At 62.9% G+C, this 57284-nt stretch carries 53 protein-coding genes and 1 pseudogene (1 of these 54 running past the window's edge); 29 read left to right on the top strand and 25 right to left on the bottom strand.

Going from position 1 to position 57284, the window contains the following annotated elements:
* A protein-coding gene (locus tag AB7C87_RS18675) for an oligosaccharyl transferase, archaeosortase A system-associated (RefSeq protein ID WP_369731020.1) crosses the window boundary here: on the top strand, positions 1–1032 show its final stretch. 1938 nt of this gene lie to the left of the window's left edge; only the last 1032 of its 2970 coding nucleotides appear in the window; its start codon lies off the left edge, out of view; its stop codon occupies positions 1030–1032.
* 333 nt (positions 1033–1365) lie between these two features.
* The gene (locus AB7C87_RS18670) at positions 1366–1500 is read left to right on the top strand and encodes a DUF7503 family protein (protein ID WP_369731019.1); all 135 of its coding nucleotides are present in this window, start codon (positions 1366–1368) and stop codon (positions 1498–1500) included.
* A 61-nt stretch (positions 1501–1561) separates the two neighbouring features.
* Here the strand turns inward: AB7C87_RS18670 and AB7C87_RS18665 are convergent, their stop codons facing one another.
* The 5 genes from AB7C87_RS18665 to glpA form a co-directional block, all read right to left on the bottom strand.
* The gene (locus AB7C87_RS18665; RefSeq protein WP_369731018.1) at positions 1562–3631 is read right to left on the bottom strand and encodes a hypothetical protein; all 2070 of its coding nucleotides are present in this window, start codon (positions 3629–3631) and stop codon (positions 1562–1564) included.
* 184 nt (positions 3632–3815) lie between these two features.
* Entirely contained in the window at positions 3816–4994 is a 1179-nt protein-coding gene (locus tag AB7C87_RS18660) for a Cdc6/Cdc18 family protein (RefSeq protein WP_369731017.1), read from the bottom strand.
* Entirely contained in the window at positions 4994–6346 is a 1353-nt protein-coding gene (locus AB7C87_RS18655) for an anaerobic glycerol-3-phosphate dehydrogenase subunit C (protein WP_369731016.1), read from the bottom strand. Before AB7C87_RS18655 ends, AB7C87_RS18660 begins: the two co-directional genes overlap by 1 nt.
* Before the next feature lie 132 nt (positions 6347–6478).
* Positions 6479–7783 carry a glycerol-3-phosphate dehydrogenase subunit GlpB gene (glpB, locus tag AB7C87_RS18650; RefSeq protein ID WP_369731015.1) on the bottom strand — a complete coding sequence of 435 codons (1305 nt, stop codon included), beginning with the start codon at positions 7781–7783 and terminating at the stop codon, positions 6479–6481.
* Positions 7784–7816: 33 nt separating this feature from the next.
* Complete coding sequence (gene glpA, locus AB7C87_RS18645) at positions 7817–9517, bottom strand: anaerobic glycerol-3-phosphate dehydrogenase subunit GlpA (protein ID WP_369731203.1); 1701 nt, start codon at positions 9515–9517, stop codon at positions 7817–7819.
* Positions 9518–10116: 599 nt separating this feature from the next.
* Between glpA and phnD the strand changes: the two genes are divergently transcribed.
* From phnD to AB7C87_RS18600, 9 genes are all read left to right on the top strand, one after another.
* Positions 10117–11208 (top strand): phosphate/phosphite/phosphonate ABC transporter substrate-binding protein, encoded by a 1092-nt coding sequence (phnD, locus tag AB7C87_RS18640; RefSeq protein ID WP_369731014.1) that lies wholly within the window; start codon positions 10117–10119, stop codon positions 11206–11208.
* Positions 11209–11259: 51 nt separating this feature from the next.
* Entirely contained in the window at positions 11260–12093 is an 834-nt protein-coding gene (gene phnC, locus AB7C87_RS18635; protein WP_369731013.1) for a phosphonate ABC transporter ATP-binding protein, read from the top strand.
* A gap of 58 nt (positions 12094–12151) precedes the next feature.
* Positions 12152–12970, top strand: a complete 819-nt coding sequence (gene phnE, locus AB7C87_RS18630) for a phosphonate ABC transporter, permease protein PhnE (RefSeq protein WP_369731012.1) — start codon at positions 12152–12154, stop codon at positions 12968–12970.
* Positions 12970–13767 carry a phosphonate ABC transporter, permease protein PhnE gene (gene phnE / locus AB7C87_RS18625; protein WP_369731011.1) on the top strand — a complete coding sequence of 266 codons (798 nt, stop codon included), beginning with the start codon at positions 12970–12972 and terminating at the stop codon, positions 13765–13767. The genes phnE (AB7C87_RS18630) and phnE (AB7C87_RS18625) overlap by 1 nt, the downstream gene beginning before the upstream one ends.
* A 66-nt stretch (positions 13768–13833) precedes the next feature.
* Positions 13834–14982, top strand: coding sequence for an HAD-IIA family hydrolase (locus tag AB7C87_RS18620; RefSeq protein ID WP_369731010.1), 1149 nt, complete (start codon positions 13834–13836; stop codon positions 14980–14982).
* A 369-nt stretch (positions 14983–15351) separates the two neighbouring features.
* Positions 15352–16137, top strand: a complete 786-nt coding sequence (locus AB7C87_RS18615) for an HAD-IIA family hydrolase (protein WP_369731009.1) — start codon at positions 15352–15354, stop codon at positions 16135–16137.
* A 68-nt stretch (positions 16138–16205) separates the two neighbouring features.
* A complete protein-coding gene (locus AB7C87_RS18610) occupies positions 16206–16334 on the top strand; it encodes a hypothetical protein (protein WP_369731008.1) in 129 nt (42 codons plus the stop codon).
* Positions 16331–17110 (top strand): DUF8054 domain-containing protein, encoded by a 780-nt coding sequence (locus AB7C87_RS18605; protein WP_369731007.1) that lies wholly within the window; start codon positions 16331–16333, stop codon positions 17108–17110. Before AB7C87_RS18610 ends, AB7C87_RS18605 begins: the two co-directional genes overlap by 4 nt.
* Positions 17111–17216: 106 nt before the next feature.
* Complete coding sequence (locus AB7C87_RS18600; protein ID WP_369731006.1) at positions 17217–17915, top strand: hypothetical protein; 699 nt, start codon at positions 17217–17219, stop codon at positions 17913–17915.
* Positions 17916–18030: 115 nt separating this feature from the next.
* Here AB7C87_RS18600 and AB7C87_RS18595 read toward each other — a convergent pair whose 3' ends face one another.
* Positions 18031–19257 (bottom strand): MFS transporter, encoded by a 1227-nt coding sequence (locus AB7C87_RS18595; protein ID WP_369731005.1) that lies wholly within the window; start codon positions 19255–19257, stop codon positions 18031–18033.
* Between the two features lie 669 nt (positions 19258–19926).
* On the opposite strand from AB7C87_RS18595, the gene glpK reads away from it, so the two are divergent.
* Positions 19927–21465 (top strand): glycerol kinase GlpK, encoded by a 1539-nt coding sequence (glpK, locus tag AB7C87_RS18590; RefSeq protein WP_369731004.1) that lies wholly within the window; start codon positions 19927–19929, stop codon positions 21463–21465.
* A 117-nt stretch (positions 21466–21582) separates the two neighbouring features.
* On the opposite strand, the gene AB7C87_RS18585 is transcribed toward glpK, so the two are convergent.
* Both AB7C87_RS18585 and AB7C87_RS18580 read right to left on the bottom strand, forming a co-directional pair.
* A complete protein-coding gene (locus AB7C87_RS18585; RefSeq protein ID WP_369731003.1) occupies positions 21583–21954 on the bottom strand; it encodes a DUF5658 family protein in 372 nt (123 codons plus the stop codon).
* A gap of 27 nt (positions 21955–21981) precedes the next feature.
* On the bottom strand, positions 21982–23049 hold the full coding sequence (locus AB7C87_RS18580; RefSeq protein WP_369731002.1) for an mRNA surveillance protein pelota: 1068 nt from the start codon (positions 23047–23049) through the stop codon (positions 21982–21984).
* Between the two features lie 230 nt (positions 23050–23279).
* Here AB7C87_RS18580 and AB7C87_RS18575 point away from each other — a divergent pair, with 230 nt between their 5' ends.
* The gene (locus tag AB7C87_RS18575; protein WP_369731001.1) at positions 23280–23711 is read left to right on the top strand and encodes a DUF4870 domain-containing protein; all 432 of its coding nucleotides are present in this window, start codon (positions 23280–23282) and stop codon (positions 23709–23711) included.
* Positions 23712–23888: 177 nt separating this feature from the next.
* Here the strand turns inward: AB7C87_RS18575 and rqcH are convergent, their stop codons facing one another.
* From rqcH to AB7C87_RS18560, 3 genes and pseudogenes are all read right to left on the bottom strand, one after another.
* The gene (rqcH, locus tag AB7C87_RS18570) at positions 23889–26045 is read right to left on the bottom strand and encodes a ribosome rescue protein RqcH (RefSeq protein WP_369731000.1); all 2157 of its coding nucleotides are present in this window, start codon (positions 26043–26045) and stop codon (positions 23889–23891) included.
* 73 nt (positions 26046–26118) lie between these two features.
* The gene (locus AB7C87_RS18565) at positions 26119–26541 is read right to left on the bottom strand and encodes a hypothetical protein (protein WP_369730999.1); all 423 of its coding nucleotides are present in this window, start codon (positions 26539–26541) and stop codon (positions 26119–26121) included.
* A 691-nt stretch (positions 26542–27232) separates the two neighbouring features.
* A pseudogene (locus AB7C87_RS18560) lies at positions 27233–29731 on the bottom strand (PAS domain-containing sensor histidine kinase).
* Between the two features lie 519 nt (positions 29732–30250).
* Here AB7C87_RS18560 and AB7C87_RS18555 point away from each other — a divergent pair.
* The 6 genes from AB7C87_RS18555 to AB7C87_RS18530 all read left to right on the top strand — a co-directional run bounded on the left by AB7C87_RS18555 (position 30251) and on the right by AB7C87_RS18530 (position 37538).
* Complete coding sequence (locus AB7C87_RS18555) at positions 30251–30910, top strand: hypothetical protein (RefSeq protein WP_369730998.1); 660 nt, start codon at positions 30251–30253, stop codon at positions 30908–30910.
* Positions 30911–31272: 362 nt separating this feature from the next.
* Complete coding sequence (locus AB7C87_RS18550) at positions 31273–31965, top strand: SRPBCC family protein (RefSeq protein ID WP_369730997.1); 693 nt, start codon at positions 31273–31275, stop codon at positions 31963–31965.
* Positions 31962–32543: a (2Fe-2S)-binding protein gene (locus tag AB7C87_RS18545; RefSeq protein WP_369730996.1), complete on the top strand. Its 582-nt coding sequence runs from the start codon at positions 31962–31964 to the stop codon at positions 32541–32543. Before AB7C87_RS18550 ends, AB7C87_RS18545 begins: the two co-directional genes overlap by 4 nt.
* On the top strand, positions 32540–35008 hold the full coding sequence (locus AB7C87_RS18540; protein WP_369730995.1) for a xanthine dehydrogenase family protein molybdopterin-binding subunit: 2469 nt from the start codon (positions 32540–32542) through the stop codon (positions 35006–35008). Before AB7C87_RS18545 ends, AB7C87_RS18540 begins: the two co-directional genes overlap by 4 nt.
* The gene (locus AB7C87_RS18535; protein WP_369730994.1) at positions 35008–35898 is read left to right on the top strand and encodes an FAD binding domain-containing protein; all 891 of its coding nucleotides are present in this window, start codon (positions 35008–35010) and stop codon (positions 35896–35898) included. Before AB7C87_RS18540 ends, AB7C87_RS18535 begins: the two co-directional genes overlap by 1 nt.
* Positions 35899–36101: 203 nt before the next feature.
* Complete coding sequence (locus AB7C87_RS18530; RefSeq protein WP_369730993.1) at positions 36102–37538, top strand: aldehyde dehydrogenase family protein; 1437 nt, start codon at positions 36102–36104, stop codon at positions 37536–37538.
* A gap of 158 nt (positions 37539–37696) precedes the next feature.
* On the opposite strand, the gene AB7C87_RS18525 is transcribed toward AB7C87_RS18530, so the two are convergent.
* Positions 37697–38503: a TenA family protein gene (locus AB7C87_RS18525; RefSeq protein WP_369731202.1), complete on the bottom strand. Its 807-nt coding sequence runs from the start codon at positions 38501–38503 to the stop codon at positions 37697–37699.
* Positions 38500–39159, bottom strand: coding sequence for a thiaminase II (tenA, locus tag AB7C87_RS18520; protein ID WP_369730992.1), 660 nt, complete (start codon positions 39157–39159; stop codon positions 38500–38502). The genes AB7C87_RS18525 and tenA overlap by 4 nt, the downstream gene beginning before the upstream one ends.
* Positions 39160–39268: 109 nt before the next feature.
* Between tenA and AB7C87_RS18515 the strand changes: the two genes are divergently transcribed.
* Positions 39269–40120 (top strand): ZIP family metal transporter, encoded by an 852-nt coding sequence (locus tag AB7C87_RS18515; protein WP_369730991.1) that lies wholly within the window; start codon positions 39269–39271, stop codon positions 40118–40120.
* A gap of 285 nt (positions 40121–40405) precedes the next feature.
* Positions 40406–41188 carry an HpcH/HpaI aldolase family protein gene (locus tag AB7C87_RS18510; protein WP_369730990.1) on the top strand — a complete coding sequence of 261 codons (783 nt, stop codon included), beginning with the start codon at positions 40406–40408 and terminating at the stop codon, positions 41186–41188.
* A 357-nt stretch (positions 41189–41545) separates the two neighbouring features.
* Here the strand turns inward: AB7C87_RS18510 and AB7C87_RS18505 are convergent, their stop codons facing one another.
* A complete protein-coding gene (locus AB7C87_RS18505; protein ID WP_369730989.1) occupies positions 41546–43207 on the bottom strand; it encodes a tRNA uridine(34) 5-carboxymethylaminomethyl modification radical SAM/GNAT enzyme Elp3 in 1662 nt (553 codons plus the stop codon).
* A 54-nt stretch (positions 43208–43261) separates the two neighbouring features.
* Positions 43262–43555, bottom strand: coding sequence for an SDR family oxidoreductase (locus tag AB7C87_RS18500; protein ID WP_369730987.1), 294 nt, complete (start codon positions 43553–43555; stop codon positions 43262–43264).
* Positions 43556–43905: 350 nt separating this feature from the next.
* On the opposite strand from AB7C87_RS18500, the gene AB7C87_RS18495 reads away from it, so the two are divergent.
* Complete coding sequence (locus AB7C87_RS18495) at positions 43906–44631, top strand: CPBP family intramembrane glutamic endopeptidase (RefSeq protein WP_369730986.1); 726 nt, start codon at positions 43906–43908, stop codon at positions 44629–44631.
* Between the two features lie 31 nt (positions 44632–44662).
* On the opposite strand, the gene AB7C87_RS18490 is transcribed toward AB7C87_RS18495, so the two are convergent.
* On the bottom strand, positions 44663–45325 hold the full coding sequence (locus tag AB7C87_RS18490; RefSeq protein WP_369730985.1) for a helix-turn-helix domain-containing protein: 663 nt from the start codon (positions 45323–45325) through the stop codon (positions 44663–44665).
* Positions 45326–45492: 167 nt separating this feature from the next.
* Between AB7C87_RS18490 and AB7C87_RS18485 the strand changes: the two genes are divergently transcribed.
* The gene (locus tag AB7C87_RS18485; RefSeq protein ID WP_369730984.1) at positions 45493–45828 is read left to right on the top strand and encodes a DMT family transporter; all 336 of its coding nucleotides are present in this window, start codon (positions 45493–45495) and stop codon (positions 45826–45828) included.
* A gap of 9 nt (positions 45829–45837) precedes the next feature.
* The gene (locus AB7C87_RS18480; protein WP_369730983.1) at positions 45838–45963 is read left to right on the top strand and encodes a hypothetical protein; all 126 of its coding nucleotides are present in this window, start codon (positions 45838–45840) and stop codon (positions 45961–45963) included.
* 24 nt (positions 45964–45987) lie between these two features.
* Here AB7C87_RS18480 and AB7C87_RS18475 read toward each other — a convergent pair whose 3' ends face one another.
* The 4 genes from AB7C87_RS18475 to AB7C87_RS18460 form a co-directional block, all read right to left on the bottom strand.
* The gene (locus AB7C87_RS18475) at positions 45988–46491 is read right to left on the bottom strand and encodes a DUF411 domain-containing protein (protein WP_369730982.1); all 504 of its coding nucleotides are present in this window, start codon (positions 46489–46491) and stop codon (positions 45988–45990) included.
* 58 nt (positions 46492–46549) lie between these two features.
* Positions 46550–47065, bottom strand: coding sequence for an SHOCT domain-containing protein (locus AB7C87_RS18470; protein WP_369730981.1), 516 nt, complete (start codon positions 47063–47065; stop codon positions 46550–46552).
* A gap of 104 nt (positions 47066–47169) precedes the next feature.
* Complete coding sequence (locus tag AB7C87_RS18465; RefSeq protein ID WP_369730980.1) at positions 47170–49305, bottom strand: OB-fold nucleic acid binding domain-containing protein; 2136 nt, start codon at positions 49303–49305, stop codon at positions 47170–47172.
* A gap of 91 nt (positions 49306–49396) precedes the next feature.
* A complete protein-coding gene (locus AB7C87_RS18460; RefSeq protein WP_369730979.1) occupies positions 49397–49660 on the bottom strand; it encodes a hypothetical protein in 264 nt (87 codons plus the stop codon).
* Between the two features lie 285 nt (positions 49661–49945).
* Between AB7C87_RS18460 and AB7C87_RS18455 the strand changes: the two genes are divergently transcribed.
* From AB7C87_RS18455 to AB7C87_RS18440, 4 genes are all read left to right on the top strand, one after another.
* Positions 49946–50656: a metal-dependent hydrolase gene (locus AB7C87_RS18455; protein WP_369730978.1), complete on the top strand. Its 711-nt coding sequence runs from the start codon at positions 49946–49948 to the stop codon at positions 50654–50656.
* A gap of 137 nt (positions 50657–50793) precedes the next feature.
* Positions 50794–51309: an SPFH domain-containing protein gene (locus AB7C87_RS18450; RefSeq protein WP_369730977.1), complete on the top strand. Its 516-nt coding sequence runs from the start codon at positions 50794–50796 to the stop codon at positions 51307–51309.
* Positions 51310–51360: 51 nt separating this feature from the next.
* Positions 51361–52020, top strand: a complete 660-nt coding sequence (locus AB7C87_RS18445; protein WP_369730976.1) for a class I SAM-dependent methyltransferase — start codon at positions 51361–51363, stop codon at positions 52018–52020.
* Between the two features lie 117 nt (positions 52021–52137).
* Positions 52138–52533: an OsmC family protein gene (locus AB7C87_RS18440; RefSeq protein WP_369730975.1), complete on the top strand. Its 396-nt coding sequence runs from the start codon at positions 52138–52140 to the stop codon at positions 52531–52533.
* Between the two features lie 101 nt (positions 52534–52634).
* Here AB7C87_RS18440 and AB7C87_RS18435 read toward each other — a convergent pair whose 3' ends face one another.
* From AB7C87_RS18435 to AB7C87_RS18425, 3 genes are all read right to left on the bottom strand, one after another.
* The gene (locus AB7C87_RS18435; RefSeq protein WP_369730974.1) at positions 52635–52853 is read right to left on the bottom strand and encodes a HalOD1 output domain-containing protein; all 219 of its coding nucleotides are present in this window, start codon (positions 52851–52853) and stop codon (positions 52635–52637) included.
* Between the two features lie 416 nt (positions 52854–53269).
* Complete coding sequence (locus AB7C87_RS18430; RefSeq protein ID WP_369730973.1) at positions 53270–53692, bottom strand: HVO_A0114 family putative DNA-binding protein; 423 nt, start codon at positions 53690–53692, stop codon at positions 53270–53272.
* 22 nt (positions 53693–53714) lie between these two features.
* On the bottom strand, positions 53715–54035 hold the full coding sequence (locus AB7C87_RS18425) for a toxin-antitoxin system TumE family protein (RefSeq protein ID WP_369730972.1): 321 nt from the start codon (positions 54033–54035) through the stop codon (positions 53715–53717).
* Positions 54036–54939: 904 nt separating this feature from the next.
* Here AB7C87_RS18425 and AB7C87_RS18420 point away from each other — a divergent pair.
* Positions 54940–55080 carry a hypothetical protein gene (locus AB7C87_RS18420; protein WP_369730971.1) on the top strand — a complete coding sequence of 47 codons (141 nt, stop codon included), beginning with the start codon at positions 54940–54942 and terminating at the stop codon, positions 55078–55080.
* 66 nt (positions 55081–55146) lie between these two features.
* Here the strand turns inward: AB7C87_RS18420 and AB7C87_RS18415 are convergent, their stop codons facing one another.
* Entirely contained in the window at positions 55147–55494 is a 348-nt protein-coding gene (locus tag AB7C87_RS18415; RefSeq protein ID WP_369730970.1) for a COG1361 family protein, read from the bottom strand.
* A 628-nt stretch (positions 55495–56122) separates the two neighbouring features.
* Complete coding sequence (locus AB7C87_RS18410) at positions 56123–56926, bottom strand: alpha/beta fold hydrolase (protein ID WP_369730969.1); 804 nt, start codon at positions 56924–56926, stop codon at positions 56123–56125.
* Positions 56927–57284 lie beyond the last annotated feature (358 nt).

The following is a 57284-nucleotide window of genomic DNA, read 5'->3' as shown; positions in this document are numbered from 1 at the left end:
GAGGAGATGATCGAAAACGGCGAGGACTCCCACGAGGAGATCCGGTACGTAATGATCGACGACCAGATGGCCGGCGGGAAGTTCGGTGCGATCACGACGTGGTCCGGTCCCGATCACAACTATTACACCACGCCGGAGGATCTGAACCCCAACGAGCCGGTAGAAAGCGACGAAATTCCGGAACAGTTCGCCGGTGTGCCGTACTACGATACGACCACCGCACAGCTGTACTTCGGCAACGCCGCCGGAATGGAACACTACCGGCTGGTTCACGAGAACGACGACCGGATGACACCGTTCATCAGCTACGCCCTCGTCGACCCTGAGACGGGCGAACTCGAGTACGGTGCCGACGGATCGCCGATGGTCGCGATCAACCAGATCTACAATCAGCAGACGTACGTCGAACTCATGCAGATCGAACAGCATCCGGAACTCGACTACGTGGTGTTCGACCAGCGCGAGGGCGCCGCCGTCAAGACGTACGAACGCGTCGAGGGTGCGACGCTCGAGGGCTCCATCGACGGTGACGGCTTCGAAGAGGGAACGGTCGTCGCCGCCGTCGAACTGGATACGGGGGCCGAAAGCGCCACGTTCGACTACGTCCAGCAAGGCGAACTCGAAGAGGACGGATCGTTCGAGCTGACGGTTCCGTACGCGACCAACGACGAACTCGGTGTCGGGGACGGCTACACGAACAGCGCCGTCGAAGCCACCGAAGAGTACACGATCACAGTGACCGCGACGGGCGAGGACGGGTTCCAGGCATACGATGCCGAGACGGCTGTTCCCGAAACTGCGGTCGTCGAGGGTGAGACGGTCGAGGTGGCACTCGAGGAAGTCGAGTTCGATGATCCGGAGGAAGTCGACAACGAGACCGATGTCGACGTAGGCGAAGGGCCGGTTCCCGAGGACGATGGTGAAGAAATCGTCGAAGAGGGCGAAGATACGGTCATCGACGATCAGGAGATGGACGAAGAAGGTGGAGCCGCCGGTTCGCTCGGTCCGGTCGCGGTCGAAGCGGCAGGCTAACCCCGCGGTCGAACCGCATCGACGCGAACGACGCTTCTTTTTCCCGCTGTCTCGTCGGCTCGAGTGGGTGATCGACTTTGTCACCGCTGTTTCGACACAGTGTGTCAAGAGGCAGATTTAAATGCCACGCCGAAACGAACGAGGGTTGATTCGGTGGAGACGAGATAATGTTTGACTGAAGTCATTTACTGGTGGTGAACGTCGACTCCGTTGAGTACCTAGTTCCGAGCCATCATATTGGCGACCCGTTATAACACAAACTATATTTTTATAAAAACATCTATGTAAACATAAGATAATTATATTTCCGTTGGGTACATCCATTGGAATGCGATGTCCGACAAAGACGACATGAAAGATTACCTCGCAAAGCACCCACGAATGATCGGCGTCCTGTTCACCCTGTTCGTCCTGCTCAGTCAGGCGGGCACGGCCGCGGCAGGAATTCACAGTCAAATGGGTCCGTAAAATCCAAGCTGGGAACGCACACGATCGACAACGTTTGGAGAAAACTCGTTTTACCGCCGCGTTACTCGAATTCGGCAGAACCGATACCGTCGTTCCAGTAGAGTTGTCCGTCGATTAGTACCGGTAGTTCAGTCCACGTCAAATACTCCCAAATCGACTCTTCACCGACCGGAGTAAGCGGTGTGAAGCCGGGCGAGAGGTGCGTATCCACGACCGATTCGAGGTCGGAAGCTGACACCGTTCCGAGTTTGTATTCCTTCGTCGAGTAGGTCCGAATGCCGAACCCAAACTCGTGTTCACCCCAACGCTCGAGTACGACGAGGCCCGGTGCGCCGCCGTCCGACTGGGCGATGTCCGCTGATCCGTCTCCGACGATGAGATACTGTTCGCCAAGTGCGGTGTTCTGTTGGGCAATCTCGAGTGCCGCCCGGAGCGAAAAGCCGCGGTTGAGCAATCGTGCGAAGGTTTCACCCGCCTCGACCGCGTCTTCGTTGATGACGTCGCTGTACGTACTGACGCCGCCGAACGCGCCGCGCTGGGTGAGCGCGAGCCCCTGCTCGTAGGATCGACACGCGTTCAAGAAGAAGACGCCGAGGTCGACCGACTCGAGGGTCCGGACGTCGAGGTCGTCGTCTGGACAGCGGATCCCGTCTTCGGTCGCGTGACCGATGTAGTGTAAGAAGTCGTAGCCACCCTCGGTAAGCAGGGCCGCGAGCCGCTCTGAGTCGACGCCAAACTCCGAGTGGATCTCGAACGGAAGCTCCTCGCGCGTGCCGTACGTCTCGTCGAGCAGGTCGTGTTCGTCGATCATCCGAGCGTCGTTACAGACGAGCAGGAGTTCGATCGATTCGCTCCGGGCGTCGCGGTCGATCTGGTTCCGGTAGGCTTCGACTGTCGCCTTCGAGGCGTTTTGCGGGATGGCGTCGCCGAACCACGCGTGTTCGACGGACTCGTCGGTGATCTCCGGAACGACGAACGCGGATTCGTCGTCGATCGGCGAGGGTGAGCGGTACTCCGCCGCCGAACGCACCAACTGTGCATTCGTCGCTTCCGGCTGTGGGACCGACGCGGGTGCCTGCCCGCGGGACTCGCGGATGATTCCGAGTTCGTTGACGACGAACGGGACCAGTTCGGCGCCGTCCGGATCGTCCGGAACGTACGCCGTCAGCGGCCAGCGCGGAACGTACGGTTCGATCTCCTCGTAGGGAACCTCGAGGTACCGCGCTAAACGAACCGAAAGCGGTTGATCGTAGGTGTCGGCGAACCCGAACGACAGTTCGTCCTCGAGGGCCGCCCGCTCGATGAGATCGTACTGAAAAATCCCCTCGGTCCGGGTCAGACAATCGAAGAAGAAAAACCGCTTCAGGAGTCGAGCGATCTCGTCGCCCAACGCGGCGTCGGCTGAGAGCGATCGGTCGAACAGGGGCGTCTCGAGTCTCGGATTCGGTCCCGTCCTGACCGTCGCACCGAGAAAGAACGCGAGGGGGGCGGCCTGGTAGACCGCCAGGTATTCGTCCGGGACGACGAGTTCGACGTCACCCGCTGGGCGGTCGATTTCCTCCGGGATGTCGAGACGATCTCCGAGTTCGATCAACGGTGGGTGGCCGCGAAGTGTGGGCCACGTCCGCTCCGGCGAGGTCGTCTTCAGCGCGGACGGAACTGCGGAAATCGCCTCGGTCACCGACTCGAGGTCGGACGACGTGGTGATCGTCCCCGCCGGTCGATCGTGGGCAGACCGCAGTTCGACCGGTGCCTCACGTTCGAGCGTGATCCGAAGCGCCGTCAGTCCGACGTCGATCGTTCCCGGGACGTCGACTCGGACGTAGAGTTTTATCGGGGCGCTGACGCCGACGAACTGGGTTCGATCGTCGAGTTCCGCCGTCTCGCCGGCTTCGAAGTTCGATATCGCCTGTCCCGTTCGGTCGTGGATCGTTACGGCGTAGCGGTGGTCGAAAACGATCTCGTCGGTCTCGATCGCACACGTCTCGTCGACCGTAAAACAAAACTCGTCGGCGTCGATCGAACCAGGCGAGACGGACGCGGCCGTCTCGATCTGGAGGTGGCGTTGCTCTAAGGAGTCGTGGACCTCGAGCCCAACCGGGTCGGTAGTTTCTTCGAACTCAATCGTCATGTCTCCTCGCGGCGCTACTGGTTCATTCATGTGCATCATCAAAAAGGGTGGCGCCGATCGGCTACCGAACTCGTGAGAAATACCGACACATTGGGCGTTCAGCGACAGGAAACATCACACAGTCCGACACCGGCCACGTCGAGGTTGATCGGCGCCCATCGTCGACCGACGGTCGTAGATCGCATCAGCCGTCGAGATCGAAATCGGACTCCTCGTCCGAAGCCGGTGTGAGAGACTGGAACACGATCGTCGGGAACCTGAGCTCGATCGCGCTGGGGCGCCGACCGGTGCCGTTGATCGGGAGTGGGACCCGCTCGATTACCCCCCGGTCGGCGAGTTCGTACAGAAAGCGCTTGACCGTTCCCGCAGTCAACGACGATTGCGTCGCGATCTCGTCTGCGATGTCGCGGATCGGACGATCAGCCGGCTCGATCGAAACGAGCGTCGAGAGGACCTGCTGGCGCGTCCGAGAGAGCGACAACGCCCTGTCGACGTGGACGCTGTTCTCCGGAACGTCTCCCATCGCTCGCTCGAGATGGCGGGGCTGGATCCGGTCGGCATCTGATTCCGTCGCACGGTCGGCGGCCCCATACAGCGCGGCGAGTGCGTCGTGTGCGTTTCCGTCGGCCCACTCCGACAGCCTCCGGACTGATTCGTGGTCGATCGTTCCCGGCGAGAGCGCCGTCGAAACGCGGTCGGTGAGGACGTCGACCAGTTCGTGTCCGCGGTAGGCCGATACCGCGACCGTCGTTTCGCCCCACTCGTCGGGTGTATCCCGGCCGACGGCGACCGTCGAGAGACTCTCAGAGACGGGATCGAGTAGCTCTCGAGCCCGTCGGTACGAGAGCGTCTCGGGTTCGTCGTGGTGGTCGATCGCGACGATCGCACGACGATCGTGACGGGCAAGTCGATCCTGCAGGCGGTCGCGAAGCGCGGCCGTTCCGACACCACTTTCCGGAATCGCTTCGGTCGACAGCGCCGAGAGCACCGCCCGATAGAACGCAAATTCGCTTCGGACGCGACGCGCATCGACGTAAACGAACCAGGTGATCGGTTCGGCCCTGGCGGCGCGGGTCGTTGTCCCGATCGACCGACCGGTCTCGCCGAGACGGTCGTTCATCGCGTCGAACAATGCAACGACGATGGCAGACGTTCCCGATCCCGGAGGACCGGTTACGGCCACCGGCGCCGGAAGGTCGCCGTCGAACGCCGGTTCGAACGCGTCCAGAAGTTGCTCGAGGACGGGACCGCGTCCGATCGGCTCCGTCCGGTGGACGACGGGACTCAGGTATTCGTAATCGACGACGATCCCCCTGCCGTCGCGTGCAGATCGCCGCCGATCGATGCGCTCGTGGAGTTCCATTACGTCGACTCCGTCTGTGAGTTCGCCCCGACGAGTGCCGCCTCGAGTACCTCGAGGGTGTGGGTGATTTCGTAGCCTGTTCCGTGTTCCATCTGCATCGAACAGGTCGGACACTCGGTCAGTCCCGCCGCGGCGTCGGCCTCCGCCATGTGTTCGAACATTTCTTCCCCGATCTTCATGGAAGTTTCGTAGTTCTCTTCTTTCCACCCGTAGGTGCCGGAGATACCGGAACAGGAGTCGCCGACGTCGTGGGCGTCGACGCCGTCGATCAACTCGAGGAGTTCGATCGTCTGTCCGTCCAGGCCCTGGTTGCGGGCGTGACACGGAGCGTGATAGGCGAAGTCCTCGAACGCGTCGTCGTCGACCGACGCATCCGCGAGCGCCGCCTCGAGGTCCTCCTGAACCCGCAAGTACTCGACGGCATCCCAGGTGTTCGCGGCGACGTCTTCGGTTCCCTCGAAGTCGAACAGTTCGGGATACTCCTGGCGAATCGACATCGAACAGGAGCTACAGGAGGTGACGACGTCGGCGCCCGCCTCGATCGCCGCTTTGAGTTCGCGGACGTTCGTCTCGGCCGAGCGGCGGGCGTCCTCGAGCATCCCGTTTGCGAACATCGGCGTGCCCGAACAGTGTTGTTCGGGAACCAGGACCTCGTAGCCGAACTGTTCGTAGACGCGGACGAGAGCCTTCGCGACCTCCGGCGTGTTGTAGTTCGCATAACAGCCGTGGAAGTACGCGATGCGTTTGTCCTTGTCGTGGACCGCCGCGCCACCTCGCTTTCGCCACCACTTCCGAAAGGTCTCGGTCGCGAACGCGGGGAGTTCCCGCTCGCTCGTGATCCCCATCGTCTTTTCGCCGAGCCACTTGGTGATCGACAGCCCCATGACGAAGTTCGCGGTTCGAGGGAACGCCGCGCCCAGGGGAGCGAGTCGCCGGTAGTTCGCGAGCATCCGGTTTCGAAGGTACTCGCGGGAGAGTTTCGACATGTTCTCCTCGACGTACTCCCCGCGGGCCGTGTTGTGCATCTGTGAGAGGGGCACCTCGGAGGGACAGGCACTGTCACAGCGCATGCAGTTCGAACACTTCATCACCGACTCGTCGATATCGTGGTCGTCCTGGCGTTTGAGCCGCCACTGTTCGGGGCCCTGAAACTTCGGCCCCGGGAACTCGTCGTCGACCGCGGCGACGGGACAGTTGGTGTCGCACGTCGAACATTTATAGCAGTCGTCAGCGCCCGGCCGGAGGTCCATCGCTTCGGCCTCGGGAAACACCTGGATCGGTTCGAACTCGCCGTCGTCCGGGCTTCGTTCGTCCGGTACGCCCTCGTCCGTCGGTCGCTCTGTGTCACTCATACTCTCTCCCTCGTCGATCCGCCGCGTTCGTCCAACGTCGTCGACCCGACGGGCGGAATCCAACCGGTTCCCCCGCTCGAGTCGGACCCCTGCTGGAGTCACGCTTCGCATTCGAGCCAACTTCGGCGTCGATCATTCACACCCCTCCGCGCTGTGCGTTCCGGCGACGTACCCCGTCGCGATCGAGACGCCCGCGCCCGATTTCTCCGCCGCGTAGTCGTAGCCGCCCAGTACCGCTCCCGCCGCTCGAAGGTTCGCAAACTCCGGGTTGGCGCCGGAATCGAGCGGCCGGAGTTCGCGATCGGGTGCGAGCCCGAACCGCGCATAAGGTTGTTTGCCGAAAGCGTCGTCGACGAACCAGTCGTAGCGGTCGTCGGCGTGGGGGACGTGACAGTCGAATATCGGCTCTGTGACGCGCTCGCGGTCCGACTCGATCCCTTTCCCGACCAGTCCACCCGTCGCGAGAACGTACTGTTGTGCGCGATGGGGGATCTTCGCGCCGTGGCGGTCGACGACGACGTGATCGATCCGATCGCCGCGGCCGCCATCGCCCCCAGCGTTCGTCTCGTAGCTGACGACGGGAACGCCCGACGTAACCCGAACACCCGCCCCCTCGAGTGCGTCGTACAACAACTCCTCGAGGCGGATCCCGGGGAGACTCGGCGGCCCCATCGGCACCTCGAAGACGTCGGCGCCGAGCGCATCCGCCAGGTCGGCCCGGACGTCGTCGGCCCGGTCGTCGCCGAGGACCGCGGGGAATCCGATCCGCGATTCACCCTCGTGGTGGTCCCGAACGACCGTTGCGAGCGCCTCGCGTGCGCCTGGACTGGCGACGAACGTCGAGACAGTCTCATTTCGATCCAGGAGGTGAGCGTATCTCGTCACTTTCGCGTCGTCTCTGTCGATCCCCGGAAACCGAAGCGTCACGCCGCGACAGTCGAAGGGAACGCCGGCGGCCTCGAGGTGGGCCGCCGAAAGCGGCGCGTCGAAATCGGGGAGCGTCTCGAAACCGACCAACAGGGCGTCGCGCTCGTCGCTCGCGAGTCCCGCGGCGCTCGAGGCGGGATAGCGGGCGGTCGGCTTGACCGTCCCGCCGTGGGTCGGGACGAGCGCGTTCCGATCGGTGTTCCCACCCGCGTAGGCGTCCCCGGCGAGCGCGTCGAAAAACGAGAGCGCCTCGCGGACGGCGTCGATCCCGACGCGCTCGTAGGGATGGCCCTGGGGAAGGTCCGCGAGTGCGGAGAACGGATCGATCAGCGGGCCGTCACCATCGGGCGTGTATCCGAGTAAGTCGATTAGCCCGCTGGCGTGACGGAGCGTACTCTGTTTGTACGTGACGAGGCGAACCCGTTTCGTGCCCGCGTTCGCGGCGGCGAGGGCGGCCGTCGCCCCGGCAAGGCCGCCGCCGATGACGAGGACGTCGTCTTGGATCGCCATCTCAGTCGTCCACCTCGAGTCGGTCGGCCGACATCAACGGCCCTCCCCGGCGTCGAACGCCGCGTACTCGAGCGACGCCGCGTCGGAGTGAGCGTCCGACGGGTCCGCACTCGCCGGATCCCGATCGCGGTTCATCGTCGTCGCGTGTAAGGCGTAGTTCAACATCGCTTGTGAGAGCTGTTCGCCCCAGAGGGCGTGTCGTTCTCCCTTCCAACGTTCCTCGAAGAGTTCGTCGAGAGCCTTTCGGACCGTCTCTTCGTCGAACTCGGGGTGGAGTTCGTTGGCCATCGGCCCACAGCAAAAGCCGCCCTGGCAGTTCCCCATCGATGCGCGCGTCCGGATTCGAACTGCGTTCAGATCCGTTCCGGATTGGGAAATCGCATCCCGTATCTCCGCGCGCGTCACTCCTTCGCAAGCGCAGATGACGGGGTTCGGCTCGTCGGTCTCGAGGACCTCCCGCGAGCGACTGCCGAGGCGTTTTCTGCTCCGGCGGGCGATCGGCGACCGTAGGCCGAAGTCGTCCATTCCGTCCTCGAGTCGCTCGAGGTTCTCGCTTCCAGGGAGCGGTTCCTCGGCGGTGGCACACGAGGCCGTCACGCCGAGTTCGGCACAGACGTGGTCGGCGATCTCCTCGGCCATCGCGCGGTAGGTAGTCAACTTGCCGCCGACGATGCTCGCCACTCCCGAGACGCCGTCGCGTTCGTCGTGATCGAGCAAGAAGAAATCGCGCGTGATATCCGTCGGATCCGCGGTTCCGGTTCCGGGCGGTTCGTACAGCGGGCGGACACCCCAAAACGAGCGGATCGTCCGCGCCTCCGCGAGGATCGGGACGAGTTTCGAGAGCGTATCGATCATCGAATCGACTTCCCACTCCGCTTCGGGGTAGTCGTCGGGATCCGCGACCTCCTCGTCGGTCGTCCCCAGGATGGCGGTCGTCTCGTGGGGAACGATAATATCCGCGTCACCTTTCGGCCGACAGCGGTTGATGACGGTGTCGACCTGTCGGACGTTCATAATCGTCATCACACCCTTCGAGGGCCGGACCGCGACCTCGAGGTCAGCCATCGCCGCGATCTGGCCGGCCCACGCGCCGGTCGCGTTGACGACGTACTCGGCAGTGATCTCCTCTGTGCTCCCCGGGACCCCGTGGTTTCGTTGGCCAGGGCCCGAGTCGTGACGGACTCGGACGCCGTAGACGTCGCCACCCTCGCGTAGGAGGTCGATCACTTCCGCGTGCGTTTCGACGCGCGCGCCGTGGGCCTCCGCGTCGAGTGCGTTCGCCACGCAGAGGCGAAACGGATCGACCGCGCCATCGGGCACCTCGATCGCGCGCGTGACGTCCTCGGCGAGGTACGGCTCTCTCTTGCGGGTTTCCCGTCCGGAGAGTGCGCGTGCTGGGATCCCACACTCGCGACAGCCCTCGAGTTTCTCCCGGAAGTACGAATCCGAATCTTCGGGCCGCTTTACGAACAGTCCGCCGGTCATCTCGACGCAGTGGCCGGCGATCTCGCGAAGCACCTCGTTCTCCTCGATGCACTCGGTCGCACTCGCCCGATCGGAGACGGCGTACCGCCCCCCGCTGTGTAAGAGGCCGTGCATTCGGCCGGTGGTCCCGTGGGTTAGATTGCCCCGCTCGACGAGGGTAACCTCGAGGCCGCGCATCGCTAGATCGCGAGCGATGCCACAACCCGTCGAGCCGCCGCCGAGGACGAGAACCTCAGTATCGTATCCCATTCCTTTATCCATAGGTTGGTGGCTCCCACCTCTTTATTTTATCGACGGTCTGGGATCGTCCGTACATAATTATCGCGTTCGTGTCTTCGCCGCGATGGAGGGGTTATTGATCCGAATGTGCCCGTATCGGGTCAACGACGGGTATTTCGCGGGTGGGTGAGAGCTACGCCAAATCAATACCAAGCTGGCTCGAGGTAAACGTTTGTGAACTGATGTCACAGGAGCAATCACGTTTCGTGTTGGAGGAAATTATAAACCTCTATAAATACGAGGTCGGGAGATGTAACTGAGCGCCGTCACTAGTCTGCGGTTTCGATAGCCGTTTACGAGGCGGATACGGTCCGCTGACGGTTGATTCCGGCAGGACTACGAACGGGAACGGTTTCCGGGGACATCGGGAGGCCAACCCGCACGGGAAAACTGGCCGATCTCGTAAGACGGATGTTTGTCCGAAATTCTCTCCCGTATTTTTGATTGCCACCCCGGGACCAACAGTAAGTTATATAACTTTTCATTATAGATTGGTGCACATGGGTCGAGATACCAGACCACGGTGCAACATGTGTCGGCGAAAAGTATTGCTTGGAACTGGATCGGCGATGGCTGCCGGTCTCGCGGGCTGTTCCGAAGAAGAAGGGAGCGGGGGCAACGGTAACGGGACTGGTAACGGGAACGGAAATGGCAACGGTACCGGGAACGGTGACGCCGCAGCCGACTTCGAGCCGTTCGATCCCGACGATCCGGTGTTCCCCCAGACGATGCAGACGTTCATGGACGAGGGCTTCGTGACCGGTCGGATCGAGGACATCGATGCGTTCGAAGAGCAAGACGAGCCTCACTACGGAGACCCCGTAACGGACCCCGGCGACATCGAAGAGAACGATCCGGATACGCTCCAGTTCGCGCTGACGCCGACGGAGGATCCGGCGCTGTACGCGGACATGCTCGATCCGCTTCTCGACAACATCGAGGAAGAAACCGGCTACCCCGTCGAGAACAACATGGTCGACAGCTACGCGGCTCAGGTCGAAGCGATGCGCGGAGACCAGCTCCACATCGCCGGCTTCTCGACCGGCGCGGTGCCGTTCGCGGTGAACCTGGCCGATGCCGTTCCGTTCGGCATCCAGGTCGCCGAAGAAGACGCCGGCTACCGGCTGTGGGCGATCACCCACATGGACAACGATGATATCAACTCGGTCGAGGACTTCGCGGGGCGGACCGGTGCCCACGGTGACCCGGCATCGAACTCCGGTCATCTGATGCCGAACGCGCTGTTCCCCGAGGAGTTCGGCATCGTCCCCGGCGAGGATTACGAGTTCGAACACGTCGGCAGTCACGAAAACGTCATCCTCTCGGTTTACCACCAGGACAGCGAAGTCGCGCCGGTGTGCAGTACCTGCGTCGCCCGCGTCGCCGAACGTGGCGACGTCGACCCGAGTCAGATCAAGGCAGTCTGGTCGAGCGATCCGATTCCGACCACCGCGTTCACGCACAAAGCCAATTTGCCCACCGACGTCCAGGAAGGGATCCAACGGGCGTTCCTCGAGCACGACTACTACGGGACCCAGTTCGCAGAGGAGTTCGAAGGACGCGGCGAGTTCGTCGAAATCGATTACGCGACCCACTGGCACAACATTCTGGTGACTCACGAGGACAACGAAGTCGACCTCACGGACCCCGCAGAAATCTGATGGAACGATAGTACTGATCGTTTCGTTTCCCAATTATAAATTAAATATAAAATGTTAGAGATAAAAGACTTGGAGAAGGTTTATTCGACGGGTGACGAAGCGCTGAAGGGCGTTTCTATGGACGTAGAGGGAGAGGAAGTCGTCTCGATTATCGGCCCGAGCGGTGCCGGTAAGAGCACCCTCATCAGGTGTATCAACCGATTGACTGAGCCGACGGCCGGCTCGATCGTCCTCGACGGCGCGGACATAACGGCCATGTCGAAATCGGGCCTCCGGGATGCCCGCCGGGATATGGGGATGATCTTCCAAGAGTTCAATCTCGTCGAGCGGCTCACAGTCATGGAGAACGTTCTCTCCGGACGGGTCGGGTACGTCAGTACCATGCAGGCCCTCCGCCGAGATTTTCCGGAAGAGGACGTCGCACGGGCGTACGAGGTTCTCGACCGCGTCGGCGTCGGAGGGATGGAGAACAAGCGCGCGGACGAACTCTCCGGTGGCCAGCGACAGCGAATCGGAATCGCACGCGCCGTCCTTCAGCGACCGAAGATTTTACTCGTCGACGAGCCGACCAGCGCACTCGACCCGGAGACCTCCTTCGCCGTCATGGAACTGTTGACGGAGATTGCAAAAGAGGAGGGAATTCCCGTGTTGATCAACATCCACGAGGTCGAACTGGCCCTCGAGTACACGGATCGTATCGTCGGCCTCGCCGACGGTGAGGTCGTCTTCCGGGGGACGCCAGACGAATTCGACCAGGACGCACGCGACACCATCTACCGGTCCGGCGAGTCTCGAACGGACCGAGCGAGTCCCGACGAACAGGTTCAGAAACAGCAATCGGCGTCCGTCGACATCACCGACGCCGACAGGGAAACGTCGTACTAACACATGACCGTACGTCACAGCTACGACGAGCGAACCCAGGGCCGACGTGGTGATATCCGTGTCTAAATCGGAGCCAAGCGCCGGATATCCGACGGCATGGAGTCGGCCGTCCGTATTCTACAACGAGTACGTCAAGTACGGCGTCTACGCGGCGATCCTGATTTTCGTCCTCTGGAGTGCGTGGGCAGTTCGACCGAGCTGGGGACGAGTCGTGGGCGGTATCGACGCGGCCTCGATCCTGGTCTCGACGATGTTCCCGCCGGATCTATCCCCAATCGCGCTCGAGCGAACGTACGGCGGGATGGTCGAGAGCATCGCGATGGCGTTCGTCGCGACGGCGATCGGCGTCGTTCTGAGCCTCCCGGTCGCCGTGATGGCGGCCGAGAACCTCGTTCCACGACCCGTCTACTACGTGGGGCGGGGAATCGTCTCGATCTCCCGTGCGCTACACGAACTCGTGTTGGCGATCATCTGCGTCGTCGCAGTCGGGCTCGGTCCGCTCGCTGGCGTCATCGCGCTCGTCTTCGCGACGCCGGGGTTCTTCGCGAAACTGCTCGCCGAAGAGCTAGAGGATATCGACGAGGGACAGGTCGACGCCATACGCGCCTCCGGCGGAAACACGCTTCAGGTGTTGTTGTACGGCGTTGCTCCCCAGGTCGTTCCGCGGATGGTCGGTCTCATCATCTACCGATGGGACATCAACATCCGTGCGAGTACGATCGTCGGGATCGTCGGTGCGGGCGGGATCGGCGTCACACTGCTCAACTCGTTCGAGCGCTACGAATACGACTTTGCCCTCACCATCATCCTGGCGATCATCGCCGTCGTCATGGTGGGTGAAATCGCAAGCGCCATCGCGCGACGGAGGGTCCAGTGATGTCGGTCGAAAACCAAACCGAGTGGCAAAAGCACTCACTGCGATACCACGTCCTTCGGTGGGCGGCGATCATCGCATCGATCGCCATCGTGGCGATCTCCTGGCGCGAACTCAACGTCTCCTACGAGTTCCTCATCTTCACGCCGCGAAACCTCGCGGATCTGTTCGTACGGATGACGCCGCCGGATTGGGCCTACACGATCGAGATCATCCCACCGCTGATCGAAACGGTGAACATCGCCGTTCTCGGAACTGGCCTGGCGGTGTTGATCGCGCTCCCGATCGCCTACATGGGCGCGGAAAACACGGCGCCGCATCCGATCGCGTACGCCTTCGGGAAGTTCATGATCGTCGCGACGCGGTCGGTCAACGTGATCATCTGGGCGCTGTTTTTCGTCGTCATCTTCGGGACCGGCGCCCTCGCCGGAGTGCTCGCCGTCGCGTTCCGGTCGATCGGCTTCGTCTCGAAACTGCTCGCCGAGGGGATCGAAGAGATCGACTCCGGGCAGACGGAGGCGATCGAAGCGATGGGTGGTTCGCCACTCGACGTTGCGATCTACGGCATCGTTCCGCAGATAAAACCGGCGTTCGTTGGCGTCACGACCTACCGCTGGGACATCAACGTCCGCGAGGCGACGATCATCGGACTCGTCGGCGCCGGCGGGATCGGCGTGGAACTGAACACGTCGGTCGACTTCCTCCAGTGGCAACGAGTACTCACCATCTTGCTCGCGATCCTCGTCATCGTGCTCGTGAGCGAGGTCGTCTCCGCGTACCTCCGTAAGAAGGTGAGTTGAGCCCGCCTCGAGCCGCCGTCGACCGTCCCTGCCGTTCGGGTTCGCGACGACGGTTCGACGGATCGGATGGGACGATCCGCCGTCGGCCATCACCGGGCCAACCCCGGTCGGCTCGCGGACCACTCGGTGATCGTCGCCGCACAGTCCGTTTCGACGCACGGCAGTTCGCCCCAGCGACCGCGGAGTCGTCCGAAATCGGCCGTCGACGAATTCGGAGACGGATCGCTAGCACACCGAACGAACCGCCACGATAGTACGAGAGATGAGTTACAAAACGACACGCAAGAGCCGAACGCCTGTACAGCACCGGACACAGATCAGCCGTACCGACGGCGTCCCACGCCGTCGACGCGGCGACCGATACCGACCGCGACCGACCACAAGCGAACTCGAGGTCGCGTCCGGTCGGCAAGCGGTATCGAGGGGGGCAAGCGGATGACCGCCGCGATCATCGACCTCGATGGGACCGTGTATCGATCCAAAACGGCGATTCCAGGCGCTCGAGACGGTATCGAGCGGCTTCGAGACGCTGGAGTCGACGTCGCGTTCGTGACGAACTCGGCGACGAAATCCCGCACTCAGTGTCTCGAGCGACTCGAGTCGATCGGCATCGACGCCGAGGAGTCCGAAATCCTCACGAGCGCCACCGTGACGGCGTCGTACGTCGCTTCGGAGTATCCCGAGGCGACCGCGATGGCCGTCGGCGAACCCGCCCTGTTCGAGGAATTATCCCGAGCCGACGTCTCGCTCACGGAGGAGCCGGCCGACTGTGACGTACTCGTGGCCGGAAAGGACCGATCGTTCGATTTCGAGACGCTCACACGGAGCCTCCACGCACTCGAGGCCGGCGCGACGTTCGTCGGAACGAATCGAGACCGAAAGAGCCCGACCGATACGGGGAACGAACCCGGATCGGGCGCGCTGATCGCGGCGATCGAATTCGCGGCCGAGCGCGAGCCCGATATCGTCGCCGGCAAACCCAACGATCCGATCATCGAGGTGAGTCTCGATCACCTCGACGCCGACGCCTCGGAGTGTCTGGTGATCGGAGACAACCCGGAAACCGACATCCGAATGGGGACGCGTGCGGGCATGACGACCGTGCTCGTGTTGACCGGGCTGGTCGACCGAACCGATCCGGCCGCGACGAACGGCGACGCCGACCACGTCCTCGAGTCCCTCGGCGCCATCGAATCAGTCCTCTCGACGGATTGATTCGGAACGTCCAACCGATGTACCGGTGACCACAGGACGAGTCGCGGTCGCGCCGGAACTGACGGATATGGTAGCCGCTGAACGTCACTGTACGCCTGATCGCCAGACGGATCGGCGATCGGTGTGTACATCGTTTCAGTTGTTACTACAATCGGCCGTACGAAACGCCCCGGTCGTAGCCGAAACCCGACGAAACGGCCGCCTCCCGAATGCACGTTCGCTCGAGTGCCCGCAACTATTATCATCGCGCCACTCAATTTACTGGAGATATGGGTAGCACCAGTAACGAACTTACCACGCCGGATCACGGCCGACACTCGCTTGGAGGAGTGTCCGAGTGGGTCGGTGGAACCGATCCGGATACCACCGATGAGTCGTAGCGATCGCGAAGCCGCCATCGTCGACCTCGACGGAACGGTGTATCTCGGCGATCGGCTCGTCCCCGGTGCCGACAACGCGATCGAAACGCTCCGAGCGCGCGGCCTCGACGTCTTGTTTCTCACCAACAAGGCGATCGAAGACCGTTCCCACCACTGCCGAAAGCTCCGGGGACTCGGCGTCTCCGCGACGCGCGAGGACGTCATTACCTCCGGATGGGTCACCGCACAGTACGTCGCGGACGAATACCCCGATCACGAGGCGTTCGTCGTCGGCGAAGAACCGTTGCTCGCCGAACTCGAGCGCGCCGGAATCGACGTGACCACCGGCTCGCCCGGAGAGCTACTCGTCGTCTCCATGGACCGCGAGTTCGACTACGAACAACTCGAACTCGCCCAGCGAACGCTCGAGGGCGGAGGACCGTTTCTCGCGACGAATCCCGATCGAACCTGTCCGACCGAGACCGGATCGATCCCCGACGCGGCCGGCATGATCGGCGCCGTCGAGGGGGTGACGGGTCGGTCGGTCGATGCGGTGCTCGGGAAACCGTCGCCGGTGACGATCGATACCGCACTCGAGGCCCTCTCCGCCGATCCCCGGAACTGCCTGATCGTCGGCGACAGACTCGAAACCGACGTCGAGATGGGCAACAAAGCGGGGATGGAGTCCGTCCTCGTCCTCACCGGGGCGACGGAGCGATCCGCCATCTCCGATTCGTCGGCCTCGCCGGACCACATCGTCGACTCGCTGGCCGACGTCGAATCGGTACTCGAGTGACCACCATGTCGAGAATCTCGTTCACCGACACCGTACATTTAAGCCGCTTAGAACCCCACCTTGGAAGGATGCGAACGTTCGGGCCGAACGGGGGGACGAGCGAACGGGTATCGGCGACACCAACCAACCGAGACCGGATCGGCGCCGGCGGGAATCGCCGCGGACGATCCGGCGCCACCGGCAACCGCTACGCATGAGTACGCCTCTCGAGCGAGTCAGGAAATCGGAGTACACAGGCGAGAACAGGTGTCTGCCGTGTACGGTGCTCAACCTCGTGATCGCGGCGGTCGTCGGCGGCCTCGTCGCGATCGTTTCGATCCCCGCCGCGATCGGCGTGATCGCGATCTGCGTCGCGATTATCTCCCTCCGGGGCTATCTCGTTCCCGGAACGCCGGCACTGACTCGGCGATACGTCCCAGCCCAACTGCTCCAGGCGATCGGAAAACGACCGGCACGAGGCGACGTCGACACCGAAGCCACGTCGGGCGAAGCGCTCGTCGACTTCTGTCTCGAGGCCGGCGTACTCGAGGCGGAGGAGGACGACGTCTTCCTGGCCGGGGACTTTCGAGACGCGTGGAACGAGCGTATCGAAGCGATTCGAGAGGAGGACGAACGGGCGGTGCTTGCCGACGTCTTCGACAGCGATCCGGAGTCACTCACCGTCGAGGTAAACGACGAGTGGTTCGTCGTCTACCGAACCGGCGAGAAACTCACCCACTGGCGATCGACGGCGGCGTTCGTCGCCGACGTCGCCGCCGACCGGGAACTCGCCGCGTGGACCGACGAGTGGCGGGCATTCGATCGGGAAGAACGCGGGCAGATTCTCGGGCGCCTTCGTGTCATGCTTCTCGACTGTCCGCTCTGTGATCACGCTCTCGACGTTCGACAGACGACCGGGTGCTGTCCCGGCGAGGAAGCGATCGTCGCGGATTGCACCGATTGTGGGACGACGGTGTTCGAGTCGTCCGTGTGATATCGGCGCCACTAGGATCCAAACCGTCAGAACGATCGCGACGAGACGCCACGTTGACGACGTTCGTACACAATTCTTATTCGAGTATAGCCCAACGTCGAGTCCAATGAAACTACGACGGAACAAGGACCCCGATCCTCCTGGACTCGAGTGGGACGCACACAAACCCTGGAAGACTCAGAACGAACTGACCGACCGACAGACGATTGAGTACGAGGGAGAGACCTACTTCTGTCGAACCCGCGACTCGAGCGACGGGAGGTGGCGGGTCGCGTACGGCTCGCCGGTCTCCGGCACGGGGTCGCGGACGTTTCTGTTTTCGGACGGCGAGCTCCGCTGGACGGCCCGGACCGACCATCCAATCGGAGGGCTCGTCTCCGAGCAGGGGAGCGTCGTCGTTCTCGGGGGCGGTGTCGCGGACGATCTCGACGGATCAGTACGCGTCTTCGATGCGAGCGGAACCACCGAACTGGAGGCGTCCTACGAGGCGAACGTCGCCGACGGTGACCTGTCCGCGGACGGGGCACTCGCCGTGGTCCAGACGCATCCACCCGACAATCGAACCTATCTCTACGATCTGACCGAAGGCGACCTCGTCGCCGACCACGCAAGCGACTGGGGACAGCCCTCGGTCGCCCGCATCGGGTCCGATGGGGACGCCCGATACGTGTACCTGAGTGCGTCCCACGAGAAACGACCGTTGTACGCACTCGACGAGACGGGATCGGTCACCTGGGAGAGCGAGCGCCATCGGAAGCGTCGACCGCTCATAGACAGAATCCGAACGCGACTCCGTTCGGCGTAAGCGGGGATACTCGAGACGACCACTAATCCCGTGTCGGACGGGTTACTGTACCGACGTACCGGCGCGACACCGTCGGGATCGCGGTTGCGCTGGAACTGACGGCCAGCAGACCGAATCAGGGTGGACGCGGACTCGCCGAAAACGTCGTCCGGAAGGCAACGAGATAGGCGAACACGATCGCACCAGCGACGATGAACAGAGTCTCGTACCCGAACAGCATCAGAACGAATCCGAAGATCGCCGGTGAGACGGTCTGTCCGGTGCGTTTCAGAACGTACAGCGTGTTGACGACGCCCGCGAGGTAATCGGCGTCCCCGATGGTGGTGACGGCGCCTTTCATCACCGGGTCGAACAGGGCGTCGCCGGTGAAATACGCGAACACGGCGATAGCGAGGATTAGCAAGGTCGGGGAGAAGGGGATCACGACGAGCGCGGTCGTACTGACGAGCATGGCCACGATCAGTGCCCGCTTTCGCCCGATACGGCCCACGATAGAACCCGACACCGGCGAGACGAAGACGTACGCGAAACCCCGTACCGCCAACAACGCACCCGCCTCGAACAACGATGCATCGAGAACGCGAACGGCGAACAGTGGAATAAACGTCAACACGCCGTAGCGGACGAACCCCCGAACGAAGCCACCGAGGACCAGTATTCGTACGTTCGGATCCAGCAGTTCGGACCGTATCGCACCGCTGTACTGACGCGTCAGCCGAGACACCCCGTCCGCCGACGTCGACGGCTCGATCGTTTCTCGAAGGTAAAGCGACGTCAGGACGATGGCCGGAAACGCGAGCGCGAACAGCGCGAACGGATAGTTCCAGGACAGTCCGGACAAGTACCCGCTGAGCGTCGGAATCGAAACCGCGGCGATGCCGACAATCGCGACTCGAAACCCCTGTGCGGTCGCGTTCGCCGATCCGGAGTAGATGTCGCCGAGCATCGTCACGGTGATCGGGAAGATCGCCGCGGCGCCGATGCCCATCACGGTCGCCATCGCGAGCAAGAGGGCGAACGTTTCCACGAAGAACATCGCCGTCCCTGCCACCCCGAACAACGCGAGCGAGGGGAGGATAACGACGCGACGCCCGTATCGGTCCGCGACGATCGCCGCCACCGGAACAACCAGAATCGAGGGGATCTTGAAGAACGTGATCAGGAGTCCCACTCGCGCGTCGGTTACGTTCAACGCGTCCGCGATCGCCGGAAGTGCGGGTGCAAGCGCCGCTTCCAGCATCCCGACGAAGGTTATCGCCAGTATTAGCCCGAACTGCGGATTCGAAAGTACCCGCCGGTAGCCCGAGGGCGTGGTCTCACCGTGATCGTACTCGGATTTCATTGGAGATGGAGTGAAGCGGACGAACTCGCTCGAGTTACAGCGCTCGAGCGCCGAGCCGAGCGGCGGTCGGCAAGCGAGTGAGTGTCGAACCGGACGGTGAGTAGCGCGATCGAGTTTCGCCGTCGGCGCCCGAACCGGCCGTTCCCCGTGCCCCTCGAGCCGACGTGGTGTGACGTGCAACGGTCGTTCGCTCGTCCCTTTCGGTACCTGATATCAAACAAACGTCATAGCAAGCGAACCGTCGTGAACGGGTCGTCGAATCGCCGTCATCAGCCGGTCGAACGTAACGTCTTGCCCTGATACGGCAACAGGTCGTTACGAACCAGCGTTGCTCGTCTACTCCCGTCACCATTGCAGAATATGTGCAGAATACAGTGGTTAAATCCTTTGGCCTCCGGAAATCGAGACACACCCGCCGACCGCGACAGGAGTCGATGAGACGCGCCGCGTTTCCGACCCTGACCGCCCCGCCGCCCCTAGACGCCGACGAATGGCCGCCGGCGACGAGTTTCAGGCCCCGATCCAGACGAGACGGAACGTACGGAGCCACTCGTTCGGTCGAGTACCTGTTACAGGTTCGGCAACGTTTATGACGATTGTCCCGCGTATTTACTGCTGGTACATGATCGCGAGTAAAGAGTGCACACGACACGGGTTGTGGTGGCTTCGATGACGGTCGAGACGTACGTCGGTGCGATCGACCAGGGAACCACTGGCACTCGGTTCATCGTCTTCGATCACGACGGGGAGGTCGTCGCAAACGCCTACGAGAAACACGCCCAGTACTATCCCGAGCCCGGGTGGGTCGAACACGACCCGATGGAGATCTGGGAAAACACGAAGGAGGTAATCAAGCAGGCGCTGGGATGGGCCGAAATCGGGCCGGAACAGCTCGCGGCGATCGGCGTCACGAACCAGCGTGAAACCACGCTCCTGTGGGACGCCGAATCGGGAACGCCGGTCTACAACGCCATCGTCTGGCAGGATCGACGAACGACCGAACGGATCGAGAATCTCGAGGGGAACGGCACCGTCGACGTCATCCGCGACAAAACCGGCCTCGAGCCCGACGCCTACTTCTCGGCGACCAAAGCCGAGTGGTTGCTCGAGGAGGCCGATCCGATCAAGATGGAACGCGCCCGGCCAGCAGACGTCCGTGATCGCGCGGAGGCGGGCGATATCCTGTTCGGGACGATCGACAGCTGGCTGATCTACAACCTCACCGGCGAGCACGTCACCGAGGTCACGAACGCCTCGCGGACCATGCTCTACAACATCCACGACCTCGAGTGGGACGACGACCTCCTCGAGGAGTTCTCGATCCCCAAAGCGATGCTCCCCGACGTTCGTCCCTCGAGCGACGAAGAGACGTACGGGACGACCGATCCCGACGGCTTCCTCGAGGCCGAAATTCCAGTCGCCGGCGCGCTCGGCGACCAGCAGGCGGCCCTGTTCGGCCAGACCTGTTTCGATGCCGGCGACGCGAAAAACACCTACGGCACCGGCTCCTTTTTTTTGATGAACACCGGCAGTGACGCGGTCGAGAGCGACCACGGCCTGCTGACGACGATCGGCTACCAGCGCTCCGGCGAGGACGTCCAGTACGCCCTCGAGGGCTCGATCTTCGTCACCGGCGCGGCCATCGAGTGGCTCGAGGACGTCTCACTGATCGACGATCCCGGCGAGACCGCCGAACTCGCCAGGAGCGTCGACTCGACCGACGGCGTCTACGTCGTCCCCGCATTCACCGGGCTCGGCGCACCTCACTGGGATCAACGCGCCCGCGGCACGATCGTCGGAATGACCCGTGGCACCCGTCGGGAACACATCGTCCGTGCGACTCTCGAAGCGATCGCCTACCAGACCCGCGACGTCGCCGAGGCGATGGAAGGCGACTCGGGCATCGAAATGACGACCCTGAAAGTCGACGGCGGCGCGGTCAAGAACAACTTCCTCTGTCAGTTGCAATCGGACGTGATCGGATCGCGGATCGTCCGTCCGGTCGTCGACGAGACCACCGCCCTCGGCGCGGCCTATGCCGCCGGTCTCGCCGTCGGCTACTGGGAGGATCTCGAGCAACTGCGCGACAACTGGCGGGTCGATCGGGAGTTCGAACCAGAGATGGATTCGGACGTCGCCGATCGCCATCACGAGCGCTGGATCGACGCCGTCGAGTGTGCACGCGGATGGGCTCGAGACGAGCATTGAGGCTGACTGCTGTACGTGTACCGCCACAGCGTCCGTCCCATGCGGTTTGTGGTAACGATTTACCGGCGCTACCGCGACCTAGAGCAGTTGCGCCGGAACTGACGTCCCGCAACCGTATCAGAACGTACCGAGAACCCGAACGTTGGTGACGACCGCGTACAGCCCGATCGCCGCGATTCCTGCCGGAATCGCGGGTCGGATCCGATACCCCTCGAGCAGGAGGTAGCCGCCGTAACATCCCGACAGAAGAACCGCCTTGAAGACGGCGAATCGCACCCACGACGGCGGATCGCCGAGGACGAACCGCGCACCCGCGTTCCCCTCCACGACGCCGTCACGGCCCAGACCGACCATCGTCGTGACGAGGTCGCCGACGCCGTAGAGGAGGACCGCCAGCGCCCAGAGGATCGACGACCAGGAGACGTGCGTGACCGACGGAATCGTGACGAGTGGACCCACGCTCGAGGAGATCGCGACGGTTGGTCCCAAGCTGGAGGAGATCGCGGCGATCACGGCTCACTCGAGTCGGTAGCGCAACAGCGCCGCGATTCCGCCGAGATTCGAGAGCTGTTGGCCGGGCGGGAACTCACTCGAGAAGACGGTGACGTCGCCGCCTTTTTGCTCCGTTGTGCGGACGAGATCGTCGATGTTGATGGCCCACTCGCCCTCGGGGCCGCGCTCTTTTCGCAGGCGGTCGTCCAGAACGAGTAGGCGCTCGATGGCTCCGAACTCTGCGGCTTGCTGGACCTGCTCGGGGCCGTAGGCGGCTTTCGCGCCCTGTGCCATGCGCTTTGTGAGTTCGTCGATGTACTCGGCCTCGCTCTCGATGCGCGTCTCCTGTTGGACATCCGCGACGGCTCCACGTTTCAGGACCTCGTGAACCCCGCGGTCGCCAACGGCTGCTGTATCGACCATCGTGAGCTTCTCGGCGACCTCAGGAGCGTTGTTCTCGATGTACTTCTTTGCGTCCTGTTTCGTAAAGCCGGGACCGGCGAGGATGATCGCGTCGGCGTCCTGGCGTTTGAGCACGTCGCCGAGTTCGGCGAACAGTTCGGAGCGCTCGCGGGCGTACTCACCCTTGCCGGTCGGACCGGTGATCGCCGCGCGCTCTTCGGTGCCGTACTGGGCAACCGTGTGGACGTGTGCCTGGCCCTCCTCGACGGTTGCGATGGCGACATCGGGGTTTTCCGTGGCTTCCTCGGCCTCCTCGAGGCGAGCCTCCTGGTCCGGCTTGAACCACTTCTCGATGGAGAGTTCCTCGCGCTCTTCGACGTTCAGGGTGTGATGAAAGCCGAGTTGATCCTCGCGCGAGCAGGCGACGATCTCGCCGCCGACTCGGAGGCGGTTGGCGAACTTGTGAAACTCGATATCGTCGACGGCGATAGCGACCCACATGTGCTCGCGCTCGCCGCCCGTATCGCGCATCTGATCGTCGTTGCGCTGGATCCGCCGGGTCGTATCGCCCGCGACCCGATCGCCGGGCTCTAAGACGTACTGGAGGTGCCAGAGGTCGTCGACGCTCTCGGGGACGACCGTCACCCGCTCACGACCGCCCTCGACCTGCTCCCGGTCTTTGATCTGCATACGCTCACTCGGTGGAGACGACAAAAGTGTGCTTTGATCGGCCTCGTCGTACCGATCTTCCGCGAGAGCGCAGATCCGCTACGAGAGACGCCTCGCGGAACGACGACGCCAGACCGTCCGACGCGTCGCCTGAGATGGTCTCCTCTCCGGCATTGTTGTGGCGTCTTCCGTACCGAATCCTGATACGTGGATGGTATGAATTATAACGATCCGAATAAAATCCAGCGAATATGGCGACTGAAAACGTCACCGCAGTCGAATCGTCAGCGTCGAACGAGACGAGTCTCGGGCCCGACGGAAACGTCGTCGCGATGATCGCCTATCTCTTTGCGCCGGTCTGTGGCGTCCTCGTCTACGCGCTCGAGGAGGACAACGGGTTCGCACGCTATCACGCCGCCCAGAGCATCGTCTTCGGACTGCTCGTGATCGCCGTCTACGCTACCCTCTGGACCATCTCGTTCGTGATCAGCGTAGTGGTCGGTGAAGTCCCTATCATCGGCCCCCTGTTGACGATTCTCGTCGGCGTAATCGACGCGATTATTATGCTCATGGTGTGGCTCGCCGCGTTCCTGATCTGGCTGTACATCGTCGCCAAAGCCTACCAGGGCGAGGCGGTCTCGCTACCGCTCGTGACGTCGATCGCCGAAAAACACCTGCTCTAACGCCGAATTCGACGCGTTTTCCTGGTCGGCCGCTAACCGCCAACGCCGGGTCACCCGAGGCACTTTGCGGTCAAGTCACGACGTCTACCGGAACCGAGACCGTGACGAGACACTCACGAGTCGTTCACAGAAATATCGGAAGATCCGCACGACAAGCACGATGGACAGCAATTTGGCTCACTCCTCGGCGATACGACTCCCACCCGGCGGCATGAAGTGCTGGATTCGATCCGGACTCGCGATCTTCCGGACGAACGACTCGTCGGCGAACCGTTCGCGGAATTCGCGATAGAGGCGCTTTGCCGCGTCAGCCTGGGCGTACCGACCCGGCTCGAGTTCGATCGTCGTCGCCGCCTGCCCCTCGATGGCCGAGGGCGGGCCGCCGATCACGCGAGTGTACGGCTCACACTGGATCCCAACCGTGACGCCGACCGGCGTATCGTCGTAGTAGGTTCGGTCGCCACGGATGGCGAACCCGCCTTTCTCGAGATACTCGCCGCTTTCGGGCGTCTTCGTCACCTGATCGGAGTCGACGGCGTAGACGTCGCCAGCGTACCGGCCGTCCTTCCAGACCGAGGCGTACGACACCGCGAACTGGGCGGCCTCTTCGATACTCGTCTCCGGTAACTCGATCTCCGACGAGGAGGCCTCGCTGGGATCGGTCGCCTTCAACACGGTGACGGGACCGCCGTGGGCCTGCGTATGGAGGACTTTGTCGCCCGGCTCGAGGTACTTCTTGACCAACTCCTCGTTCTGGTCGGCGTTTCGCCCGCCGATCACGAGATAGCCGTCGCTGGTGTGAAACCAGCGGAACCGATCGAACCACGGCTCGTTTTCCCTGATGGGAACCGAGGGCTCGGCGAGCCAGTCGCGGTCTTCGTCCTCGTCGGCGTCGTCGGCCCCATCGTCGCCGTCGTCCTCGGCTTCCCACCGATCCCGGCGACCTTTCGCGTCCGTTAGGTCCTCGCGGGTGTCTTCGATGGCCGCGAGCGCGCCCTCCTTTTTTTCGGCGATGCGCTTGGCCTCGGTGTAGAGGCGGTCGGCGTTTTGCTCGAGGCCGTCGCGGGCGACGAGGTCGATCCGGTCGCCGTCGAGGTCGATCGTCACCACTCCCTCGCTCCCGTCGAGGTCGACGACCGCCTCGGCGGCCTCGATGCCTCGTTCCTTGCCGACCTCGAAGCGCTCTTCGATCTCGTCCCACGGCCGGTCCCGGGCGCGGGCCTCCTGGATCGTCGTAAGAATGTCGTCGACCAATCCGTACTCGGCGTACAGCAACTCGGCCTTCTCGCGCATCGCTTCGGCTTCCAGTTCGAAGCCCTCGATCGCACCCTCCTGTTGTTCGATGATCCGCTCGTACTTCGCGATCTCTTCTTCGAAGTCGGGACGCTGATCGGTCGGATCTGGCTCTTCCTCGTCGGCGAGTTCCAGCCGGAAGAAGTAATCGTCGAGCGCCGACAGAAAGCTGTCGTATGGTTCGGCCGCGAGTTCGGCGTGTTCCTCGAGCGGGAACGGCGTGACGTCGACCACGGTGTCGGGACTCGAGTCGTCGCCCGCTTCACCCTCGTTTTCGTCGCCAGCCTCGTCGTCCTCGAAGTAGAGTCGAGGTTCGAAGTTGCGATTTCGGACGTCGAGTGCGAGCCGTTCAGTCGCTTCGTAGAGACGGTCGTAGATGTCCTCGTCGGCGTCGGCGATATCCATCGCCTTCTCGACGCCGGCGCGAGAACAGACCTCCTCGCCGTAGAGGCCGCCGAAGTTGAGTTGGGTCGCGAGCGTGCGGACGACGTCGGTATCCGACTCCTCCATCTCGTGGCCGAACGCCTCGCGGGAGACGGTCAGCGGGTTCGTCCGCGTCTCGGGAAACTCGTATCGCGAGCCCGGAACGACGGTTCTCGATTTGAGGCGGACGGTCTCCAAAGAGTCGATCACCTCGTACTCGCCGTCGGTGACGGCGACGTTGCCCTGGCCGAACAGTTCGACGATGATCCGCGTGACGCCGTCCTCGCGCTCGAAGACGAACTCGAGGATGCGGTCGAACTCGTACTGTTCGACGTCGACGAAGTCCGCACCCGACAGCCGGTTCCGGAGCATCATCGCGAACTGTGGCGGGCGCCCGGGGGCGTCGGGTACCCGCTCGGGTGCGACCGTATGCGCCCGCTTCGTCTCGCCGACCTCGAGCATCAGTTCGACGCGCCCGCGGTCGAAATCACGCATCTTCAGCCTGACGAGGTCGTCGCCGTAGAGGTAGGCCTTGTCGACTTTCGCCCCCTCGTAGGTGCCGAGTTCCCCGACGAGGGCGGCGAGGTCGACGCTCGTAAGCTCCCGCTTTGGATCCATACTACAGCATGCCCGGCGCTGTCAAAAAGACGTGTCGCTCCGGTGGTCTGCGTCGGCGTCGGATCGACGGCTGTCACTTCGCGGGGGTTCGCGAGCCCGAAAGCGCGGGCCGGACGACGTGGCGAGTTACAGACGTGAGCGACGACCCCCAGAGGAACGCAATCACGAACTGGATGAACGTTCCCGTATGCTCGACAGGAAGCACCAGCCAGAGGAAGGCGGTGGCGACGACGATCGCCACGAGCGTGCCCACCGCCGCCACCGCGTCGCTTTGCGGTCGAATCTCGACCGGGTCGAGCGCGACGCTTACGATTACACCGACCACGACCCCGACGACGACGGCCGCGAGCGTCGCCTCGAGCGAGACGACTGCTCGAGCGGGCTCTGGGAGGAGGAGAAGCGGCGTGAGCGCGATGGCGACCACCAACTCGCGGAGGGCGGATGACTGGTCGTCGGTGGCACCGACGACGTCGATCCCGGTGGAGGACTGATTCACGAGGTCACGTTCGTGGTTCAGGATTATATACATGTCCCTCGGACCGACCGCGGGAGAGAGAAGACGCAGACGCTGATCCGACTGCTCCGATTCGACGAGACGTAGTCGGTGGCGTGGACTCGATTATCGGGCGTGTGCTTGTGACGTTCCGAAGATCGAGCGCATGCATACGGTTCCGAACATCAGGCGTGTGCTTACGACGTTCCGAACATCGGGCGCGTGCTTGCGAGGCGCTCGAGCACCGCGAGAGTGCCTCGTTTCCGTCGCGCGAGGGACGAGTGAGCGAGCGCGTGAGCGAACGAGTCGGCTGGGGAGGGCGTGGCTACTCCCCGGTGGCACGATCACACAGCGGTTTTTCGTCTCGGCACCTCCCTCGAGCGAACCGGTCGATACGCAGGGTATGGACCGCCCCAGCCACCGAACAGACCGTCGAAGTCAGTTCCTCGAGAATCCGTCTCTGAGATCGGTATCGGGGACAGGCAACCGACGTCGACAGCGACGAACGGAGACGACAGTCGACAGCTCGAAGATGGTCCGGCGCGCGACGTGACCGGACGACCGAAGCCGACGTGTCCCCGCTCGAGTGGGTTACGACGAGGCGTTCCCCCTAGAGATCTCTGTGAACGATTGTTCGATCGGCTCTATGGCGTCCTCGATCGACTCGCAGACGCCCCCGGCGATTTCCTCGGCGTCAGGCGCTTCGAGACGCCGAAGGCGTCTCGTCACCGCGTACGGCAGGGAGCGTAAACGAGACGGTCGCGCCCTCTCCCGGATCAGATTCGACCCAGATGTCGCCGCCGGCAGACTCGCTTCGCGAGCCTACCGAGCTCGAGCTCGCTTCGCTCGCTCGAACCCCGTGGCGCTCGATAATGCGCTTACAGAGTGCGAGGCCGATCCCCGTTCCCGAGTGGTCGTCCCCTGCGTGCAGGCTCTGGAATATCTCGAAGACACGCTCTCTGTCGTCCGGATCGATGCCGCTTCCCTCGTCGCTAACCGAGACGAGTACCTCCGAACCGTTTCGCACAGCCGAAATATCCACCCGTGGCGGGTCGTCGTCAGTGTACTCGATCGCGTTCGACAGTACGTTCTGGAATACCTGACGCAACTACCCTGGATCTCCCTCGACACGAGGAAGCGACTCGGCCGTGATCTCGGCATCGGTCTCTTCGACCCGCATCTCGAGATCGCGGCGAACGTCGGCGAGAACGGCGTCCAGATCGATCGCCTCGAAGGGATCGCCACGCCGTTCGACCCGGGAGTATTCGAGCAGTCCATCGATCATGTTGCGCATCCGATCGGCACCGTCGATGGCGAACTCGATGAATTCCTCGCCGTCCTCGTCGAACTCGTCCGCATAGCGGCGCTCGATCAACTCGAGATAGCTCGTGACCATCCGGAGAGGCTCCTGGAGGTCGTGCGAGGCGGCGTAGGCGAACTGCTCGAGGCGTTGGTTGGATTCCTCGAGTCGTCGCTCGAAGCGCTTGCGCTCGGTGATATCGGCCATCGCGCCGGGGAACGATACTGGAGTGCCGTCGTCGTCGTACTCGACGTGACCGCGCGCGACGACCCACCGGAGTTCGCCGTCGTCGTTCCAGACGCGGTACTCGTCTTGGTACTCCTCCCCCGATTCGATGGCGGCCTCGATCTTTCGTTCGACCCGCTCGCGATCGTCGTCGTGGATAGCCGAGACGAACTCATCGAGCGAGACGCCCTCGGCGGCCGCGTCGGGATCGATCCCGAACTTCTTGGCGAACGACGCACCCGTGACCAACTGGTCGTCGGAAGGGTTCCACTCCCAGGTCCCGACAGCGCCGGCTTCTGTCGCCGCTTCCAGGCGCTCTTTCGTCTCCTCGAGGTGGCGCTCGCGTTCGACCCGCTCGGTTACGTCGTTCGCCGCCCCCAGCCATCTGGTGACGTCGCCATCCTCATCTAGAAGCGGTGTTGCACGCGAAATGATCCAGGCGACTGTGCCGTCTTCACGAACGATCTGGTGTTCCAACTCGAAGCTACTTTTCGTACGAATAGCGTCGTCGATGGTTTGCTGAACGCGGGGCTGGTCTTCGGGTGGAACGTGTTTTTCAATCCACGTCGCACCCTGCTCGTCGGTGTCAGTGAGGAGCGCTTCCCCCTCTAAGTCGTGTATCTCGCTCCAGTCTGCGTTCGTACTGAACACCAGGTCCGACGTGGTGGTGACCAACGCGCGAAAGCGTTCTTCGCTCTCGCGTAGTTGCTCGTACGCTTCTCGTTTTGCCTGTTGAAGTAACTCCTGTCCGCGCAACACGACGTCCGATGCGAGCTGTGAATGCGCCGTGTCTGGATCCTGTAACAGCCCCTGTTCGCCGGCCGCCTGGAGTTCCTGGACGATCGGCGTGATATCCTCGACGCTGTGGACGATGTAGTCGAGTTCGCCACTCGCATCGAACACCGGCGAATTGATCGGACTCCACCAACGCTCTTCGAACTCGTCGCTATCTGACTCGCGGTCGGGGATCGGATAGTGCGTCACCGACATGGTGTCCGCTTTCCCGTCTTCCGCGACTCTCTCGAGGGACTCGCGCAGGTTATCGACGCCGTCGGCCGGATTGTCGGGGTTGTTCGGAAAGATCTCGAACAACGTCTTTCCCATGATCTCCGCCCGCTCGGTCATCGTCGCGTCCAGATACGCATCGCTTACGGCCACGATTTCGTAGTCTTCGGGCTGGACGATGAGATAGTTGCCGGGGACGTTCTCGAACAGTCGACGAAAGGTCGCTTCGGTGGCTTCCGTTTCCGTCCGCTCGTGTTCGTCGATTTTGCGAACGATTCCGACGGCCCCCTGTACGGAATCATCCGCATCGAGTACGTTCATCCGCACTTCACAGCGAACCTGGTTCCCTTCGGCAGTCACCAGGGTGAGATCGAGTAACTCGCCTCGTTCGGTGGCGGTTGATCGGAGGCGGTCGATCTCGCGTGAGATCGTCGTACTGTCGCCGCCGAACAGCACGGACACGTGCTCGCCGAGTAATTCCTCACGGGCGTATCCGGTTGTCTCGACGATAGCGTCGTTGACCGAGACGAGGCGGCTGTCGGCGTCGAGTCGATAGATCCCATCGTCGATCGTATCGACGAGGGCACGATAGTGTTGGAGGGCCTCGGTGTCGTCTACATCACCCCAGAACACCATGTCAGAAGAGCTGGCCCATTCGCTCATATATATATTGACACTCCCGATTCGGATAAGTTGCTTGCTCAGAGCGCCACCTGTATGATATCAGTCGTTTTTCGCCTCTGTGCTCTCGCTCGCGGTCGGCGGCAGGCACTGTTCGCGCCGATCGCTCGAGTGTGCGGGTAAATCGGTTCGACGATTGCCGCCGAAACGACTGCAACGATTGATACGGAATGCCGTGACGATTTGCCGGTGTGACCGCAGGGCGCGTCGCGGTCACACCGGAAATGACGTACAGCAGACCCTATGACACACTGATTGCTGCTTCCTCCGGCGATCAGGTGTGCAAGACCTGCAGTAGCTACTATACGTACCCGACCACGACCGATCGATCCAGAACGCCTGGGCTTCCGTCGACCGTCTCGCGTTCCCCTCGAGACACAGCGACAGTATAATCCGATCCGACGCGTTTGCATCGAGTATGAACGAGGTTCCCGCTCGAGTCGTAGAGCACCCACCGCTTGGATCGCGAGCGACCGACACGGACGGAGGGGACCGGCGACGATGAGCACGCCAGACGGCTACCGGCCCTGGCGCGACGTCTACGAGCTCCCGGCCTTTTTCGAGGGGCTCGAGGAGGCCGGCGGCATCTCGGTGCTCGACTTTCTGCGGGAACTCGACGAGCAAAACGACCTCGATCTCGAGGCCGACGGTGTCGTCTACCACGACCGTGGGATCCGCGTTCCCGGCTGGGACGCGACGTTCGTCCACGAGCAGACCGGTTCGCGCGGCCGGCCCGCGTTCAGCGTCCAGGTCGACACCGTGGGGCCGCGAAACGCCTGGGAGATCTTCGACGACACCCTCACGTGGGACGCCTACCTCCTCCGGACGGAGGGCCTCGCCGCGATCGCGTGGCTGAGCGACGAAGAGTACAAAGTCGAGGAGGCAGACCAGTTCCCGAGCAAACGCGAGGCGGTATCCTCCGGTCGCTTTTCGTTCGGCGTCTTCGTTCACGCCGGCGAAGACTGGGGGACCCAACTCGAGCGGATCCAGCGGACGAACGCGCCCGCGTTCCTCCAGCGCGAGGACGGGTCGACGATGATCCCCGCGAACCAGTCGGAGTTCTACCGGTACGTCGACTCGACGCCCACCGAGTTCCGAACAAGCGGGGGCAACGCGCCGTCGTACCTCGGTGTGCTCGAACTCGAGATTTCGATCGATTGAAACCGATCGCTGTAACCCAGTTCCGGTGCGCCCCCGACTCGTCTTGCGGTCTCACTGGTGGATCGTTACAGCGCACCTCGCTGACGGACCCTCGTCTCGGTTTTCCGATCGTTCCACGGTTAATCTGAATTTCTGCGCACATTTCCGTTAGTGTCGACGAACGAGTGTCCCCGGTGGCGAGTGCCCCGTCGCTCATCGACCGGAAAAACGTCAACTAATCAGTATTGTTGTGGTTATACACGCGAGTCGAATTAAACACATCTAGTTTCAATTCCGGCACCCATCACCAAATATGCAAAGTATTATAGTTATGTGCATTGGGGTACCACGGCACAGGCTGGCATGTACCAGTCGGAACCACCATGGAATTCAGTGGGACGTTCGAACTCGAGGAAACGACCGTCGACGAGGTATGGCTCGCGCTCTCGGATCCAGCGTTGGTCGAGCAGTCGTTACCGGGGTGTCAGTTTCTGGTTCCGGTCGAGGAGAGCGACGTCAACTTTGACGAACTACGCGATGACGCGTCCGCTTGGCCGGACGAACCGGACGCCGATCCCGCGGCGATCGCCGAACGTGCGTTCGAGGAAGATCAACGGTACGCGGCGCTGATGCAGATCAGCGTCGGGCCGGTCAATCCGACGTTCGAGACGGTGGTGACGGTCGATGACCGGGACTACCCGTCGATGTCCGCCGTCGGCGAGGGCACCTCGAGCAACAGCTCCTTCGAGATGGCCTCCGGGATGCGCCTCGCGGAAACGGAAGACGGCGTCGCCGTCGAGTGGGAGACCGAAGCCGACGTGTTCGGCAAGATCGCCCAGATGGGCCAGCGCGTCGTCAACCCGGTCGCGAATCGGGTCGTCAAGCGCTTTTTCTCGTCGGTACAGGACCAGCTCCGGGAGCGCCAACTCGCGGATCTCGAGGAGAGAACCGATGCAGGGGAATCGAACGCCGATGAAACGAACGCGGATGGAACGGACTCGAGTGACGACGACCGAGGGCTCGTCGACAGGGTACTCGGCCGTTCGGATGGCGACACGACGGACACCAAAAGATGACTGAACACGACATCACGTTGACGGTCAACGGCACAGATCACGAACTCGCGGTGAAATCGCGGACCCTTCTGGTCCACGCGCTCAGGGACGAACTCGGTTACACCGGGACGAACGTCGGCTGCGAGAGCAGTCTGTGTGGCGCGTGTACGGTTCACCTCGACGGCGACGCCGTCAAATCCTGTACGGTGTTGGCGGTCCAGGCCGACGGCGCGGCGGTCGAAACCGTCGAGGGGCTGGCCGAGAACGGCGAGTTTCACCCGATTCAGGACGGCTTTCAGGAAGAACACGGGCTCCAATGTGGCTACTGTACGCCCGGAATGATGATGGCCGCGACCGACCTCCTGGCGGAGAATCCCGACCCGGATCGCGAAGAGATCCGCGAGGGCTTAGAGGGGAACCTCTGTCGGTGTACGGGTTATCAGAACATCGTCGACGCCGTCGAGAACGCCGCCGACGAGATGCGCTTCGAGGCCGTCGCCGACGGCGGGTGTGAGGCCGGCGATTTCGGGGATCGATGCGACACCGGCTGTGGTTCCGGCGACGTGCGCTGGCCGGACGACGGAGGTGAGGCGAAATGAGCGTCGACTCCGTCGACCCGGACGAGGTCGACGCGGCCGACATCCTCGGATCGGCCATCGAGCGCCGAGAGGATCCCGCGCTTTTGACCGGCGACGCCGAGTACACCGACGACATTCAGCGCCAGGGATTGCTCCACATGGCCGTCCTCCGGAGTCAGTACGGCCACGCGAGGATCGAAGACGTCGATACGAGCGAAGCCGAAGAGATGGCGGGCGTGGTCGGCGTCTACACCCACGACGACCTCCACCGCGAGGAGACGCCTGGCGGCGGCTCGTACTCGTTGCCGGTCGGATGGCTCCTCGAGAGCCTTCGACAGGTCGACCACCCGATACTGGCCGACAACCGCGTCCGGTATCAGGGCGATTCGATCGCCGTCGTCGTCGCGGAGGATCGGTACCTCGCTCACGATGCGCTCGATTCGATCGACGTCAACTACGAGCGTCTCGACGCGGTTACCGATCCAGTCGAGGCACTCGAGGACGAGGCCCCAGCGATCCACGACGACGCCGAGGGAAACGTCGCCTTCGACTGGGAGATCGGCGACGCCGACCGGACCGAGGGGGCGTTCGAGTCGGCGGCTCACACCGCGAGCATCGACCTCGAGAACCAGTTGCTCATCCCGAACGCGATGGAACCGCGGGCCGCGGTCGCCGACTACAATCCCGGGACGAACGAACTGGACGTCTCTATGACTTCCCAGAACCCCCACCTGCACCGTCTACTCATGTCGGGGGTGATCGGACATCCAGAACACAAGCTTCGGGTCAAGGCCCCGGACGTCGGCGGCGGCTTCGGGAGCAAGATCCACCACTACGCCGAGGAGGCACTCGTCGCGTGGGTCGCCAAACATCTCGAGCGGCCGATCAAGTGGACCGCTACCCGCACCGAGACGTACAAGACCGACGCCCAGGGACGCGGCCATCGGACGACCGCCGAGCTGGCCATGGAGGAGGACGGGAACGTCGTCGGATTGCGCGTCGATACGACGGCGAATCTGGGATCGTACCTCTCGACGTTCGCGCCCTCGGTGCCGACGTATCTGTACGGGACGTTGCTCTCGGGACAGTACGACGTTCCGGCGATCCACTGTACGGTGACCGGCGCGTTCACGAACGTCCCGCCGGTCGACGCCTATCGGGGTGCCGGCCGACCGGAGGCGTCGTTTCTGATCGAGCGACTCGCCAAACTCGGCGCCGAGGAGGTCGGGATGGACCCCGCGGAGTTCCGCCGCCGAAACTTCGTCCCCGACGACGCCTTTCCCTACGAGACGCAAGTCGCCGTCGTCTACGACAGTGGCGACTACGAGAAGACGCTCGATCGGGCCCTCGAGATGGTCGACTACGACTCGTTCCGCGAGCGCCAGGAAGAGGCCCGCGAGGAGGGGCGATACCTCGGCGTCGGATTCTCGTGTTACATCGAGGCCTGCGGACTCGCACCGTCCGAACTCGCCGGCCAACTCGGCGCACAGGCCGGCCTCTGGGAGTCGAGTCTCGTCCGGTTCCACCCGTCAGGAACCGTCACCGCCTACTGTGGCACGTCGGGGCACGGACAGGGCCACGCGACGACGTACGCACAGATCGTCGCGAACGAACTCGGCATTCCCTACGAGGACATCGAGGTCGTCGAGGGCGATACCGACGAGATTCCACACGGAATGGGAACCTACGGCTCCCGGTCGGCGGCGGTCGGCGGTAGTTCGCTGGTCGAAAGTTCGCAGAAACTCGTCGAGAAGGGCCGCAAGATCGCGGCCCACCAGTTAGAGGCGGCGCCCGACGACATCGAGTTCGAGGACGGCGAGTTTCGGATCACCGGCGCACCCGACCGCTCGATCGGAATCAAGGCGGTCGCCCAGCAGTCGTATCTCGCACACGACCTCCCCGACGGGATGGAGCCGGGTCTCGAGGCCACTTCGTTCTACGATCCGGACAACTTCGTGTTCCCCTTTGGAACCCACGTCGCGGTCGTGGAGGTCGATCCGAGATCGGGGGAGATCGAGTTCGAGCGATACGTCGCCGTCGACGACGTCGGCAACCAGATCAACCCCAAAATCGTCGAGGGACAGGTCCACGGCGGCGTCGCCCAGGGAATCGGCCAGGCGCTTTACGAAGGTGCGGAGTACGACGCGAACGCACAGCTTCTGACGGGGTCGATGCAGGACTACGCCGTCCCCAAAGCGATGCACGTCCCGGAGATGGAGACCGATTCGACCGTAACCGAGAGTCCACACAATCCACTCGGCGTCAAAGGCGTCGGCGAAGCCGGAACGATCGCGGCCCCACAGGCAGTCGTCAACGCCGTCACGGACGCTCTCGAGCCGTTCGGGGTCGACCACATCGAGATGCCGTTGACGGCCGAACGAGTGTGGTCCGCCGTCGAGGGGCAGACCGCGGCGGACGGCGGAACCGGTGATTCCGACACCTCCACCGACCAGGACGCCGCCGTGGACGACGGAGGTGATCGGTGATGTACCCCGACGAGTTCGAGTACTGCGAACCCGAAACTGTCGCTGACGCGATCGATCTGCTCGAGGAACACGAACCGAACGAAACCGAACTGCTTGCCGGCGGCCACAGCCTGCTCCCCGCGATGAAAACCGGCCTCTCGAGTCCGGAGGTGGTGATCGACATCGGCGACGTCGACGAACTCCACGGCATCGCCGTCGACGACGACACCCTCTCGGTCGGCGCGATGAATCGCTACAGCGACCTGCTCGCGACTGCGGATGTCCACGATCACGCACCGGCGCTGGCCGCGGCCCTCGAACAGGTTGGGGACCGCCAGGTTCGCAATCGTGGAACGATCGGCGGCAACCTCGCCCACGCGGATCCGGCGTCGGATCTCCCCGCCGCGGCGCTGGTTTCGGACGCGAGTTTCGTCGTCGCCGGACCGGACGGGGAACGGACGGTTCCGGCCGAGGAGTTCTACTACGGAATGTACGCGACGGAACTCGGTCCCGCCGAGATCCTCACGCGGATCGAGATCCCCTCGGCGTCCGATGCCGTCGGCACCTACGCGAAGAAGGCGAGTCCATCCTCGGGGTACGCGATGGTCGGCATCGCGGCGCTACTGACGGTCGACGACGGAACCGTCACCTCGGCCAAAATCGGGGCGAACGGCGCGATGGACCACGGCGTACGACTCGAGCCGGTCGAGGAGGTCCTGGTCGGCGAATCGCTCGACGAGGAGACGATCTCGGTGGCCGCCAGTCACGCGGCCAACGGCCTGGATACTGCGCTCATGATGGACGATCTGCAGGCGACAGGCGAGTTCCGCGCCCAACTCCTGGAGGTCTATACCGAACGGGCGCTCGAGTCGGCGACCGATCGAGTCTCCGCACTCGCTGGTTCGGACTGATTTGGATCACGAACGGATCGAACCCGTCCGCGCGAGGTTAACTGTTTTCCACCCCGCCTGTCGATGTCCTTCCCGATAAGAAACCGGATTTGGTTAACATTTCGAGAATGTAATAAATAACGTTATTGGGAGAACCACCGTTGATCGATCTACAGCGGAAACGCTTCGGCCCGAGTACGTGCCGGCCCGCTGTTGGTCTGTCCATGGCAAGTGTAACGAACGAGCGGTATCAGTTACGTATCGATGGGACGTCGACGCCGGCGTCCACTGACGAGTACCTCACGACAGTCGATCCAGCGACCGGCGACCCGATCGCGGAGTTCGCCGCGGCAACAGCCAGTGACGTCGACCGTGCGGTCGAGGCGGCTCGAGCGGCGCTTCCGACGTGGCAGGCGAAATCGCCGATCGAACGCGGGCGGATCGCCCACCGGGTCGCGGACGTCATTCGAGAGAACGCCGAAAAGCTCGCACGAATCGAGAGTCTCGATCAGGGCAAACCCCTCGAGCAGGCCGAAAGCGACGTCGAGGATGCGATCCGGTACTTCGAGTACTACGCGGGCGTCGCCGACAAACTCGAGGGGAAAAGCGTTCCGCGCGGCGAGGGGACCCTCGATATGACCTCTCGCGAGCCCTACGGGGTCAGCGGACAGATTATTCCCTGGAATTTCCCGTTGAGCATCACTGCTCGCGGAGTGGCGCCGGCGCTCGTCGCCGGAAATACCGCCGTGGTGAAACCGGCGCCGACGACGCCGCTTTCGGCGCTTCACTTCGCCGAACTCTGTCGGGAAGCCGGCGTTCCGGACGGCGTCGTCAACGTCGTAACGGGCGGGACAGAACCGGGCGCCGCGTTGTCCGCCCACGACAGTGTGGACCAACTCACGTTCACCGGGAGCGTCCCGACGGGGGAGGCGGTGATGAAATCCGCCGCGGAGACGATCACGCCGGTCACGCTCGAGTTGGGCGGAAAGAACCCGGCGATCGTACTGCCAGACGCCGATCTCGAGGAGGCGGCGTTCTGGGTCGCGACCGGTATCTTCACCAACGCCGGCCAGGTCTGTTCGGCGGCCGATCGCGCCATCGTCCACGAATCGGTCTACGACGAGTTCGTCGACCTGCTGGTCGACCGAGCCGAATCGTACGAACTCGGTCCCGGCGTCGAGGACGCGGACATGGGGCCGCTCAATCACGCCGATCACTACGAGACCGTCCTGGAGTACATCGACACCGGAGTAACCGAAGGCGCGACGCTCGAGACCGGCGGCGACCCCCTCGATCGGGACGGCTACTTCGTTCCGCCGACGATCTTCACCGACGTCGACAACGGAATGCAAATCGCACAAGAGGAGATTTTCGGACCCGTGTCGACGGTGATCCCGTTTTCCGACCGCGAGGAGGCGATCAAGATCGCCAACGACGTCGAGTTCGGGTTGAGCGGCGGCGTCTTTTCTCAGGACGTCAAGCGGGCGTTGGACACGGCCCGGCGTATCGACGCGGGAAGCGTCTACGTAAACGAGTGGTTCGGCGGGTCGGTCGAAACGCCCTTCGGCGGCACGAAACAGAGCGGAATCGGTCGCGAGAAGGGTCTCGAAGCGCTCGATTCGTACTTACAGACGAAGAACATCGCCATCAATCTCGACTGACGAAATCCGTGTCGACCCGGTGGAGTAGCCGACGATTCAATCGGTGTAACTCCGGTACGTGTCCTGCTTTCGCCTCGAGACGCCGACGACGAGCGCGAGGAATTCGACACCGTCGTTCGGTTGCTGCGAACCGCGGATGGACGACAATCGGAGCGCCGCTACCTGGAGTCCGTAGATTCGTAGGCCGAATCGAAAAACGCCACCTCGAGGGAAACCGTCCGTCGGAACAGCCGTTCGACCCTCGCCTGTCGTCGCGCCGAGAGTTCGGGACCGACGGCGTCGAGTTCGCCCCGGAGCCAGTCGACGAACTCGCGGAAGCCGGGCGTGGCGTGGAGATCGATCCACTCGGCGTAGTAGAATGGAAGATCGGTGCCGGCACTCGGCGGTTCGCGGTCCGGGTCGGCGTACTCGGCGGCGACCGCCGTCGCCCACCCCTCGTAGATCCACTCCGCGGGGACGAGCACGGCGAGCGTCTCCGCGTACCCGCCCTCGGCGGCCGCGCGTCCGAGCAGGTCGACGAACGCCGCGGTCGGTTCGGCAAGTTCGGGATCCGTTTGTCGGGTATCGGCCACCTCGAGGGCGTCGAACGATCGCTCGAAGTAGTCGTTTTCCTCGTCGGTGATCGTATCGAGGAACTCGACGAGCGGCCGTTTCGAGGCCATGCCGGGCGCCTGCCCGACCGCGTGGCCGAACGTCCCGACGAGGTCGCCGACGAAGGCGTAGTCCTGGACGAGGTACTCGGCGTAGGCCTCTTCGGAAAGCGTGCCGGCGCCCAGTTCCCGCGTGAACGGATGACCGACGGCGTCGGTCCAGTCGGGTTCGGATCGCGCCCGGAGCCAGTCGGTAAAGCGCGGCTCCTCGTCGTCCGCTTCGGCCGCAAATTCCGCGTACGTTTCGGGGGCGGTTCCGCCGTCGGTCTCGAGACGTCGACCGGTGCTCTCCCCGACGCCGTCGCCGTCGATCACAGCTCCCACCCCTCGAGCGTGTAAGCCATCTCCCAAAAGCGGTACTCGAGTTTGGCGCTCGTCAGAAACGCCTCGCGCATGGCGTCGTGTTCGCCGGGGTAGCGGTCGCCACACTCGTCGACGAACTCCCGACACCACGCGGTCGCCTCGCGGAACTCCTCGCCGGTGTACATCTCGATGAACGGCGTATACCGGTGTTCTTCCTCCGCGAGATCGGCCATCTGCTCGGCGACGTCGAGATAGCCCTGCATACACGGGTAGAGCGCGGCCGCGATCTCGGCGATCGACCCCTCGTAGGCGGTGCGAACGAGGAAGTTCGTGTACGCGACGCACGTGGGAGCCTTCTCGACGGACTCGAGTTCCGATTGGGAGATGCCGTAGTCGGCCGCAAACTCCCGGTGGAGGTCCATCTCGTGGTCGAGTACCTCGTGGGCGACGCCCAGCAGGTGCGTCATCGTCTCCTCGTCTCGGGCCTTCGAGCCGGCGATCGAGAACAGCCGGGCGTAATCGAGCAGGTACCGGTAGTCCTGTTTCACCCAGTGTTCGAACGCCGCCTCGTCGAGCGTCCCGGCGGCGAGTTCGCGGACGAACGGGTGGTCCATCTGTGCCTCCCAAACGTGCGATCCCTCCTCGAGCAGTCGGTCGCTAAACGCCATACAGTGTCGGAACCGGGCCCACGCTATTATAACTAGTCGATACAAGGTCGTTATACTCCGGATACCTCCGGCACCGTAACGCTAACCAGCCAGGCGGTGAACGACGGGTATGACGTCGCTCGGCGAGGTCGTACTCGTCGCCGCGCTCGCAGGCTGTGCGACCGGGCTCGGCGCGCTCCCGACGCTCGTGACCGATCGCGTGAGCCACCGGGTCTACGACGGTGCACTCGGACTCGCCGGCGGGATCATGGTCGGCGCGGCGGTGTTCGCACTCGTCCTCCCGGGACTCGAACTCGGCTCGCCGCTCGAGGTCGTCGCGGGCGTCCTGCTCGGCGGCGCGTTTTTGCTCGTCGCGAACGCCGTGTTTCCGCACGTACACCTCCGATTTCGCGGCGAGGCCCTCGAGGGGACCGCCATCGCCGAGGAATCGACCGTGGGCGTCGACGAGCCGGGTCGGCCGACCGAAGCGACCGGCGGCGAAGAGACAGAGAGCCGTGTGGACGATCGCGACAATCTGCGTCGCGCCGCGCTCGTGGGGAGTGCGGTGACGATCCACAACGTTCCCGAGGGGTTGGCCGTCGGCATCGCATTCGCCAGCGGTGAAACCGCCCTCGGAATCGCCATCGCGACTGCCATCGCCATCCAGAACGTCCCGGACGGGTTCGCGATGGCCGTCCCCGCCGCTCGAGCCGGCCTCTCTCGGTCGAAAACGGTGCTCTATACGACGGTCTCGGGCGGCGTGCCCGAACCCATCGCGGCCGCGGCGGGATTTGCGCTCGTCGCCGTCGTCACCGGGCTCTTTCCGATCGCCGCCGGCTTCGCGGCCGGTGCGATGATCGCCGTCGTCTTTCGCGAACTCGTCCCCTCGAGTCACGGCCACGGCTACGCCGACACGGCGACGGCGACGTTCGTCCTCGGCTTCGCGATCATGCTGGTCGTCGATACGGTGCTCGCGGTGTAGCCTCGAGTCGGTCGTCACTCGGTTCGATCGATCGTCGGTGTGTCCGTCTGAGGCGGAATGCTGTACCGATCTAACGGTTCGACCGCAGGACGGGTCGCAGTTGCGATGGAACTGGCCGACGGCAGACCGAACGACGCACATCGCGTGCGTACAGCTGTCAAAGAACGACGCATATCGTGTCCGTACAGCGATCAAATCGCGTTCGCCGTCGACGCTCGAGAACGGTTTCGCGGACGGGAGACCGACGACGGTGCCTTTTTCCCGGCAATCGGCGAACACCGCTCCATGACGTTTCCCACGAAGCTCCGGAACCGCGAGTCGCTCGTCGCCACCTGGGTCGCGATGAGCGATCCGTCGATCGCAGAAATCAGCGCCGGCCTCGAGTTCGATGCCGTCGTAATCGACGGTGAACACTCGACGAACTCCCTCGAGACGATCGCGCAGATGGCCCGCGCTGTCGACGCCGCGAACGCGACCGCGGCCGTCGGAACGATCGTCCGCCTCGCTGAGAACGACTCGACGGCGATCAAACGCGTTCTCGACACCGGCGTCGACGGCGTGATGGCGCCGATGATCGAGACGCCGGACGACGCGCGGGCGCTCGTCGAGGCGACCCGCTACCCGCCCGACGGCGTCCGCGGTGTCGGCTTCGGTCGCGCCAACGAGTACGGGGAGGCGTTTCCCGAGTACGTCGAGCGAGCGAACGACGAACTCGTCACGATCGCCCAGATCGAAACCGAGTCCGGACTCGAGAACGTCGAGAAGATCGCCGCCGTCGACGGGCTCGACGGGCTATTCGTCGGCCCCGCGGACCTCTCGGCCGCCCTCGGCATCTTCGGCGAGACCGACAACGACGAATTTCTCGAAGCCGTCGACCGCGTCCTCGAGGCGGGTCACGCCGTCGACAAACCCGTCTCGATACTCGCACTCGAGAAACGGGAGATCGGGCGCTGGGTGGATCGTGGCTTCGACTTCGTGGTAGCCGGCGTCGACGTCGACTACGTGAAAGCGGGCGGCCAACGCGCGAAGGCGGCGTTCGAGGACGCGGTCGGGACTCGAGACGAGTAATCCCCTCTCTCGAGTCGCATACGGCACGGTTCTGAAACGAAAATACGACGATCCGCGGACGGAACGGGAAACGTACGAAAACGGGATGGCGGCCTCACACGTCGCGCTTCTTCTGAGTGGTTCCCGGTGTTACGAATGGCGTGATGCGGACGACCTTCGGGACGTTGTGAGCGGGATTCCGTGATCGATCGCGTCCGCGCGAAGCTCCGGCGGTAGCTGAACGGGGACGAGCGTTCACACCGATGGGACGTTCACGCCGACGTTTCCCAACCCGTCATACGGTTCGCTGTACCGATTTACCGGTGCGACCGCAGGATGGGTCGCGGTCGCACCGGAAATGACTTACAGTAAACCGTATCAGAGCCGCTTGCTCACGTACGGCCCGTCCTGGTGATAGCCGAGTTTCTCCCGGTAGTACTCTCGAGCGCCGATGCCCGAGATGACGCTCAGCTTGTCGTAGCCGGCGTCGATCGCCAGTTCCTCCGCCCGTTCCATCAACCGGCGGCCGTAGCCCTGGTGTTGGTGTTGGCCGTCCTCGCCTTCGCCGCCGACGGCGACCTCCGTCCCGTAAACGTGGAGTTCGCGGACGAGCGCGGCGTTCTCGAGTTCCGGCCTCACAGGGTTGTTCGGAAACCGGAGCCGGCAGAAACCGACCAGCAGGTCCTTCTCGAAGTCCTCGAAGGAGATGAAGTGTTCGGTGCCACCACAGGCCCCATACTCCATGACGTCGAGTTCGACGGTTTCGGGTTCCTCGTCGTTCATCCCGGCCTCTCGACACCGGATGCAGTCACAGCGTCCCCCGCGGTCCTCGAGTCGCTGTCTGGCGAGCTGGCGGAGGTTCGACTTCCAAACACCGGCGTCGATGTGGTCGGCGGGGATATCGCGCTGGACGCGCTGAAGTCTAGTGTACCGCGGGATCATTTCCTTGATCTCCGCGACGAGTTCGGCGGCCTCCTCGTTCGAGAGGGGGTCGTACTCGCCCCTGTGCCACCAGTCGTAGGTCGCGGTGTCGCGGACGACCAGCGTCGGGTAGATCTTCAGGTAGTCAGGACGCCACTGCTCGTTTGCGAACAGTTCCCGGAAGTCCTCGAGACACATCTCCGTGCTCATTCCGGGCTGGCCGGGCATCATGTGGAAGCCGACCTTGAACGCCGAATCGCGAAGGCGGCGGTTGGCGTCGATCGAGTCCTGCGTGCCGTGACCGCGGTGCATCTCGCGATTGATGCGCTCGTAGGTGGTCTGTACCCCCACTTCGACTTTCGTCCCGCCAAGATCGAGCATTCGGTCGATCTGCTCGGGGTCACACCAGTCGGGTTTGGTTTCGAAGGTCGTCCCGATGTTGCGGACGTCGTTCGTCTCGTTTTCCGCGATCACGTCCTCGACGTACGTCCACTCGTACTCCTCAGGGTCCTGTGCAAAGCTCTCGCCCTCCGCGGGTTCGGGCTCTTTCTCGACGTCGAAGTCGTTCATCGCCTCGAGGGCGCGCTTGACGAACCACTCCTGGTAGTCGTGGCTCCGGGCGGTCATCGTCCCGCCCATCAGGATGAGTTCGACCTTGTCGACGGGGTGGCCGATCTCCCGCAACTGTTCGAGTCGTAGCGTCACCTGCCCGTAGGGATCGTAGTCGTTCTGGACCCCGCGGGCCGCGGCGGGTTCCTCGCCGGTGTAGCTCTGGGAGGACGAGAACTCCGAGTCGGGGCCGCCGGGACAGTACAGACACTTCCCGTGGGGACACCGCTCGGGCGAGGTCATGATCGCGACCGGCGAGACGCCCGACGCCGTTCGAACTGGCTTGCGCTGGAGGACCTCCTCGAGCTCCTCGCGGCGCTCGAGGGGCGCGTAATCGAGCACCTCGGAGTTTTTCGGCACCTTCGGCGCGGAGTGCTCCGAGCAGGCCTCGAGTTTGGCCTTCTCGACCTCGTCGCGTTCGATCTCGCCCGCGAGGATGCGCTCGACGAGCGTCTCACAGACCTGCTCGAACGCGTCGGTCTCGGTCGGATCGGGCGTCTCGGTACTCACTACAGGGGTTTCGTCGCGCGTGGCGAATAAGCGTGTCGGACTCGAGAACGGAACTCAACCCGGTTGCGGACCGCCGTTCACCGCGTTCTCGTACTGCTCGCGCATTATCGTGTACCAGTGGTGGTCGACGATCCGACCGTCCGGGCGAACCGTCGCGTTCCGGATCAGGCCGTCGTAGTCGCCGCCGAAGCGCTCGACGTCCTCCTCGACAGCGGACCGGGACCTCTCGTTCCCGTCCTCGCCCTCCCGCGGCCGAATCAGGTACTGCGCCCGCGTCCCCTCCTCCCATTTCCTCTCGAGGCCGTCGATGTACTCGGCGTTTCCTTCGGCGTCTCGTGGGGCAACCACGGCAGGTACGCGGTTACCTCCTCGATGTTCGGATTGCGCTGCGAACAGAGCCGGTAGTACTCGAGGAGGTCGACGGTCTCCCGACAGAGCCGCTCGAGGTGGAGTCGGTCGGACCGCAGTTCGTGTAGAAACAGCGTCATCGACTAGACGACGTATTCACGCACTATTGTATGATTTTGTCAGTTGGTAACCCACTTTGTCCACTATAGTCCGGGGCGATCGACCTCGCTCGAATCTCGCGATCGAAAGCGACGGCTCCCTGCGACTGCTGTCAGCGGAGGAACTTAAACGATCGAACTGTGCAGCAAGAAGGACGATCGGACTCGCGGTCGTACCGTGTTCGTAGACAGATGAACGTCGATTGGCTGTTTGAGTGGACTGGATCGAAACGGAGCGAAACGTCGGCGGTAGATCGGCTCTGGACGGCGCTCGGGGCGGCTACGCTCGTTATCGCCGTTATCTTCGTCGGGATCACCGGATACTACGCAGCCGTCGGGGAGGCGGGAGCCGAACCGCCGACCGCCGTCGTCTACGGGTCGACCGGCCTCGGGTTCATCCTGGCTGGAGCGCTCCTGTGGTGGCGCCTCGACGAATCCGAACGGCTCGCCGCGTTCCCCTTGCGCCGGCCGAGCCGGACCGAACTGATCTGGACGCTCGCGTTCGTTCCGTTGGGAGTCAGTGCGTTCGTCGGCGGCGAGTGGATGGCGGGGCTACTCGGGTTCGAGATGGTCTCCTTCTACGACTACGACCTGACGAACCCGGTGACGCTCCTCGCGGTGCTGTTCGGGCCGGTGATCGTCGGCCCGTTCGTCGAAGAACTCGTCTTCAGGGGTGCATTGCTCTCCTCGCTCGAGGGACGGGGCTGGTCGCCCGTCGCCGCCGGTCTCGGGTCGATCACCGTCTTCGCCGGCTACCACGTCTTCGCGCTCGGCGTCGCGGGCGTGTTCGCCATCGCCGCGTGGGCAATATTTCCGACGGTGCTTCGGCTTCGCTTCGACAACCTGACCGGGGCGTGGCTCCTTCACCTCTGCAACAACGTCTATGCCTACGTAATCGCGGTCTACTTCGTGTTCTGATAGCTTGCGTAATCACGGTCTACTTCGTGTGTTATTCGCCGACCGACGCGACGAGCGCGTAGACGACCTCCCGTTCGGCCCGCCGCAACAGATCGGAGGCCGTGCTCTCGGTACACTCGAGTTCCGCCGCGACGTCGGCGAGCGATCCCTCGCGGGGGACGTCGTAGTACCCGCGTTCGGTCGCGATCCGTAACGCACGGTACTGTCTTGTCGTCAACCGATCGGTGATCCGCTGGTCGCGACCGTGATACTCCCCAACGGAGTCGATCTCGACCGACACGACCTCGGCGAGGTCGCCCACCACCTCGCGCAGTTCCCCCACGTTACCGAGGATCGTGACCGTCACGACCCCGTCTTCGACGACGACCGGCGGGACGTGGATGAAGTCGTGCTCGAGAAACGCCGTCCACCACGAGGGGCGCTCGTGGACGTTCGCCTCCTGGAGGTAGACGTAAAACCGCTCGTCGTCGACGGAGCGGATCTCGTGCTGGACGATCTCCGACGCTTCCCTCGCGGCGCGCGCGTAGACATCCGGATCGCCGTGGACGAAACTGAGCTGGTTGAGCACCATTCCGCGGCTCATTCGCCACACGAGCAACTCCTCTCGGACGATCGCGTCGCTCGAGGCGAGCGTCCGACTGAGATCCGACTGATAGACCGGATCCGGCTCGACGGTCAGGTCGACGAACTGCATGGTGGGTGGATTGGGCGGGCGAACGGTAAACGATGGGCGGTGATCGTCGACCGAGACCGGGCCGCCGTCCAGATCTCACGACAGAGTCGGCGTGGCTACCGGCCAACGCGGGACAAGTGGGGGCACGTTTGAGAGCGATTAAGACGAACTCGAGCGCCCCTGAACGTATGAAGGAGTACGCGTACCTGGCCGGTGCGATCGTAACCGAAGTGATTGGCACGTCGGCACTGAAGCTGTCGAACGGGTTCGAACACGCGGCACTAGGTGGGCTCGCCATCGCCCTCTACGTCGTCTCGTTTTACTTCGTGAGTCAGGCGCTGACGTTCCTCCCGGTCGGTCTCGTCTACGCGACGTGGTCCGCGGTCGGCATCGTCGGCCTGGCGGCGATCGGGATCGTCTTCTTCGACGAGACGGTCGACCTCGCCGCAATCGTCGGATTCGTCCTCGTCATCGCCGGCGTATTGCTCCTCAACGTCTACTCGTCGGCGTACAATCCGGCCTGACTCGAGACGGTGGACAACTCAGTTCAATTTCGAACGACGTACAACTCGGTTCGACTCGAGGCGGACGACCGAAACGAACTCGAGGCGGACGACCGAAACGAACTCGAGGCGGACGACCGGAACGGTCTCGAGTGACGAGATCAGTTTCCGGGTCGCGAATCAGATCTCGACGAACTCGACGATCTCGCCCGATTCCCGGAAGCTGTAGATAGTCAACGGCTCGTCAGCTCGCGGACCCATTCCCGGCGAGTAGTCGGGCATTCCCGGTGCGGCGATACCGCGGACGTCCGGTTCCTCCTCGAAGAGATACGCGACGGCCTCGAGCGGCACGTGTCCCTCGACGAGGTACTCGCCGAACTCCACCGTGTGACAGCTTCGGGCGTCCTCGGGAACGCCGAGTTCCGCTTTGACCGCCGGTGGCTGCTCGATCTCGACGACGTCGACGTCGATCTCGTGGGCCTCGAGGTAGGTGGCGTACTCGGAACAACACTCACAGAAGGGGTGGTGGTGCTGGACGACCGAATCGACGGGGAGCGTGCCGGACCACGCCCACTCCGTCAGGTCGCCGTCCAGTTCCGGCGATCCACCGAGCGCGTCGAGACAGCCGCCCGCTCCGACGAGCGCGAGTGCGACCGCCGAACACACATGTCGTCTAGCCGCCATTATTGGCCGTAGGTCGTCCGTCGTAATATACTCCCTGATTACCCCCTCGGCGGGGAACTCACGTCTCGAACTCGAGATCCCGATCCGGGTCACGATCCCGGTTTCGTTCCCCGCGGTCGCGATTCCGCCGGTTCTCCTCACGGGCTTGGCGACGCCAGTGTTCGACGTCCTCGAGCGTCTCGGTCTCGAGCAGGCGCTCGAGTTTTCGCTCGAACTGCTCGTCGGTCAGTTCGCCGGCGGCGTACCGATCGCGAAGCGTCTCGAGGGCGTCGGCGTTGTTCGTCGGCCGCCGTTCGGGATCGACGTTCGGCCGTTCGCCGTCCCTCTCTTCTGTCCCCTCCCCCCACCAGTCATCTTCGGATTCCCCTTCGCCCCACTCCCACCACTCCTTGCGGTCTTGCTCGTCGCCGAAGAAGAGTGCAACCAGCGGAACGACAACGATGTAGCCGACGAGCAAGAACGGAAGCCACCACCACTGGCCGGTAAACAGCCCGACGAGCCAGATACCGGTGACGATCGTCGCGGTAATCTCCGTGACGTTTTCACGGAAGCGCGTCGCGGGATCCTCGGCCATGTCGAATCGTACCAGCGGAAGGCCGAAAGCTGTTTCCACCGGTGGCACCGCTGTCGATCGTTGTGACCCGGAGAACTGGACTGGCGCTGTCCGGTCGGTCGTGGTTACGCGAGCGTCTCGCCGAGGGCCTCGAGGGCCGCCTCGCGGACGGCGTCGCGTTCACCCGGCAGGTACTCGACGTGACCGTCCGCGCCGCCGACGACGCTGACTCCGGCGTCTGGGGCGGCCTCGGCGATCGACTCGCCGAGTTCGCGAACGTCGAGGGAGTCCTCCGCACGCGCGTACAGTTCGTCGTCTCCGACGCCGAGCGTCACCGCCGTTCCCTCATCGCGACGCCGGTGGAGCGCGTCGAGTAGGAGCGTCGTCGTCGGGAAGTTGTATCGGTGCGTGAACGCGTCTGTATCGAGAACGGCGACGGAGACGCCGTCGACGTCTTCGATCTCGAGATTCTCCCGTGCGGTCTCGAGTTCGGTCTCGAGTTTCGCGCGGAACTGCTCGGAGACGTGGGCCGCGAGATCGCCGTCTCGCGGGCGGTCGTCCTCGCCGTCGGCAAACAGTAGGTCGGCGACGAGTTCGCGCTTGTCCTTGTACGACTGGTAGTAGGCCTCGAGCGCGACGGCTTCGCGACGTTCGGAGATCGCGGTTTCGTCGTAGCCAGCGTCGGTCGCGAGCTCGAGGTACGCCTCGGGAGCGTCCACCCAGTAGCTAACGGCCGGGAGATGCTCGACGTCCGCGCGGACGTCCTCGTTGATGTGGGCGGCGATGTTGGCCGCGAGCGCGGTCGAGGTCAGATCGGAGACGTCCGCACCCGAAAGTGACGGCGTGACTGCGGTCGCGACTGCGTCGACGATCTCCTCGTCGGCTCGGCTGTCGTCGACGACGAGCGCCTCGGCGTCGTACAGCGAGAGCAGGTCGTAGCCCTCGACGGATTCGACGGTCGAGCCGACGCCGACGAGCACCACGAGCGGAAGCTGTTCGCCGTGGCGGTCCCGCGCTTCGAGCATCGTGGTGACGTCGTCGGTCGCGGTGTCCATCCCGTAGACGCGGTTGTCGAGCGGTCGGCGCTCGAAGTAGTGGTACTCGGCGTCCTCTCGGGTGTGTTTCTCCCGGACGAGCGGAAGAACCGCCCGTTCGATCGCGGCGCCGGCGACGTAGCCGTCCGCGGTCGCGCCGTGGCGAACGACGACCGGGCGCGCTTCCACGATCGCTCTGCGGATCGCGGTCGCGGCGTCCTCGATCGAGTCTTCGACGGCGCTTACGGCCTCGTGATCGGCGAGCAGGTCGATCTCGCCCGGACGCGCCTCGCGTTCGATCGCGTTCTCGAGTCGATCGCCGACGGCGTCGGCGTCCTCACCCGCGAGGACGTCGAGCGTCTCGGTTTCGACCTGCAGGTCGCCGTGGTGGCGTTCGACCTCGCCTTCGAGGGCGACGACGTCGTCGACACCGACGTCGGGGTAGGCCCTGACGCCGGCTTCCTCGAAGGCGGCACACTCGACGGTTCCCGTCTCGTCTCGCAGTTCGAAGACCGTCGGGCCGCTCGTCTGGCGAACGCTGACGATCTCGCCCTCGAGTCTGACGACGGCTCCGACCTGGTCGTCGATGGCGTCGATCGTCGTCCGGTTGAGGGCGGGTTCGTCGTCGGGCTCTTCGCGGTCGGCAGTCGGGGTCGAGGCGGCCGCCGTCTCAGTCGCGACGGAGCCGCTCCCGCCGGCGACGGCCTCCGTCGTGTTAGGTGTCTCAGGTGTCGGCTGTTCGGCGGGTTCTCCCTCGGAGCTGGAGTCAGCGGGCTGTTCCGCGTCGTCGCCTCCGGCTCTCGATTGGCCGTCCGAGTCTGCCCCCGAGTCGGTTCCGCCCTCGAAGTCTTCCGGCCGGAACTCGTCGTCGGCCGTCTCGATCAGCTTCCCGCGGAAATCGCGTTCGCTCTGGCGAATCGACCAGCCGAGGTCGACGTTGCCGTTGTCTCGAACGTCGAGAACCTGGACGTAGACGTCGTCGCCGGGTTCCCAGTCGAGACTCTCGAGTCGTTGATCTAGTTCGCTTCTGTGCAACAGACCGGTGACGTGATCTCCGACGTCGACGAAGACGCCGAAGTCGGCGTAGCCGTCGACGGTCCCCCGGTAGTATCGGTTCGGGGTGAGCTGGGAGGGCGCGTTGCCGTGAAATTCGAAGACGACGTCCTCCTCGTGGCTCTCGCAAATTTCACCGTCAACGGGTGTGCCGCAGATGATGCAGTTACCCATCTACTGAGTTCAAGCAGTTTCGCCCTAAAACGGTTGTCGAAATGCGTCCGCGCCGCGTCCGCGATCGATATCGGGTATCTCAATCGTCAGATCAGTCGAATACCGGCGACTCCTCCTCGAGTTCGTCGATCTCGTCGACGAGTTTCTTGACGTGGTCGGGGAACAACGACACCTGTATCTCGTTTCCGTCGTCGTCCTCGAAGACGAGTTTGACGCGTTTGTCGCCGAACTCGCGGGCCTCGGCGTTCTCGACGTCGAACAGCTTGACCGTCGCCGACTTGTTTGTCGGGCCGACGTTCTTGATCGATCCCTCGTTCAACTCCACCATGAACTCCTCTAACGTCAGTGCGAGCATACCCGCCGTAGGTGCCCCGGATAAAAAACGACACGGCATCGTCGGTGGCGATCGTGAGAACGCACCGACGCCGATCGCGTCGCGACCGGACCGCATGCGTGGTGTGTCAGATTCGCGTGCGGCGTGTGGGCGTTCCGACAGCTATCGCATAAATGTTGGTGATCGTACATTGGGCGAATGCCCCGATAACGGGTCGTCGACGCGGGTCCGCCGCCGTCACCTAGGCGGCGTCAGCTCGACCTCTCACCACCTTTAAGTCGCCGTCTGGGCAACTGTCGGGGTGCTATGGAACTCACCTGGCACGGCCACTCGACGTGGCACGTCACCGTTGGCGGGACGGAACTGCTGATCGACCCGTTCTTCGACAACCCGAAGACGAACCTCGAGCCGTCGGACGTCGACGACCCCGACTACGTGCTCCTCACGCACGGCCACGCGGACCACATCGCCCACGCGGGCGAGTTTGCCGAGGCGACGCTGGTCGCGACGCCGGAACTCGTCTCCTACTGCCAGGAGGAGTTCGGCTTCGAGGACGCCGTCGGCGGAATGGGCATGAACTTAGGGGGCACCGTCGAGTGTGGCGACGCCTACGTCACGATGGTTCGCGCCGACCACACCAACGGGATCATGACCGAGTACGACGTCGACGCCGGCATGCCCGCCGGGTTCGTGATCTCCGACGCCCATCCGAACGACGCGGGCGCGGACTCGACCGCCGTCTACGACGCCGGGGACACCGCACTGATGAGCGAGATGCGCGACGTCGTCGGCGATCACCTCGAGCCCGACGCAGCCATCGTCCCCATCGGTGACCACTTCACGATGGGGCCGCGACAGGCCGCCATCGCCGTCGACTGGCTCGACGTCGACCACGCCTTCCCACAACACTACGATACGTTCCCACCGATCGAGCAGGACCCCCAGGATTTCGTCGACGACGTCGACGACGCCGAGGTCCACGTCCTCGAGGGCGACGAGACGTTCGACCTCTCCTGAAGCCGGCGGTTCACGACGTGCGTTTTTCACTCGAGACGCTCGGAAGTGCGCCCGCTCGCGGACGTCATACCAACACGTTTATCGAATGAATATTATCAGTTGATGTACTGTCAATCGTCGTCGTTCCACTGCAGGTCGTGACAATCGGACTGTTCGTCGGTGCCGTCGTTCTCGTGGTAACCATCGTCGCGCTCGTCGACGCGATCGAGGTCGTCGACCAGGACGATCGGAAGATCCTGTTCGCCTTCGGCGAGTATCGAGATACGCTCGAGCCGGGACTCAACGTGACGTCGCCGTTCGTCTCGTGGACGGAATCGGTTCCAGCGGGTCTCCAGACCGCCGGTGTCTCGCTCGAGGACGTCGAGACGGCCGACAGCGTCCTGGCGGCGGTCGCCGTCCGGGCGGACGTCGAGATCGTCGACGTGGAGAAGGCCTACACCGAGGTCGACGACTACCAGTCGTCGTTCGTCGGCCTGGTTCGATCCATGGCGAAACGTGAACTCCGGCGGGCCGAGACGGAGACGGTGTCCGACGAACCCTACGAAATCGAGCGGCGAATTCGCGACGACCTCGAGGAGACGGTCGACGACTGGGGGCTCGTCGTACCGGCCGTCGAACTCGAGGCGGGACCCGACGCCGAATCGCCACGGTAGTCTCGCGCTCGGAACCAAACGTAGAAATGGTTTTGGCGTAGTATCTCCGACGTGGAATATACTCGAGATCACTTCGACTCCCTCTACGACGACGATGACGGCGATCCGTGGGGGTTCTGGGAGAGCGAGTACGAAGCGCAAAAGTACGATCGGACGATCGCATCGGTCCGCGATCGGCGCTCGAGCGACGAGATCGAATCGATCCTCGACCTCGGCTGTGGAAACGGCGCCGCGACGGCGACGGTCGCCGACGCGTTTCCCGACGCGAACGTAACCGGCGTCGACGTCTCCGGGCGGGCGCTGGAAACCGCCCGCAAACGGGCACCCGAGCCGACCTACCGGCGGGCAGACGTCGTCGACTTCGTCGCGGAGACGGACCGAACGTTCGACGTCGTCCTCGACATCGAGTGTCTCTGTTACCTCGCGGCCGACCACAGCGTGACCCGGTTTCTGGCGTTCGCCGACGACCTCCGCGACCTCGTCGCCGACGACGGCCTGTTCGTCTCGACGCACGTTCACATGCCTCGCGACGGCGGTCCGTCGATCGAACAGGCGCGAACGGCTCGGACCGTTCGCCGAATCCTCGAGACGTCGTTCGAGACGGTCGGCCGGGACCGCTACGTCGAGTGCAAGCGGACGGCGCTCGATCCGGACGAGCCGTCGGAACAGCCCTACGAGGTCTGGACGATGCGACCCCATCCGCTCGAGTGACCTGCGGAATCGATTCACCCGTGAATCCCGGTGATGTCGACCGTTTTACGCCGAGCGATCGAACGCGGTGAGTCGGGAACAACGTTTACGGTACCGGGTGTGGACGTCCCGACTGCTATGGCGAAAGAAGTCACCACTGTCTCCGAGGAGGGGTTCAGCGCCACGAACGAGGTTCGCGACTTCGAGACGACGATCGACGCGAACGGCGAGGACGCGCCGGATACCCTCGAGAGCCTGCTCGCGGCCTACGGCTCCTGTTACGTGCCCGCCCTTCGGGTCGGCGGCCAACAGCGCGGCGTCGAGGAGATGGGGCGCATCGAGATCGAGACGACCGGCGAACTCAACGACGACGACAAACTCGAGTCCGTCTCCTTCGACGTCCGCGTCGAAGCGGCGGTCGACGACGATACCGCCGAGAAGGTCGTCGAGCGCGCGGACGAACTCTGTAAGGTCCACGACGCGCTGAAGACGGACCTGCACGCGGAGACGTCCCTCGAGGGAGACGCCTTCTAAGTTCGGAGCGGAGTTCCGGGGTGGTCTCGAGGAAATCGAGGCTTCGAAACGATCGAGATTTCGAGATGACCGAGGCCGACCGATTCGTCGGTCGACCGTCGTCACCTCCCGTCGTCGACCACCGTCACCTCGAGGGGCTCGGTTTCGATCACGACGCGGTAGCCCTCGTACTCGAAGCGGACCGAGACCTCGGTCGGGGACTCGAGTAGCGAGACCAACGCGTTGGTGTCGACGCTCTCGTACAGCGGTGAGGGTGCTGTACGGTCTCGACCTTCACGGGCCGCGACACGATCGAGTACCGTAGCGAGTGCTGGGTGCATCGTGATCGGAGACGAATTCGATGATCGTGGTCTCGAACGCCGATCCGCAGTCGGGACACGTGATCGTCCCGTCGGTTGTGTCGGTGCGGACGTCGGTGCCACAGTCGCAGTGTATCGTGAGTCGTGTCATACGTAGCTCCGTCTGGCCCGACGTAGCGGAGCACACCCGGCCGCAGAACCGTCCGCTGGTGGTTCGGTGGAACCAGGGCGAGACTGGTTCGGCGAAACGTCGGCAGGTCTTTATTTCGCCACCATCAATGGATGATTGCTCCCGCGACGCGGGGGTCGTTGGAGCCGGAGTGCTTGATTGGACTCATGGACTCCGGCTCTTGCGCACTTTACGTGCGCGCCTATACGTTATTCAACCAACGTAAAGAACGTTAGGATACTGACTGTAACTGGTGAGCGGATAGGCATCAGCCTGCGCTAGCAGCAGCGTCTGTATCGACGTCGTCGACGAGATCGAGACCGATGTCAAACTCGATCCGATCATAGGGTACCGAGGGCTTGGATGGTAGCCCAGGTCCTCCATCGTCCATTTCGACGATATCGAGCCCCTCAAGCCGTTGGAGATCCCGCGATACGTCACCAACGTCGCGGTCTACGATGTCAGCAGTCTCCCGAACGCTGTCAGGGTCATGACTCCCGATCGCTTGGATCAACTCGAGCCGTTTCGAAGTGAGATGGGTAGTCATCACATCGTACGATGCGAACGAGATCACGCGACGATCGCCCCACTTCTCTGGCTCCTGGTCAGGATCGTCGATAGCCTGTGCAACTTCTAATGCTTCATCACGGACGGTTTCGAGCGACTTGATGGTGATTTCGAGTGTTGTCATGGTCTGGTTGAGTTTCGGGCTGTTAGTATGGGCGAGGTGGTTCGACGTCGTCGGCACGCCAGTATTGGTCGGCTTCACACCAGAATTCGACGAGCAGCGCTTCAATCCCGGGGAAGTCAACCGGTTCAGTGTCGCCGGTCGCAACGTGTTTTTCGTGGCCGATCGTCTTCGAGTGGCTGTTGTCGTATCGGAGTAGGTCGAGGCCGTCAACAGTGCCGAGGTGCATCCGGTATTTGATGCTGGACGGGTACGTTTCGACATCGGACGTCGCGTAGATGACGATGACTTCGCGGAGCAGCGTCCCAACGAAATCCTGCTGATAGAGTGTTTCTACCTCACCCATCTCTACCCGTTGGTATCCTCCCCAAGGGCATAAGCATTGGGCAACGTCCCAAAGGTTAGCTATAGTAGCCACTGAAAGTCATTAGACACCTGATCGCCAGACGGATCGGCGATCAGTGTGTGAATCGTCTCAGTTGTTACTATAAATTTCGGCGCGGCGTTCCGGAGTGGTCTCGAGTCGGACGCGTTCTCCGTCCCGATGGGACACGACTTACGAATTCGTCGGTCGACGGCCGTCAGCGTCTGGCGTCGATATCCGCCACCTCGAGCGACGCGGTTTCGATCGCGACGCGGTAGTCCTCGTGCTCGAACCGGACCGTCACGCCGGTGCCCGTTCGAGTCGGTCACGTCGGCGTCCGTCTCGAGTTGCGGGATCTACGCGTCGGTATCGACACTCTCCTATAGCCACGGGAGCGCCGTACGGTCTCGGCTCACGGGCCGCGACACGAGCGAATACCGGAGCGACCGCTCGGGGGTTCGTGATCCGGGACGAATTCGATGATCGTCGTCTCGAACGCCGATTCGCAGTCGGGGCACGTGATCGTCCCGTCGGTCGTGTCGGTGCGTACGTCGGTGCCACAGTCGCAATGTATCGTGAGTCGTGTCATGCGTAGCTCCGTCTGGCCCGACGTAGCGGAAACGACCCAGCCGAAACCCAGCAGTGTGATTCGGTGGATGGATCAGACTGGTTCGACGAAACGTCGGCAGGTCTTTATTTCGCCACCGACAATGGATGATTGCTCCCGCGACGCGGGGGTCGTTGGAGCCGGAGTTCTTGCCTCCAAGCTAAGCACTCCGGCTCTTGCGCACTTTACGTGCGCGCCTACACGTTATTCAACCAACGTAAAGAACGTTAGGATACTGACCGTTGGTAGCGGCAGATGGGGCGCTGGATACCGAAACACGTGAACCGCCACAAAAGTCCCATCCACGATGGCCTGTTCGGTCGACCGGCACGGCTGGGAGTTCGTGCACTCGAGGAACTCGTCGTCGACGTGGAAGTCGATGCCGTCGAAGAAGTTCGAAACGCCCGCGAACGGCTATGAAGCCCAAACCGCCACGGGCCTGTTGTGAAAGGAAACTATCCGGGCCAGCCACTCTGTGCGGATGCTTCAGTTTCCGTCGACCTGTATCGAAAACTCCTCAGTGGTCGTGTCTGAGGAGATCCTCCCACTTGGTGTAACGCTGACCGCGTACTGGTATTCGCCAGGTGGTGAATCGGACGAAACGTGAATCGGCACTTCCACGGTGACGCTCCAGTGAGTGAACCGCCAGTACCAAACCGGTGGATCTGTCTGCACTGTCGAGGATGAGCTTGGACTGCGTTCGGCATTGTCCAGGTCGAACGTCACGTGGTCTTCGTCCGGCAATCCCTCGAATCTGAGTCCCCGAACTGATTGTGCGTCTATCGAGAGCGTCGTCTCCTCTCCGGGGGAGAGCGTCGGCTCATCGCCAGACACGCCCGGTGATCGAACTCGAGCCACACATCCCGAAAGAGATGCCGTCGTACCGACCGAGAGCCCGAGAACCGTTCGGCGTTTCATATCGGGATATTCTCCTCAGTAGAGAAGTGCGTTTTCCAATCCGTTCGGTTAAATCAAACTCCTCGAGTGGAATGTGTAAACGAAGGCACCAGAGATAGCGCTTGTATCGCTCACCTATAGTAGCCACTGAAAGTCAATGCACACCTGATCGCCAGACGGATCGGCGATCAGTGTGTGAATCGTTTCAGTTGTTACTATAGATTCGGGAACGGTTGGAGATGGGTTTGTTCCGCCGGGCCACCGACTGGCCAGCGTTGTCTCTCACACGCTTCACTCCCACTATCCAGTAGTTGGTAGAAAGCGTGTGCAAGAGACAGCGGATGGGAGTCGCACGACGACGTTATTTATTTTACTGCGAAAGTCAGTGCACCACCAGCGCACGACACGTGCGAACGCGATGACATCCGTTAGCTAATAAACATTTTTGCGGAGCTGTGCTGAATACAGGGCGTGTCTCTCACATCCTTTTCCTATGGGCTGGTAGGTCTACGTCGGTGATATAATATGACGAGGCAGATTCTGTTGACCCATCGTTTATTTAGAGCTATTTGCAGAATTCAGCCAGTTCTTGGTTGAGTTTCTCTTTTTCCTCGTAGAAGAGTGCGTGACTACTCTCCTCGAAGGGAACGAGCTCCGTGTTTTCGATTCCGTCGTGGAGCTTCTCCGCCGTCAGCTCGAATGGACAGGTCTGATCGTGGACACCGTGACAGATGAGCGTCGGAACAGAGATGTCTGCGAGGTCGGAACGAAGATCCATCTCCGCGACCGCTTCGATTGAGTCGGCCATGGCCTGCGGCGACGATTCCATGCTCATGTTCCAGAGCCAATCTTTCAGCTCGGGACTCGGGGCGGAGTGAAACAACGAATCACCGAAGTCACTGCTTACTTTCGCCCGGTCCTCATAGCATCCCTCGGCGAGGTCCATGAACGCAGCTTCATCGACGCCTTCCGGAAAGTCGGGTTTCTCGGTCAGAACGGGGCTCGCAGCACCAAGTAGCGCCAGTTTCGACACGTGTTCTTCGTTATGCCGACTCATATACCGGGTGATAACTCCCCCACCCATCGAAAAACCCGCAAGTGTTACGTCATCGACATCAAGTTCGTCGAGAACCGTCTTGAGATCGTCAGCAAACGTGTCGAAATCGTATTCACTCCACGGCTTACTTGACTGTCCATAGCCACGGAGATCAATACCGATACACCGAACGCCCTCCCTCGGGAGTTGGATGTACTGATACTCGAACATCCTGTGGCTCAGTGGCCACCCATGAATAAACACGAGCGGATTACCTGATCCCCAGTCCTGAACGAACAGTTCTACTCCCTCTCCAACGTCTATTCGGGTCATGTTGACCAAGGTTCGGTCCCACACGTAAGCATATAAACACCTAACCAAAATTCTTGACTTTTTGATGGTTCTTCTCCACAAAAAGTCCCTCCTTCTATGTAGAAATTCGATATAAGGTTATGGACTGAGCAGAACATCACCGGGTTGTTCCGCTTCTGCTCAGACAGGTATTTGACAGAATGTTCACTTTTGCTGAATAGATTCTCTGGGCTTTATTCAGTAGGTCCTTTCTGATATTCCGCCGAGATATGGGTAGCCGCTCCGGTAACGCCTTCGCCTGCACTGACTCGATGGAAATTCTGCTAACCCATGAGAGCGTGAATCAAGCATGGGACGCAAGAGACCGACGATCGCTCCG

Origin of the sequence: Natrarchaeobius versutus (assembly GCF_041205745.1) — an archaeon.
Taxonomy (GTDB): Archaea; Halobacteriota; Halobacteria; order Halobacteriales; family Natrialbaceae; genus Natrarchaeobius; species Natrarchaeobius versutus.
This window is presented reverse-complemented; position numbering and strand designations above follow the sequence as displayed.

What these genes read in the sequence shown, in the direction of transcription:
- AB7C87_RS18670 (WP_369731019.1), top strand. Translation starts at nt 1,366, where the DNA reads ATGTCCGACAAAGACGACATGAAAGATTACCTCGCAAAGCACCCACGA.
- AB7C87_RS18665 (WP_369731018.1), bottom strand. Translation starts at nt 3,631, where the DNA reads ATGACGATTGAGTTCGAAGAAACTACCGACCCGGTTGGGCTCGAGGTC.
- AB7C87_RS18660 (WP_369731017.1), bottom strand. Translation starts at nt 4,994, where the DNA reads ATGGAACTCCACGAGCGCATCGATCGGCGGCGATCTGCACGCGACGGC.
- AB7C87_RS18655 (WP_369731016.1), bottom strand. Translation starts at nt 6,346, where the DNA reads ATGAGTGACACAGAGCGACCGACGGACGAGGGCGTACCGGACGAACGA.
- glpB (WP_369731015.1), bottom strand. Translation starts at nt 7,783, where the DNA reads ATGGCGATCCAAGACGACGTCCTCGTCATCGGCGGCGGCCTTGCCGGG.
- glpA (WP_369731203.1), bottom strand. Translation starts at nt 9,517, where the DNA reads ATGGGATACGATACTGAGGTTCTCGTCCTCGGCGGCGGCTCGACGGGT.
- phnD (WP_369731014.1), top strand. Translation starts at nt 10,117, where the DNA reads ATGGCTGCCGGTCTCGCGGGCTGTTCCGAAGAAGAAGGGAGCGGGGGC.
- phnC (WP_369731013.1), top strand. Translation starts at nt 11,260, where the DNA reads ATGTTAGAGATAAAAGACTTGGAGAAGGTTTATTCGACGGGTGACGAA.
- phnE (WP_369731011.1), top strand. Translation starts at nt 12,970, where the DNA reads ATGTCGGTCGAAAACCAAACCGAGTGGCAAAAGCACTCACTGCGATAC.
- AB7C87_RS18620 (WP_369731010.1), top strand. Translation starts at nt 13,834, where the DNA reads ATGGGACGATCCGCCGTCGGCCATCACCGGGCCAACCCCGGTCGGCTC.
- AB7C87_RS18615 (WP_369731009.1), top strand. Translation starts at nt 15,352, where the DNA reads ATGAGTCGTAGCGATCGCGAAGCCGCCATCGTCGACCTCGACGGAACG.
- AB7C87_RS18610 (WP_369731008.1), top strand. Translation starts at nt 16,206, where the DNA reads ATGCGAACGTTCGGGCCGAACGGGGGGACGAGCGAACGGGTATCGGCG.
- AB7C87_RS18605 (WP_369731007.1), top strand. Translation starts at nt 16,331, where the DNA reads ATGAGTACGCCTCTCGAGCGAGTCAGGAAATCGGAGTACACAGGCGAG.
- AB7C87_RS18600 (WP_369731006.1), top strand. Translation starts at nt 17,217, where the DNA reads ATGAAACTACGACGGAACAAGGACCCCGATCCTCCTGGACTCGAGTGG.
- AB7C87_RS18595 (WP_369731005.1), bottom strand. Translation starts at nt 19,257, where the DNA reads ATGAAATCCGAGTACGATCACGGTGAGACCACGCCCTCGGGCTACCGG.
- glpK (WP_369731004.1), top strand. Translation starts at nt 19,927, where the DNA reads ATGACGGTCGAGACGTACGTCGGTGCGATCGACCAGGGAACCACTGGC.
- AB7C87_RS18580 (WP_369731002.1), bottom strand. Translation starts at nt 23,049, where the DNA reads ATGCAGATCAAAGACCGGGAGCAGGTCGAGGGCGGTCGTGAGCGGGTG.
- AB7C87_RS18575 (WP_369731001.1), top strand. Translation starts at nt 23,280, where the DNA reads ATGGCGACTGAAAACGTCACCGCAGTCGAATCGTCAGCGTCGAACGAG.
- rqcH (WP_369731000.1), bottom strand. Translation starts at nt 26,045, where the DNA reads ATGGATCCAAAGCGGGAGCTTACGAGCGTCGACCTCGCCGCCCTCGTC.
- AB7C87_RS18555 (WP_369730998.1), top strand. Translation starts at nt 30,251, where the DNA reads ATGAGCACGCCAGACGGCTACCGGCCCTGGCGCGACGTCTACGAGCTC.
- AB7C87_RS18550 (WP_369730997.1), top strand. Translation starts at nt 31,273, where the DNA reads ATGGAATTCAGTGGGACGTTCGAACTCGAGGAAACGACCGTCGACGAG.
- AB7C87_RS18545 (WP_369730996.1), top strand. Translation starts at nt 31,962, where the DNA reads ATGACTGAACACGACATCACGTTGACGGTCAACGGCACAGATCACGAA.
- AB7C87_RS18540 (WP_369730995.1), top strand. Translation starts at nt 32,540, where the DNA reads ATGAGCGTCGACTCCGTCGACCCGGACGAGGTCGACGCGGCCGACATC.
- AB7C87_RS18535 (WP_369730994.1), top strand. Translation starts at nt 35,008, where the DNA reads ATGTACCCCGACGAGTTCGAGTACTGCGAACCCGAAACTGTCGCTGAC.
- AB7C87_RS18530 (WP_369730993.1), top strand. Translation starts at nt 36,102, where the DNA reads ATGGCAAGTGTAACGAACGAGCGGTATCAGTTACGTATCGATGGGACG.
- tenA (WP_369730992.1), bottom strand. Translation starts at nt 39,159, where the DNA reads ATGGCGTTTAGCGACCGACTGCTCGAGGAGGGATCGCACGTTTGGGAG.
- AB7C87_RS18515 (WP_369730991.1), top strand. Translation starts at nt 39,269, where the DNA reads ATGACGTCGCTCGGCGAGGTCGTACTCGTCGCCGCGCTCGCAGGCTGT.
- AB7C87_RS18510 (WP_369730990.1), top strand. Translation starts at nt 40,406, where the DNA reads ATGACGTTTCCCACGAAGCTCCGGAACCGCGAGTCGCTCGTCGCCACC.
- AB7C87_RS18495 (WP_369730986.1), top strand. Translation starts at nt 43,906, where the DNA reads ATGAACGTCGATTGGCTGTTTGAGTGGACTGGATCGAAACGGAGCGAA.
- AB7C87_RS18490 (WP_369730985.1), bottom strand. Translation starts at nt 45,325, where the DNA reads ATGCAGTTCGTCGACCTGACCGTCGAGCCGGATCCGGTCTATCAGTCG.
- AB7C87_RS18485 (WP_369730984.1), top strand. Translation starts at nt 45,493, where the DNA reads ATGAAGGAGTACGCGTACCTGGCCGGTGCGATCGTAACCGAAGTGATT.
- AB7C87_RS18475 (WP_369730982.1), bottom strand. Translation starts at nt 46,491, where the DNA reads ATGGCGGCTAGACGACATGTGTGTTCGGCGGTCGCACTCGCGCTCGTC.
- AB7C87_RS18470 (WP_369730981.1), bottom strand. Translation starts at nt 47,065, where the DNA reads ATGGCCGAGGATCCCGCGACGCGCTTCCGTGAAAACGTCACGGAGATT.
- AB7C87_RS18465 (WP_369730980.1), bottom strand. Translation starts at nt 49,305, where the DNA reads ATGGGTAACTGCATCATCTGCGGCACACCCGTTGACGGTGAAATTTGC.
- AB7C87_RS18460 (WP_369730979.1), bottom strand. Translation starts at nt 49,660, where the DNA reads ATGCTCGCACTGACGTTAGAGGAGTTCATGGTGGAGTTGAACGAGGGA.
- AB7C87_RS18455 (WP_369730978.1), top strand. Translation starts at nt 49,946, where the DNA reads ATGGAACTCACCTGGCACGGCCACTCGACGTGGCACGTCACCGTTGGC.
- AB7C87_RS18440 (WP_369730975.1), top strand. Translation starts at nt 52,138, where the DNA reads ATGGCGAAAGAAGTCACCACTGTCTCCGAGGAGGGGTTCAGCGCCACG.
- AB7C87_RS18435 (WP_369730974.1), bottom strand. Translation starts at nt 52,853, where the DNA reads ATGCACCCAGCACTCGCTACGGTACTCGATCGTGTCGCGGCCCGTGAA.
- AB7C87_RS18430 (WP_369730973.1), bottom strand. Translation starts at nt 53,692, where the DNA reads ATGACAACACTCGAAATCACCATCAAGTCGCTCGAAACCGTCCGTGAT.
- AB7C87_RS18425 (WP_369730972.1), bottom strand. Translation starts at nt 54,035, where the DNA reads ATGGGTGAGGTAGAAACACTCTATCAGCAGGATTTCGTTGGGACGCTG.
- AB7C87_RS18410 (WP_369730969.1), bottom strand. Translation starts at nt 56,926, where the DNA reads ATGACCCGAATAGACGTTGGAGAGGGAGTAGAACTGTTCGTTCAGGAC.